The organism is Butyricicoccus sp. AF35-5AC (genome assembly GCF_003477715.1).
Lineage (GTDB): Bacteria > Bacillota > Clostridia > Oscillospirales > Butyricicoccaceae > Agathobaculum > Agathobaculum butyriciproducens.
Window position 1 is genome coordinate 1 of record NZ_QUDX01000006.1, and the last position, 56591, is coordinate 56591.

General features: G+C 49.6%; 61 protein-coding genes, 1 pseudogene and 1 riboswitch (1 of these 63 running past the window's edge). Of the genes and pseudogenes, 2 read left to right on the forward strand and 60 right to left on the reverse strand.

The window, feature by feature from the left end:
• The 60 genes and pseudogenes from DWZ82_RS08880 to DWZ82_RS09175 form a co-directional block, all read right to left on the reverse strand.
• A pseudogene (locus tag DWZ82_RS08880) lies at positions 1–174 on the reverse strand (sensor histidine kinase); the annotation flags it as partial.
• On the reverse strand, positions 171–863 hold the full coding sequence (locus DWZ82_RS08885; RefSeq protein WP_118480278.1) for a response regulator transcription factor: 693 nt from the start codon (positions 861–863) through the stop codon (positions 171–173). The gene DWZ82_RS08885 and the pseudogene DWZ82_RS08880, both read right to left, overlap by 4 nt.
• A 4-nt stretch (positions 864–867) precedes the next feature.
• Positions 868–3459: an FtsX-like permease family protein gene (locus DWZ82_RS08890; RefSeq protein ID WP_227085120.1), complete on the reverse strand. Its 2592-nt coding sequence runs from the start codon at positions 3457–3459 to the stop codon at positions 868–870.
• A 1-nt stretch (position 3460) separates the two neighbouring features.
• On the reverse strand, positions 3461–4123 hold the full coding sequence (locus tag DWZ82_RS08895) for an ABC transporter ATP-binding protein (protein ID WP_117715689.1): 663 nt from the start codon (positions 4121–4123) through the stop codon (positions 3461–3463).
• A gap of 161 nt (positions 4124–4284) precedes the next feature.
• Positions 4285–4407, reverse strand: a complete 123-nt coding sequence (locus tag DWZ82_RS15850; RefSeq protein ID WP_262348839.1) for a hypothetical protein — start codon at positions 4405–4407, stop codon at positions 4285–4287.
• 9 nt (positions 4408–4416) lie between these two features.
• Positions 4417–5067, reverse strand: a complete 651-nt coding sequence (locus DWZ82_RS08900) for an ABC-2 transporter permease (RefSeq protein WP_015567057.1) — start codon at positions 5065–5067, stop codon at positions 4417–4419.
• Positions 5060–5920 carry an ABC transporter ATP-binding protein gene (locus DWZ82_RS08905; protein ID WP_118480289.1) on the reverse strand — a complete coding sequence of 287 codons (861 nt, stop codon included), beginning with the start codon at positions 5918–5920 and terminating at the stop codon, positions 5060–5062. The genes DWZ82_RS08900 and DWZ82_RS08905 overlap by 8 nt, the downstream gene beginning before the upstream one ends.
• The gene (locus tag DWZ82_RS08910; protein WP_002578893.1) at positions 5913–6296 is read right to left on the reverse strand and encodes a GntR family transcriptional regulator; all 384 of its coding nucleotides are present in this window, start codon (positions 6294–6296) and stop codon (positions 5913–5915) included. Before DWZ82_RS08910 ends, DWZ82_RS08905 begins: the two co-directional genes overlap by 8 nt.
• A gap of 623 nt (positions 6297–6919) precedes the next feature.
• Positions 6920–7405, reverse strand: a complete 486-nt coding sequence (locus DWZ82_RS08920) for an NUDIX hydrolase (protein ID WP_242973598.1) — start codon at positions 7403–7405, stop codon at positions 6920–6922.
• 2 nt (positions 7406–7407) lie between these two features.
• Positions 7408–8064 (reverse strand): HAD family hydrolase, encoded by a 657-nt coding sequence (locus DWZ82_RS08925; RefSeq protein ID WP_064786729.1) that lies wholly within the window; start codon positions 8062–8064, stop codon positions 7408–7410.
• Positions 8054–8695, reverse strand: coding sequence for a thiamine phosphate synthase (thiE, locus tag DWZ82_RS08930; protein WP_004611584.1), 642 nt, complete (start codon positions 8693–8695; stop codon positions 8054–8056). Before thiE ends, DWZ82_RS08925 begins: the two co-directional genes overlap by 11 nt.
• A gap of 11 nt (positions 8696–8706) precedes the next feature.
• The gene (gene thiD / locus DWZ82_RS08935; protein ID WP_055200142.1) at positions 8707–9510 is read right to left on the reverse strand and encodes a bifunctional hydroxymethylpyrimidine kinase/phosphomethylpyrimidine kinase; all 804 of its coding nucleotides are present in this window, start codon (positions 9508–9510) and stop codon (positions 8707–8709) included.
• The gene (locus DWZ82_RS08940; protein WP_055200141.1) at positions 9507–10181 is read right to left on the reverse strand and encodes a TenA family protein; all 675 of its coding nucleotides are present in this window, start codon (positions 10179–10181) and stop codon (positions 9507–9509) included. Before DWZ82_RS08940 ends, thiD begins: the two co-directional genes overlap by 4 nt.
• Before the next feature lie 224 nt (positions 10182–10405).
• A riboswitch (TPP riboswitch) is annotated at positions 10406–10505 on the reverse strand.
• A gap of 386 nt (positions 10506–10891) precedes the next feature.
• Positions 10892–11548: a hypothetical protein gene (locus tag DWZ82_RS08945; protein WP_003501988.1), complete on the reverse strand. Its 657-nt coding sequence runs from the start codon at positions 11546–11548 to the stop codon at positions 10892–10894.
• Between the two features lie 26 nt (positions 11549–11574).
• The gene (locus DWZ82_RS08955) at positions 11575–12282 is read right to left on the reverse strand and encodes a DUF4313 domain-containing protein (RefSeq protein ID WP_118480290.1); all 708 of its coding nucleotides are present in this window, start codon (positions 12280–12282) and stop codon (positions 11575–11577) included.
• 128 nt (positions 12283–12410) lie between these two features.
• The gene (locus DWZ82_RS08960; RefSeq protein WP_118480292.1) at positions 12411–12734 is read right to left on the reverse strand and encodes a hypothetical protein; all 324 of its coding nucleotides are present in this window, start codon (positions 12732–12734) and stop codon (positions 12411–12413) included.
• Positions 12731–13825, reverse strand: coding sequence for a DUF4313 domain-containing protein (locus tag DWZ82_RS08965; RefSeq protein ID WP_118480294.1), 1095 nt, complete (start codon positions 13823–13825; stop codon positions 12731–12733). The genes DWZ82_RS08960 and DWZ82_RS08965 overlap by 4 nt, the downstream gene beginning before the upstream one ends.
• Positions 13822–14367, reverse strand: coding sequence for an adenylosuccinate lyase (locus DWZ82_RS08970; protein ID WP_118480296.1), 546 nt, complete (start codon positions 14365–14367; stop codon positions 13822–13824). Before DWZ82_RS08970 ends, DWZ82_RS08965 begins: the two co-directional genes overlap by 4 nt.
• Positions 14364–14903, reverse strand: a complete 540-nt coding sequence (locus tag DWZ82_RS08975) for a hypothetical protein (protein WP_050624180.1) — start codon at positions 14901–14903, stop codon at positions 14364–14366. Before DWZ82_RS08975 ends, DWZ82_RS08970 begins: the two co-directional genes overlap by 4 nt.
• Positions 14904–15078: 175 nt before the next feature.
• On the reverse strand, positions 15079–15564 hold the full coding sequence (locus tag DWZ82_RS08980; protein ID WP_118480298.1) for a hypothetical protein: 486 nt from the start codon (positions 15562–15564) through the stop codon (positions 15079–15081).
• On the reverse strand, positions 15557–15985 hold the full coding sequence (locus tag DWZ82_RS08985; RefSeq protein ID WP_118480300.1) for a DUF6809 family protein: 429 nt from the start codon (positions 15983–15985) through the stop codon (positions 15557–15559). Before DWZ82_RS08985 ends, DWZ82_RS08980 begins: the two co-directional genes overlap by 8 nt.
• A gap of 35 nt (positions 15986–16020) precedes the next feature.
• Positions 16021–16704 (reverse strand): YkgJ family cysteine cluster protein, encoded by a 684-nt coding sequence (locus DWZ82_RS08990; RefSeq protein ID WP_243022920.1) that lies wholly within the window; start codon positions 16702–16704, stop codon positions 16021–16023.
• 104 nt (positions 16705–16808) lie between these two features.
• The gene (locus tag DWZ82_RS08995; RefSeq protein ID WP_117497642.1) at positions 16809–17054 is read right to left on the reverse strand and encodes a hypothetical protein; all 246 of its coding nucleotides are present in this window, start codon (positions 17052–17054) and stop codon (positions 16809–16811) included.
• A gap of 63 nt (positions 17055–17117) precedes the next feature.
• Positions 17118–17657 carry a sigma-70 family RNA polymerase sigma factor gene (locus DWZ82_RS09000; RefSeq protein WP_117497644.1) on the reverse strand — a complete coding sequence of 180 codons (540 nt, stop codon included), beginning with the start codon at positions 17655–17657 and terminating at the stop codon, positions 17118–17120.
• Between the two features lie 103 nt (positions 17658–17760).
• Positions 17761–18594, reverse strand: coding sequence for a hypothetical protein (locus tag DWZ82_RS09005; protein ID WP_006874319.1), 834 nt, complete (start codon positions 18592–18594; stop codon positions 17761–17763).
• Between the two features lie 38 nt (positions 18595–18632).
• Positions 18633–19706, reverse strand: coding sequence for a DUF932 domain-containing protein (locus DWZ82_RS09010; protein ID WP_006874318.1), 1074 nt, complete (start codon positions 19704–19706; stop codon positions 18633–18635).
• A 45-nt stretch (positions 19707–19751) separates the two neighbouring features.
• Positions 19752–20567 carry a hypothetical protein gene (locus DWZ82_RS09015; protein WP_118480304.1) on the reverse strand — a complete coding sequence of 272 codons (816 nt, stop codon included), beginning with the start codon at positions 20565–20567 and terminating at the stop codon, positions 19752–19754.
• Positions 20568–20683: 116 nt separating this feature from the next.
• The gene (locus tag DWZ82_RS09020) at positions 20684–21085 is read right to left on the reverse strand and encodes a single-stranded DNA-binding protein (RefSeq protein ID WP_118480306.1); all 402 of its coding nucleotides are present in this window, start codon (positions 21083–21085) and stop codon (positions 20684–20686) included.
• Positions 21086–21378: 293 nt separating this feature from the next.
• Entirely contained in the window at positions 21379–22017 is a 639-nt protein-coding gene (locus tag DWZ82_RS09025) for a hypothetical protein (RefSeq protein ID WP_442861227.1), read from the reverse strand.
• A 115-nt stretch (positions 22018–22132) separates the two neighbouring features.
• The gene (locus DWZ82_RS09030; protein WP_330593522.1) at positions 22133–22618 is read right to left on the reverse strand and encodes a hypothetical protein; all 486 of its coding nucleotides are present in this window, start codon (positions 22616–22618) and stop codon (positions 22133–22135) included.
• 2 nt (positions 22619–22620) lie between these two features.
• Positions 22621–23316, reverse strand: a complete 696-nt coding sequence (locus tag DWZ82_RS09035; RefSeq protein WP_118480310.1) for a hypothetical protein — start codon at positions 23314–23316, stop codon at positions 22621–22623.
• Positions 23317–23376: 60 nt separating this feature from the next.
• Positions 23377–23958, reverse strand: coding sequence for a sigma-70 family RNA polymerase sigma factor (locus DWZ82_RS09040; protein WP_118480312.1), 582 nt, complete (start codon positions 23956–23958; stop codon positions 23377–23379).
• Positions 23959–23974: 16 nt separating this feature from the next.
• Complete coding sequence (locus DWZ82_RS09045; protein WP_238117715.1) at positions 23975–24391, reverse strand: zinc-finger-containing protein; 417 nt, start codon at positions 24389–24391, stop codon at positions 23975–23977.
• A 47-nt stretch (positions 24392–24438) separates the two neighbouring features.
• A complete protein-coding gene (locus tag DWZ82_RS09050) occupies positions 24439–24786 on the reverse strand; it encodes a hypothetical protein (RefSeq protein ID WP_118480314.1) in 348 nt (115 codons plus the stop codon).
• A gap of 84 nt (positions 24787–24870) precedes the next feature.
• On the reverse strand, positions 24871–25092 hold the full coding sequence (locus DWZ82_RS09055) for a DUF6133 family protein (RefSeq protein WP_003499639.1): 222 nt from the start codon (positions 25090–25092) through the stop codon (positions 24871–24873).
• Between the two features lie 61 nt (positions 25093–25153).
• Positions 25154–25300, reverse strand: coding sequence for a hypothetical protein (locus DWZ82_RS15380; RefSeq protein WP_199667444.1), 147 nt, complete (start codon positions 25298–25300; stop codon positions 25154–25156).
• A 185-nt stretch (positions 25301–25485) separates the two neighbouring features.
• The gene (locus tag DWZ82_RS09060) at positions 25486–26364 is read right to left on the reverse strand and encodes a hypothetical protein (RefSeq protein ID WP_050624192.1); all 879 of its coding nucleotides are present in this window, start codon (positions 26362–26364) and stop codon (positions 25486–25488) included.
• Complete coding sequence (locus tag DWZ82_RS09065; protein ID WP_118024167.1) at positions 26361–27293, reverse strand: type II secretion system F family protein; 933 nt, start codon at positions 27291–27293, stop codon at positions 26361–26363. The genes DWZ82_RS09060 and DWZ82_RS09065 overlap by 4 nt, the downstream gene beginning before the upstream one ends.
• Entirely contained in the window at positions 27294–28670 is a 1377-nt protein-coding gene (locus DWZ82_RS09070; RefSeq protein ID WP_118024166.1) for a CpaF/VirB11 family protein, read from the reverse strand.
• Positions 28663–29457: a hypothetical protein gene (locus DWZ82_RS09075; RefSeq protein ID WP_003499635.1), complete on the reverse strand. Its 795-nt coding sequence runs from the start codon at positions 29455–29457 to the stop codon at positions 28663–28665. Before DWZ82_RS09075 ends, DWZ82_RS09070 begins: the two co-directional genes overlap by 8 nt.
• A 27-nt stretch (positions 29458–29484) precedes the next feature.
• Positions 29485–30324 (reverse strand): Flp pilus assembly protein CpaB, encoded by an 840-nt coding sequence (cpaB, locus tag DWZ82_RS09080; RefSeq protein ID WP_118024165.1) that lies wholly within the window; start codon positions 30322–30324, stop codon positions 29485–29487.
• 12 nt (positions 30325–30336) lie between these two features.
• Entirely contained in the window at positions 30337–30849 is a 513-nt protein-coding gene (locus DWZ82_RS09085; RefSeq protein ID WP_118480316.1) for a prepilin peptidase, read from the reverse strand.
• Complete coding sequence (locus DWZ82_RS09090; protein WP_118480318.1) at positions 30821–32518, reverse strand: hypothetical protein; 1698 nt, start codon at positions 32516–32518, stop codon at positions 30821–30823. Before DWZ82_RS09090 ends, DWZ82_RS09085 begins: the two co-directional genes overlap by 29 nt.
• Before the next feature lie 80 nt (positions 32519–32598).
• On the reverse strand, positions 32599–33168 hold the full coding sequence (locus DWZ82_RS09095; RefSeq protein WP_118480320.1) for a DUF6550 family protein: 570 nt from the start codon (positions 33166–33168) through the stop codon (positions 32599–32601).
• A gap of 74 nt (positions 33169–33242) precedes the next feature.
• Positions 33243–33743 carry a hypothetical protein gene (locus DWZ82_RS09100; protein WP_118480322.1) on the reverse strand — a complete coding sequence of 167 codons (501 nt, stop codon included), beginning with the start codon at positions 33741–33743 and terminating at the stop codon, positions 33243–33245.
• A gap of 8 nt (positions 33744–33751) precedes the next feature.
• Positions 33752–34243, reverse strand: a complete 492-nt coding sequence (locus DWZ82_RS09105; protein ID WP_243167434.1) for a DUF4320 family protein — start codon at positions 34241–34243, stop codon at positions 33752–33754.
• Between the two features lie 123 nt (positions 34244–34366).
• Positions 34367–35014 (reverse strand): RloB family protein, encoded by a 648-nt coding sequence (locus DWZ82_RS09110; protein ID WP_118480324.1) that lies wholly within the window; start codon positions 35012–35014, stop codon positions 34367–34369.
• 1 nt (position 35015) lies between these two features.
• Positions 35016–36212 (reverse strand): AAA family ATPase, encoded by a 1197-nt coding sequence (locus DWZ82_RS09115; protein ID WP_118480326.1) that lies wholly within the window; start codon positions 36210–36212, stop codon positions 35016–35018.
• A gap of 194 nt (positions 36213–36406) precedes the next feature.
• Positions 36407–37903: a S1 RNA-binding domain-containing protein gene (locus DWZ82_RS09120; RefSeq protein ID WP_118480328.1), complete on the reverse strand. Its 1497-nt coding sequence runs from the start codon at positions 37901–37903 to the stop codon at positions 36407–36409.
• Between the two features lie 34 nt (positions 37904–37937).
• Entirely contained in the window at positions 37938–39872 is a 1935-nt protein-coding gene (locus DWZ82_RS09125; RefSeq protein WP_080908581.1) for a VirD4-like conjugal transfer protein, CD1115 family, read from the reverse strand.
• Between the two features lie 17 nt (positions 39873–39889).
• Positions 39890–40975, reverse strand: coding sequence for a hypothetical protein (locus DWZ82_RS09130; protein WP_118480330.1), 1086 nt, complete (start codon positions 40973–40975; stop codon positions 39890–39892).
• A gap of 172 nt (positions 40976–41147) precedes the next feature.
• Positions 41148–41810, reverse strand: coding sequence for a DUF6100 family protein (locus DWZ82_RS09135; protein ID WP_118024156.1), 663 nt, complete (start codon positions 41808–41810; stop codon positions 41148–41150).
• Positions 41811–42338, reverse strand: a complete 528-nt coding sequence (locus tag DWZ82_RS09140; protein WP_025529812.1) for a DUF5697 family protein — start codon at positions 42336–42338, stop codon at positions 41811–41813.
• Between the two features lie 193 nt (positions 42339–42531).
• Positions 42532–45588: a VirB4 family type IV secretion system protein gene (locus DWZ82_RS09145; protein WP_118480332.1), complete on the reverse strand. Its 3057-nt coding sequence runs from the start codon at positions 45586–45588 to the stop codon at positions 42532–42534.
• 33 nt (positions 45589–45621) lie between these two features.
• On the reverse strand, positions 45622–46998 hold the full coding sequence (locus DWZ82_RS09150; RefSeq protein ID WP_118480334.1) for a C39 family peptidase: 1377 nt from the start codon (positions 46996–46998) through the stop codon (positions 45622–45624).
• Positions 46999–47994, reverse strand: a complete 996-nt coding sequence (locus DWZ82_RS09155; RefSeq protein WP_118024153.1) for a hypothetical protein — start codon at positions 47992–47994, stop codon at positions 46999–47001. It lies immediately after the preceding gene.
• Between the two features lie 13 nt (positions 47995–48007).
• Positions 48008–48718: a hypothetical protein gene (locus tag DWZ82_RS09160; protein WP_003499607.1), complete on the reverse strand. Its 711-nt coding sequence runs from the start codon at positions 48716–48718 to the stop codon at positions 48008–48010.
• 40 nt (positions 48719–48758) lie between these two features.
• Positions 48759–49160 (reverse strand): hypothetical protein, encoded by a 402-nt coding sequence (locus DWZ82_RS09165; protein WP_003499603.1) that lies wholly within the window; start codon positions 49158–49160, stop codon positions 48759–48761.
• A 250-nt stretch (positions 49161–49410) separates the two neighbouring features.
• Positions 49411–49962, reverse strand: a complete 552-nt coding sequence (locus tag DWZ82_RS09170) for a hypothetical protein (protein ID WP_118480337.1) — start codon at positions 49960–49962, stop codon at positions 49411–49413.
• A complete protein-coding gene (locus tag DWZ82_RS09175; RefSeq protein ID WP_118480339.1) occupies positions 49959–51119 on the reverse strand; it encodes a MarR family transcriptional regulator in 1161 nt (386 codons plus the stop codon). Before DWZ82_RS09175 ends, DWZ82_RS09170 begins: the two co-directional genes overlap by 4 nt.
• Positions 51120–51979: 860 nt before the next feature.
• Between DWZ82_RS09175 and DWZ82_RS09180 the strand changes: the two genes are divergently transcribed.
• Both DWZ82_RS09180 and DWZ82_RS09185 read left to right on the forward strand, forming a co-directional pair.
• Positions 51980–53836, forward strand: coding sequence for an ABC transporter substrate-binding protein (locus DWZ82_RS09180; protein ID WP_118480341.1), 1857 nt, complete (start codon positions 51980–51982; stop codon positions 53834–53836).
• A 6-nt stretch (positions 53837–53842) separates the two neighbouring features.
• Positions 53843–56591: the 5' portion of a hybrid sensor histidine kinase/response regulator gene (locus tag DWZ82_RS09185; RefSeq protein WP_118480343.1), read on the forward strand. Its footprint extends 215 nt past the window's final position; only the first 2749 of its 2964 coding nucleotides appear in the window; it begins with the start codon at positions 53843–53845; its stop codon lies beyond the right edge, outside the window.

The following is a 56591-nucleotide window of genomic DNA, read 5'->3' on the forward strand; positions in this document are numbered from 1 at the left end:
CGTCAGTACAAAAATCCCCACAAGGGCGCACAGCAGCAGCGCCCCGCCCGTCAGCAGCACCGCCGTCTGTTTTGTCACAAAAAACAGGGCTATGGTGATCCCGGACATGGAGAGGACAAGCCCTATTGTCACCCGGCCAAACAGCCGCTTTACCGATAGGTTTTGAAACTTCATTTTGCCTCGCCTCCCGTCCATTGATAGCCCATGCCGTAAACGGTCTTGATGTAGGGTGCGCCGCCGTCGGCTTCAATCTTGCTGCGAATCCGGCTGATGGAGGTTGTCAGGGTGTGTTCGTCTACAAACCTCTCGTCTATATCCCACAGCTTTTCCAAAAGCTGCCCACGGGTCAGCACTTGCCGGGGATTTTTGCGGAACAGGTTCAACATTTTGTACTCCATCTGGGATAGGGTCAGTGGCTTTCCGTTCAGGGAAGCGGTCTGCTCCGAGAAGTCCAGAAACAGCCGCCCGTCGTCGTAAATGTCCTTGGCCGGTTTATGGTGTTCCAGCATGGCGAACATGGCTTTGATTTTCCGCTGCAAGGCCCCAATCACAAAAGGCTTTGTGATGTAGTCCACCGCGCCCACCTCATAGCCCCGTATCTGGTTGCTCTCCTGATCGTTGGCGGTCAGGAAAATTAGGATGGTGTCCAGGTGCCGGGGCTTTATCAGCTTGCACAGTTCAAAACCATTCCCGTCCGGCAGGTTGATGTCCAGCAACACTAAATCAAATTCCCGCTGGCGGATGGCTTCGGCTGCGGTTCTGGCATTTAGGGCAGAAGTCACGCCGTAGCCGTCTGCGGTCAGATTATAGGCCAACATCTTATTCAAAAAACTGTCGTCCTCGACAATTAAAATCTGCTTCATATCCTCACTTCCTTTTCTTTTTTAGTTTTTTATAAATAATTCCTGGAAAAATAATGCTGAACAATAATAAAAATACCATCAACGCAATCATTTCTTTTACCGGATAGCGGAAAGCGAAATAGGAAATCTGCATTTTCATATACCACTGCATGATACCAATCCCTAAATTTCCAAAACTCATAAGCAATCCACATAACAGTAACCAATAGAAAAGACCCTCTGTTACAAACATTCGATATTCTTGTTTTTTTGTCATCCCTACACGTTCCAGGATTTTACACTCCCATTGCCGAAGCATAATATCCGATATTCTTGTATTTGCGAAATTCATAATTCCTATAAATATTAAAATTCCACTAATACTCATAAGTAGCCATCTACTTGTCTGAATATAGTTCTGCTCCTTTAGCAAACGTTCTGATTTAGAATCTAAATAAAACAAGTTCAATTTATCAGCGTGTCCATATTTTGATTGAAATTCCATATTATAATTGCGAATCATCTGATTCAGTCTTTCTCGGATAACTGACTCCTGATTTTTGTCAACATTAAATTGTATTTCAAAAATTTGTGGTGTTAATTTTTCTACCAGCCAATCATATGTAGTCTCTGTTACCAATAGGATATTTATATTTTTACCATCCCAGCACAATTTCATCTCTGGGAAATCATCCTCTGTTATATCCAGATAACCACAATTTACTAATTTCTCAGGAACTAAACTGCTCATTTCCGTACCAACCGGAACCAGATCATAAAATTCCATCTCTGTTCCTATATAATCCTGCACTTCTCCTGCTATATAATCTGACATCCTATGATCATGTAGCACGATTGTTCCATGATTATTTTGAAACTGCTCCCAATTTACTAGCTTATCATTTTTCTGAATAAAGTCTTTTAGTTCTTCCTGCTCCCCGATACTAACTGTCTGAATTACCGTGGATATTTTATCTCCATCGATTAGAATCTTTATATTCTCCTTGCCATTTTTTCCGACGATCGGATAAAATCCTTTAATGTTTTCTACTGAATGAAGTTCGTTTCCTATGGTCGTTTCAATATCATTCATAAGGGACTTCGGAAAAAACTTCATATTCTTTGTGTCCGGTGATGATTCAATTAAATAATTGCAAGCTTCCTCTGTAATTCCTATTTGGAAGTCCGGCTCTTTACTATAATAATTCTGTAAATCCACTCCGTTCACAATTACCGCAGAACATAATGCCAATTCGCACCCAAGCCATAATGACAAACTTGTTATCCCAAATGTTTTTTTATTCCGAAATAAATATTTCTTTGCAAGATAAATTTCAGGATGTTTTCCCCAGCAGCGGAATTTCTTTATCTTCGGTTTCTTCCTGCTTTTATGATAAGTAACCGCCTCCGTATATTTCATACACTCCAACGGACTTAATTTTCTCATTTTTCTTTTCAGACATTCCACTGCCACTCCCAACGTGAAAATCACAAGAACAATCGCTAGGATAAGAAGTTTGGGTTGAAAGAAAACCATTCTTTCTAATTTCCATGTATTCTCTGCATACATTTTTTCTAATAACAATGGCATAATACCCCATATAAACATTCCCCCTAAAACTGCTCCAGCGATACTTCCCGTAAGTCCTATTTTTAGCATCTCACGATTCATAACTTTAATATTCTGCTTTTGTTCCACACCAATTACTTGTAAAAGGCCATAACGTTGTAAATCTTTTTCCAGCGAAATATTTAGGATATTGTAAATAAACAAAAACATAGAAAGTAAAACCATAACCGAAAAAAAGACTGCAAATCCATAACTTCCCATCATTTCACTTATTGCCCGATATTCTGCTGGGTTCATACTTACAATTCTCTGTCCCTCATTCAACTTTATGTTATTTGTCAGCATATGTTCTATTTGCGAACCACTGGAATATTTCTTTGTATGATCTATTAAAATCCTACATGGCTCCCATTGAAGCCCATTCTTCTCCATTGATTTCTCTGATATAAAAGCCACAGAAGCACCGGAGGTTTGATTTTGATACTCTGTAAAATACCCAGAAAGTAAAAAGTTCTGCATACCGGTTCCACTGGTATTGAAAATGTCATTCCAATAAAAATCCAGTTCAATTTCCATGCCCACTTCGGGATTCTTGATTCCAAGATATTGCAGAGTTTTCGTAGAAAGCATAATTTCATTTTCTTTTTCTGGATAGGTCCCTACCACATTTGTAAATGCAGGACGTATCATTTTTTCAAATCCGGTCACATCTGTAATGACGCAATCACAATATTTTATGGAATCATCTAATAATTTTCCTGCAAACTTTTCTTTCCCAATGCTTTCTATGCATGGTAGCTGTGTAAGCTGTTGTGTCATATCCGCTGTACCATTTTCAATATAGGTCGATACAGCCATACCATCGGCTTTCATATTTTTCTGAATATCAATCTCCATCTTCCCATAGATTAAAGAGAACACACTAAAAATCACGCCTACAGTAATTGTAATTACGATAAACAGTAGACGATTTCTGTTTTGATTCTTTTTCCTGGAAGCATCCATAAGCACTCTTTCAGCCGACTGATTACAATCGTAATTCTCCATCCTATACAACCCTCCCATCTTTCATCTGAATAATCCGATCTGCCATAGCTGCTATTCTTTCATCATGTGTAACGATAATCATTGTCTGGCTATATTTTTTACACATCTTTTTCAAAAATTTCATAACGGATATACTGGTTGTAGAATCTAAATTTCCTGTCAACTCGTCTCCCAAAAGTATGGTAGGATGTGTATAAATAGCTCTGGCGATTGCGACCCGCTGCTGTTGTCCACCAGATAAAGTCATAGGATTTTGTAATAGTTTTTCCTCAATTTCCAGTTCTTCAGCTATCCGCATTACTTCTTTTTTACTGATATTTCTTTCCATAAGTTTGGCAGGTAAAACTATATTTTCAAATACATTCATCTCTGGGATTAAATTAAAATTTTGAAAAATAAACCCAATATGCCATCTTCTGAAGGAACTCCTTTCCTCCATAGATAACTGTGTAATATCTACATCATTGATATAGACACATCCGTGTGTGGGATTTTCCAAACCACCTAGTAAATTGAGCAACGTGGTCTTTCCGCAACCTGAACTTCCCATAATAGCTACAAATTCATTTTCTTCAACTGTGAAAGATATATCATCAACTGCTCTTAAATAGTGTTCTCCATTAGAATATTCTTTTGTTAAAGATACTGTCTTTACTGCTGCCATATCAATCCCCCCTTATCTTTTTCAGATAGTATAACAGGCAAATGTCCGCGAAATGTTACAGCGGACGGATTTTTTCAAAAAATCTATCAGCAAAATATAGCTCTATTAAAAAGCAGCACTAAAGAAGATATTTTCATATTCCTCCCGGTGCTGTTTATATATTATTTTAGCTTATCCTTATTATCTTCTTGTTTCTTTTTATCCCGATATTTCCGTATGAGTTTATTACGGATAGGAACGCCAACACCAATCAAAAGCACAACTGCCAAAATTGTGAAATCCATACAATCACCTCACATTTCCTTATTCTTCATAACCCGAATGGACAAGAAGATTGAAACCGCATACATCACGACAATAGCAAAAACCGCAAGCAACACAAGAAGTATCGGAGAAGATTCAACGACTGAAATAATTGAGTTCCCGATAGCTGGCATTTTAGAGAGAAGAAGTAAAGTCACCAAAAAACCGGCCACTGGAATATACATAAATACCCGTCCTTTGATTGAGCCGTACTTGTAATATCCCGGAATCTGGAACACGGTATAGAGTGCAAATAAGAATACTCCTGCAATAGCGGCAGTTACAATATCAAATACGCCAACTGTTTCACCCAGCACTTTCAAGACAAGCGGCTGTGCAATCAAAGAAATAATCAAGGAAAGAAGCCCCATTGCAAGGACGAAAACATAGCGTCCGATCACAAGCTCACTTTTACGAACAGGTAAAATACCAAACAGACGATCCATACTGTTTTTTTCTGTGATGGAAAAGGTATATCCCGTCGTCATGGCAATAAAGCACATAGCAAATGATACCCCTGTCAGCAAAGAACGATTGATTGCGGCAAACACAATCGGCAGAAGCAGGGTGAAACAAATTGTCTTAAAATAGGGTTTTACCAATGCAATATCTAATTTTGTGGATTTCAAAATATTACTCATAATCGTCACCTTTCTTGCTTGTAAACACTACAATTTCATCAATGGTGGCAGGCTCAATGGTCAGGTTAGGGAAACCGCTAATATCTTCGGTTTTCATCAGCGCCTCAAATCCCGTAGGGAATGTACGAATACCAGCCGCCTTATTTTTCAGATCATCGGACAGTTCCTCAATTCCACCTTTTACAATGCGGAACATATCTACAAAATCATCTTTGCTGCCAGTAAAGTACAGCTCGCCATAACTGATGTAGGTAATATAATCGGCTGCACGCTCCAAATCGCCTGTGATATGGGTGGAGAACAAAACACTATGCTCACCATCTTCAATATACTCTGAAAGAATTTTCAAAAGTTCATCTCTGGAAACCGGGTCAAGTCCACTGGTCGGTTCGTCGAGGATCAGCAGTTTGGCGTCGTATGAAAACGCACAGGCAAGCATTAACTTCATCTGCATACCTTTGGAAAGTTCTTTTACCTTTTTGGTTGGTGCAATGTGAAATTTCCGTAACATATCCGCAAATTTCTGGCTGTCCCAATTTGGATAAAATACCGAAATGGATTTTTCAACCTGCGACACTTTCCAATCATCACTGAAATAATTTGTATCGAAAACAACGCCCAGCTCTGATTTTACTTTTTGTTCTTCTGCGATATTATCCAGCCCCATCACTTTGACTGTACCGCCGGTGCGCTTGAGCATATTCAAAATCAGTTTGATTGTCGTTGTTTTGCCAGAACCATTCGGGCCGATCAAGCCCATAATATATCCCTTTGGCAAAGTAAAGCTGATATTATGAAGTTGAAAAGAATCAAAAGATTTTGAAAGATTCGTTACCTCTAAATAATTAGTCATCTGTTTTTACCTCCGTTAAAATGTCCAAAAGGCGATGTAATTCCTCTGTGGATAGATTTGCCATTCTTGCAGCTTTTATTGCTTCGGTGAGATTGTTTTCTACTTTGCAAATAAGCTGCTCCTTAATCAGTTCTGAACCAGACCCCATTACGAAACATCCACGCCCCTGCACATTTTTAACAAAGCCCTCTTGCTCTAATTCTGTGTATGCCTTTGTCACTGTTAAGACGCTGATCTTTAAGTCTTTGGCAAGTGTTCTAAGGGAGGGCAAAGTTTCTTCGGCTTGAAGCTCGCCAGATAAAATAGCCGCCTTGATCTGCTGTTTAATCTGCTCGTATATGGGGACGCCAGATACATTTGAAATAATCAGTTTCATTGCTGCATCCTCCGTGTGTTTTAACTGTTATGCTGTTGTGCATAACAGTATAACACAAGTGAGGATAAGATGTCAATACATGGGGCTAAACTACTGGTAAACTACTGGCAAGCAATGCAATCTTACGTAAGATTGCGTATTTAGCAGAAATCCCGTTTCCGGAATTCCTGCTAATGCTTGTTGGTGACATATCCCCAAACCCCTGAGATCATTGCCGGTGGCAATGGCTGCGCGTTCCGTTGGAACGCTGAAAACCAAAAGCAGACAAATCTTATTGACGGGATTTTTCTGTGCTGCGCTGCGGTTGTGGTGGGGAAGAAATCTCTAATAGATATTCCACATTGGCCCGAACATTATGAAGTTCTTTCATATCATTTTTGGCCTGCTTATAGGCAGAATAGGCTTTCCGTTTTTGTTCCAGAAGATCGGTGTATTCCTCTCGGAGAGATTTGACAGAGGGGAGCTTTTTGATTCCCAGTTCGTCAAAATGATTCTTCGCTGTCTGGTGCAGTAAGATTTCCGCCTCATGTGCAACACGGAATTAAAAGGCTGAGCGCCAGCGGAAAAGATACCTCCTGTCTACGCATTTAGGGCGTTAAAAGTCCACGGAAATCAAGGGTTTTTCAGCCTATTAGCTGATCTACATAGGTAATTAGAGGGTGCAGATGTTTCAGGCGAAACATCTCAAATAACTTATCTGAACTTACCCATTGAACATCTACAACTTCTGTTTCCTGTAAACGCATTTCTTCAATCTTTATATCCCTATGAAACAGCCAAACATCGTAAAAATCCTGCACATTTTCCCGTCTGGTCTGATAAATCAATTTTTCACTTCCGGGAGTAAGCAGTATTCCTAATTCTTCTTTTACCTCTCGGATTGCTCCTTGCAAGCTGGTTTCCCCGGAAAGTACAGAACCACCCGTACATTCCCAATAAAGAGGGTATTGCTTTTTCGGATGCCGCTGTGATAAAAGATACTGCCCCTGCTGATTGACGATCCATGCACTCACAGATAAATGATACAGCCCTTTGGGTATGATTTCTCCACGGCACACTGTTATTCCAGACTTTTCCCGTTTTGCATTATATAAATCCCATTTTTCCATTTTCATGCCTCTTTGTGTGGGATCGGTGCTTGCCGAAAATCAAGTAAGTAAATATCAGCAATCCTTTCTATCTCTGCACGCTGATCTGCGGAATACTTATCATAAATCCCACCTGCTAACATACGGGCTGCCTTTGCGCTTTTAATTGCTGGAAGTACATCATCAAACACAATGCAGTGTTCAGGTGCGACCCCTAATTTTTTTGCAGCCAATTCAAAGACATCCGAATATTCTTTTCCCCGCTGCACCTCATCTGTTGAACATAAGGCGTCAAATAATTCTAAAATCGAATTGTTCTTTAAGCATGGCATATAGAGCTTTTCCGGCAACCCCGTAGCAACTGCAAGTTTTATTCCATGTTCTTTTAAGCGCAGAAGATAATCAAGGGCATGGGGCAGCAGACCGACATGGTTGCTGTATTCCTCGACCGCCATATTATTCCATTCCTCAATAATTCCCTCTACCGTTTCCTGCAATCCAAAAAGATCAATGGTGTATTGTGCGGCTTCCTCAAAACTCCTTGCACATATTTCAGTTACATAATTTTCCGGGACGGGAAGCTTTCTCTTTTTCAAAAACTGAATATCTATATGCTCCCATACATCCATTGAATCCAGAATTGTTCCATCTAAATCAAAGATTGCCGCATTAAAATCCATTTTTCTTTTCCTTTCCGCAAAATAAATCTTTCAGTTCCGCAGCAGCAGCTTTTATATCAGACTGCGCTATAATGGCAGATACAACAGCCAGCCCGTCAATTCCCATGGGCTTGAAACGCCCTGCATTTCCCTTATTGATACCGCCAATAACAACTATCGGCAAAGAAACGGCTGCGCGGATTTTCTGTAATTCTTCCATTGATACAGAATCAGCGTCGGTTTTAGTTCCAGTAGGGAACATTGCGCCAACTCCCAAATAATCTGCACCATCCTGTTGTGCCTGTATTGCTTCTGCAATGGAAGATGCGGATACTCCCAACAGCATATTTTCCCCAATTACTTTGCGGACGGCAGCCGCAGGTAAATCATGCTGTCCAATATGTACCCCCGTAGCCTGCACAGCCATTGCAATATCTATCCGGTCGTTTATGATAAGGGGAATATGGTATTTATCCGTAACCTGTTTCACGGCAACAGCCTGATTGTAAAATTCTAATGAGGACAATTCTTTTTCTCGGAGTTGTATCATTGTGCAGCCTCCTAAAATTGCCTGTTCCACCGCTTCTGTCAGGCTATCGCAGCTCATTAGTTGACGATCAGTAACAAGATAAAGTGTATAATCAAAGTTCATTTTGCACCTGCCTATTCTTTAGATAAACCATGCTGATACAATTCGTAGAAATGGTGCGTCGGGCCACAGCCTTTCCCAATCGCAAGAGAGTGTTCGATTGCCATTGTGACATATGCCTTTGCAGATTCGACTGCAAGCGGAACACTTTTTCCCTTTGCAAGCTGGGAAGCGATTGCAGAAGAAAAGGTACAGCCTGTCCCATGAGTATTTTTCGTATCAATGCGGGATGTTTCAAAATGGTAGAAATTTTCTCCATTAAATAGGACATCAACAGCATTTCCTATATGATGTCCACCCTTGACAACAATCGCCTTACAACCCATGGCATATATTTTTCTTGCGGCAGCCTCCATATCTGAAACTGTGGAAATCTGCATATCTGCTATTTTCTCTGCCTCTGGAATATTCGGAGTAAGTACATCGGCCAGTGGAATTACTGTGTCTATCAAGGTGGAAACCGCCGTAGGATTCATCAATGGGCAGCCATTTTTGGCATACATAACCGGGTCGATTACGACATTTTGGGGCTTATATTGTAATAGTTTCTTTGCCACCGCTTTCATACATTCTGGTGTAGAAAGCATACCGATTTTTACTGCGTCCACTTCAATATCTTCAAATACGGCGTCAATCTGTTTTTCAATCATATCCGGGGTAATATCTTGGATGTCGATAACACGGCTGGTGTTCTCTGCAACAACAGAAACAATAACACTCATTCCAAATACACCGTGAGCAGAAAAAGTTTTCAAATCAGCCTGAATACCTGCACCTCCGCTGCAATCTGATCCGGCAATGGACAATACTTTTTTCATTTTGCATTTTCCTCCATTCTCTCGTTCCGATAGGCCATCTTCCAAAAAGCAAGCTCTAACAAACTTGCTTTTTCAAAAATATCAGCCAGATACTTTTTATTTGCTACTGATAACCCGGCACATTTATGCTCTGCAAAAGCAGACCATTCTTTGCAGCTTTCTGCATATTGTTCATCCGCATAATCTTTGATAAAGTCCCAATATCTTGACTGTCTGCTTGTAGGAACAGCCGCCAATTTGCGGAATATATAGCTGTAACTTAGCATACAGGGAAGAACCGCCATTAAAATTTCTTCATTCTTTCCATGTGACGCAATCTCAAACATGAAATCAATGTAATTTTGATTTTCAGGCAGAGGAGCGATCAGTTCAATATCATTATCCGTCATGCAAAACTGCTTTAGATAATCCAGACGCACTTCTGATTCCGTATCATTTACAAAATTCAGCATGGAATAGTAAAGCTGAATTTCTCTTAATGTATCAGCATGAAAAATTGCCTTGCCGTATATACGGGCATAGTTTTTCAGATAGATACTATCCTGAATCATATATCTCTTGAACTTTTCAAGAGGTAGCTTTCCAGTTTGCACTTCCTGCACAAATGGGGTAGCTGCACATTCTTCCCAAATGGGGATGTTGCGGGTTAAAATGTCTTTCATAAATGCCATGTTTGATCCTCCTAAGATAAAAAAATAGAGCCTCTAAAACAATTAGAAGCTCTTTCAGACGCAATACGAGCGTAAGAAATTGCTTCCCTACGCCGGTATTAGCCGACAGGTCCAGAGGTCAGGTCTTACCTTTTTCAACTTGTTCAGTTCCCTCGCAAACACATATCATATCTTATTCAATTAAAAAAGGACATTCCCAAAACAGAGAATGTCCAAAAAATACGAATCTGTATTCTTTAGCTCCCTGCGTTGGTATTAGCCAACAGGTTCAAAGGGTCAGGTTTTAACCTTCTCAACTACAAGGTAGTCCCCCTGCTTGAATATCATTATAGTTAGAAAGTCCCCAAAAGTCAAGTCTACGCATTTAGGACGGTAAAAGTCCACGGAAATCAAAGGTTTTTCCGCATGGTCGGCTAGATAAAGTTATCCTGTTCCCCTCAAAACGAGGTTCTAAATGCGGGAAAACGGACAAAAAAGGAGAGACAGATGTGGAGGATTTGACACCTTTTCGCCGACGTTTTTTATCACTGGGTTACAGTAAGGGGCTAATGTATCCTAAAATAATAGCTTTGTTTTATCCCTCAATAGAATTTGTGGCATCTAATTTTTCATAAATATTTTGGATATGATTATGGTGCGGTATATAAAGAGAGAAAAACGCACCGAATACAGAGCCGATAGGCATACTGTATCCGGTGCGTTGTAAATTTTTAACCTTTCAGATAGTAATGCACATAGGCATTATAATCTCGATGCCGGGTGACTAACCGCAGCCAGATATAAAAGTGGGCAGTTTCCGAATACAAATTGAATTCGGTGGGCTCGCTGGTGGGCTGGGCGTACCCTCGGCAGAACCGTGTCAGGGTATCCAAATTCAGAAACTCCGGCAGTTGGAACAGCGCATTCTGGAAAGCATCAATTTCACGGGCAACTTCCAGAACAGGCGTATCCTTTTGGCACTGATGCCAGGTGGTCCACCATTTCCATCCGTCATAATCAGAACGGGAATAGGCTATCTCGCTGGCAGGACGGGAGCCCTGCTGAAACAGATCTTCAAAGGTGCAGGAAGTAGTCAGCAACGGATTTTCAAAGTCGGTCTGCTGCTGGCTCAAACCGTTTTTGACAGCTGCCCATTCTGTTAGAGGGAGTGGGCAACGGTTGGCATCACGCAGGGCTTCATCCATACCGCACGCCTCGCAGATATGGACATCTGCATAGCGGCTCAGGGCGTTGATGACCAGCCTGCAATCCAGCGGCTGACCACACCGAAGACACAGGGGTGGTTGCTCCGCCTCTGGGGTAAACAGCAGTTTGTCCTGCTGCCACATGGTTTCCAACAGGGATTTGGGATAGATACGGATCTTCATGATGATGTCCTCCTATTTTATCGTGTTTAATATTCGTACCGTTTCCTTCGGTCTTCAGACCAGGGAGGGTAAACACGCAGCTCATCCTGGAACATGGTCATCAGATCGCCTGCCATGTCCTCTTTGCGCCGATAGATGCACTGCTTCTCCGTACCATCGGCATAGCGGATGATAGTCTGGAGTGCGGGACCTTTCTGTGTGAAGATGAATTTGCGGCCATGAGAAGGATCAGATGCCTCAATCCAGAGGGGCAGGGTGGAGGAACTCCCATCCAGACACCGCCAGCCGCTGTAATCGGTGTAGCTGAACCCGTTGATTTCCCGCGCCAGTCTGCGCAGGGCAATATACAGCCGCTCAAAGTGGCACCCCAGTTCGCCTTTCTGATGCCGGATGTAGAGGGTGTGCCCCTCATGATCCAGGGCATCCAGTTCTTTGCCATAAAACAGGTATTCAGGGTAAAGACAGCCATCCGATTCAAGAATTTGTCCAGTGGGTTCCGCAAGGTGATTGTCTGACAGCCAGGCCGGAAAAAGTCCGTCTGCGGCTTTTATATTGATGAAAGCGCAGTGGTCGGGGCGGAATCCGGTTAAGTTGGTGGTAAGGGTTTCCCAAAAAATCAGGATGCCGTGATCCTTTTCATAAAGTTTGATGGCGAGATTGCCGTTGGGATATGTACTGATTTTCAAAGTCAGCTGGGCTCGGTGTTCGCCCAGCGTAAATGCGAGAGTATTCATAAGCGTTTTCCTCCAAAGAAGCACCAGACGCCTGCAAAAATGCAGATTGCCGGTGCTTCTTAGTGTGTGTTCCGAACAAGGAAACCGGAGCAGGGAGAGGAATGCAGTTCCTCTCTGGTCATCGTCAGCTACACAGCCAAAGTCTTTGACTCGAACTGATAGCGCAGAACCTGAGCCAGCTTTGTCCTGTTTTCACAAGTAATGCGATAGGTAGGGCCATAGTTACGCCCCTGTTCATCCATCCTTCGAATGGAAATGTTAAATCGGGTGCCCTCCTGGGTGATCCACAGACGCCTGCCCGTGGCAGCATCTTCAGCAATAATCCATAAAGGGCACTGCATGGTCATGTAGGTTTGGGGGTAAGCACGCCAGCCGCTGCGGTCATGGTAACAGAAACCGGGGGTAGTCTGCCGCCTTTCATTCAGTACATCATAAACTGCCTTATATTTCATGCGCTGCACCGCCTTTCAAAGTTTTTCAGGTAGCCTGCATACCCTTCCGGGTCCAGCTCCTGCAGCCGGTTGGCACGAAAACGATATTCAGGATAGGTGCAGAACCCACTCTGCATGGTGCGACCGGTTGGGATAGCCAGACCATGTCGTATGAGCCAGGTGGGAAATTCCGAATCGGCATTGGTGTCGATAAAGGCATGGTCTTTTTGCCGTTGGCCGGGCAGGTTGACGGTGAGAGTCGCCCAGGGTTCCGGGTCACCGCTTTCCCATGTCACCATTTGTATGGCAAGGTTTCCATTCAGGTAGGAAGTCACCTGCAGCTGGATGGGGTGCGTGGCACCAAATTTCTTGTAAGGCAAGGTAACAGGTGCAGCATCGGTATCAGGCTCTCCGTCCTCTACGCCCAGTTCCCAACTAAGGGACAAAATCTGGCTCTGGCTCAGCGTGCGGGTATATTTCTTTGCGTATTTTGGCTTGAAGAGCAGGGCACCGTCCTGCAGGAGCAGCTTTCCTTCTTTTTGGTCCTGAATACAGCGCAGGCCATGCAGACGGGGCTTTGCGCGCTCCACCGCATCGTGGATCTTTGGATGGTCAAACCATATGGAATACTGTACGGCTACATCGAGATTAGGATGCTCCTGAAAGCGTGAGCATAGGAGATCCAGCACCTGTTGACAGACTTTTCTTCGTTTCTCCAGCATCTGACGTTCGTTAAAGGTCAGCGTGAAATATGAGAAATCCCGTTCGGATGCGTCTGCGGCGCCGTTAAAGGGATTACACCAGAAGTACAGATCCCATCGGTCGCTGCCATAGGACACAGGGATATTTTCGTCATACTGGTAGCAGACAAAGTCCTGTGCGATGGCTTCCATGACGGGTTTCATTGCTGCGCTGCTCTCCAAACTTGCCTGACGGATATACTGCTCCCATTCTTCGCGGGTGTGGCTGTCATAAAACTGTTTGTTGGCTGCTGCCTCTGCTTCGGTGCATAGGGACTGCAGGCGCAGGGAGTGGACGTCTTCTTTGGCATAGCCTTTTTCAAACCATCTGGTATCAATATTCATATGAGAACGATCTTCGTGAATTTTCATTTTGCATCCTCCTTGTGTATAGTTGCTACATTTTTTGACTCAGTGTGGTCATTGGTCTTTCCAGTCATAGAGCCGACCATTTCTTTCAGACTGGCGATATACTGCCTCCATGCCTGCCTGGATTCTTCAGCACGCTTCAACTCGGCAAGCTGTTCTTCCGGCGACAGGGCTTCAAACTCGCATTGGCGGCAGTCTCTATCAATATCCTGAAAGATGCGGTTCAGGATGGAGAGAGCCAGCTCTGTAACAGTGGGGCTGTGTTCATCAAGTGCCTTGCGGCCTTGACGGAACAATTCCAGATAGCGTTCATATTGCTGTTCGCTGATAAATTCCCAGCCGTAGGCTTCCTGGATGTCACTTTCGCTATGGTATTGCATAGCTGCTTCAAATTCTGCCTCGCGGTCTGCGGCTTCCTTTTCGATGTGCCGCCTGAGCTTGGCGCGGATGCGCTCCAAGTCTTTGAGCAAAAGCTTACAGGCTTTGGCCTCCATGAGATAACCGTGTGCTTTGCTGTTTAGATATTGCTGAGATGTCTTTTTCATGCGGCAGCTTCCTCCTTGGATTTGGATTGAACAAAGAGCAGGAACCCTTTGCTGGTATCCTCCAGAAGCTGCCATGTACCATCCCGCCAGACACAGGCGGTTGCATCGTTGTAGACTTCCGGCGTCTTGGGCGGGTCATCAAAGCATTCCGGCGTCACATAAAGGCACATATGTCCCATATAGAAGGGCTGCAGAGCTGCTTCTATCTCTTTGCGCAGGGCAAGGGCGAGTGATTCGATCTCGTCAATATCCTGACGCTGAAAGGCAGCATCTGAGATCTGTTTGAGTCGCTTGGTTTGCTTCACAGCTGTATCGATATAGGGTACAGCCTCATCAAAGTATTTGTGTTTGATCCGCATACCGTCGAATACCAGAAAGCGGGTATAGGCGGTAGCGGCTTTACAGATGTCTTGCCGCAGGGCATCAAATGGTTTTTTGTACTTGGTTTTCAGCACCTCCATGGATACGACCTGCAGATTGCGCCGCAGGGTTTCCAGATGGTTCACTAAAGTGGTGCGTAGTTCATCTCGTTCCATAGGCATCCTCCGTGGGTAGCTTCCGGACGGCTATCCGCGCCGGAAGTGGCGGCAGTGCTTATGCACATTGGCGTGGGTAAACGCAAAATTCTTGCAAGCCAGCAATCGATTCCGTTCTCTGGGGGATTGTCGGGTAACGCTTGCATGATACTTTTTAACAGATGTTTTTATAGGGTTATTCGAGTTCAGGTTCCCAAGGGGTATCTTCCTCATAAGGCGCAGCCTCCTTTTCATTGTCAGTGGACTTGCCGGCAGCCCGTACCGTCAGCAGAAGGGCATCTTCCCCGACATCGTTGCTGTGGGACTTTCTAGCTCGTTTCTTTTTGCATCTTTCCACGGCTTTGTCATAGTCGTAGCCGATACCAGCTTGCAGTTTATCCGCAATTTTACGAAGCTTTTCAGCATGGTACTCATAGGTAGCACGATGGAATCCAGTCAGCTCCCACTGATCGCACACCGATTCCAGAAGCCGGACATAGTCCCGCAGTGCGTTGACTGTTTTGTAGATATCGCCATAGCAGGTAGTAAAGGTATGGACGCCATCAAGATCCCGAAAGCAAAAAATCAGTTCTTCCCCCAAAAACTGTTCCAGTTGGACTGATTGTGCGATCATTGGCCGAAAAGCTTCCTGGGGCAGTTCGGGCAGTCTGTTCTCATCCATTGCTATCCTCCTCATGTTCCGGTACTGGCGGTTGTGGACCTAAGCCTGCCGCAAACATCTGCACAGCGGTACGGTAACCAGAGGCGTATGCCTGCTCCAATACAGCAGAATTGCGGCATTGTACCGCAGCCTGATACTGTTCAAAAGCGATGGACGCCTCGTTGGAGAGCAGCGGGAGCAGAGCTTTTTCTTTCTGCTGTACTGCCTGGTTAAAAGGTGCGAGGCGTTTATCGGGCTTGAACACATCTGCTTCATATTCGCCATAATAGAGCGAAGTGAGAAAGCGTGGGTCTGCCGGAAAGGATATAGCAGATGGTGCAGGGTGGGAAAGCGCCGCCGCAATGTCTTTGAGTGTGTTGATCAGTGCAGGGAGCTGAACATTAAAAAATCTTTGCCCCATCGCTGTTTCGTGTAAATTCATAAAATAAGGCCCCCTTTCTAAAAGCCATTTGCCTTTTACTGTTCCCCGGCAATCCGGTGCAGGTCTGCTAACAGGTGTCGGTTATTCTGCTCATACTGAGGCTGAAAAGGCTGGTCTAAATCAAAATTGTAATAGCGGTAGTAGAGTACCTTGAATACAATGCCTTGCCGCATGGCAGGGTCAATGGCGCGCATCAGTTTGCCCAGTTCGGTGGCAATCTCATATTCCCGCTTTACATATTCTTTGTCTTCCCTCTTAAAATTCTGATACAACCAGTCCTTGACGGATACCCGGCTGCCGGTAAAGTGGCTCCGGTGCCGGTCCAGACACAGGCAGTATTCAAAATCACGGCCACGCTCCCCTGGACCTACGGTAAGAGGATAGATACGGCAGGTACGGGTACGGGCAGGGTAGACGGAACAGCGCCCATCCATAAGGAAGATACAGGAGCCGTTTGGGGCTTTTGTCTTGAGCATATAGATAGGGAAGCCTTCTTCGGTCAGAGGTTCCGGATCGCAGTAGCGGAACAGGAAATCCTCTATTCCTTCGATGAGCTCACCTTTTGTTCGGAGATAGCGAGCCAGACGGTAGGCATCCAGACTTTCCACCATTACACAGCCTTCAATATTGCGGCAGCATGCCCCGCATTGACGGCAGGAAAAGGGAAACTGGTCTTTGGGGCGGACTGGTTGGATCTCATTCATGATTTCTTCATTCATTTTGTTCCTCCATAAAAAGAGCCGTGACGGAATGGTATCCGCCACGGCCAGAACTTGTGGAATAGTCAGCGGGAGCCGGCTGTTCCAAACCATTTACAGTCCCTTCACGCACATGCGGCCAATCTCACAGGGAGCGGACTGACAGCCGCCAGCGGAAAAGGGGACATGGACAGATGGTAGTGGGAGTTCTGCGTTTCAAAACGGACGCAATCCTCCGACTCCTCCAGAATCGTCACCACACGCGAAGTATGGTAGATGTTTCCTCCGGCGTGCAGAAGCGCACCACGCCCAACAGACAGCGGACGCAGCAGAGAGCCATTCAAAACGATCTGTTTCTTTTCTTTCTTCATTCGGTTTGACCTCCAATCTTTTTGAAAATGTGGATGTAAGGGTATTTCTTATCTGTAATGGGTTCATCCATAGCAAATGTCCAGCAGTACATCGTGGACTTCAGCCAGCAACTCTTTAATGCGCCGCATGGGAACCTTCTGGGTGCGGGCAATCTCACGGAGACCATAGCCGCCCTGTTTCAGATGAACAATATCCATTTGCTGCTTGGAGACTCTGCCGGCCAGCTCGTGGAGCAGAAGATCCATTTCCAACTGCTGCATGATTGGGTCATGGGCAGGAATGGTATCTTCTAAAGGTGCACCATCGGGATATAATCCGACGTGAATACTGAGAACCTCCATATTGCGCTTGCGGCGCTCCTGGGTGCGGAAGTAATCATAGAGCCGGAATTTCATTTGTCGTGTGGCGATTGTGCTAAAAGAGAATTTTTGTGCAGATGGAGAGTTGAAGTAATCTTTTACTGCCTTTAAGTATGCGAAAACAACCACATCATAAAATTCATCTTCCGGCAGATGGTTTTCATTCAGGAACTTGTAGACTAGTCCGTGATGATCAGTGGCAAATGCCTGTTGTTCTTTGGTTAATGGTACTTCACATAACATTGTGTTTTCCTCCTTAAATAAAAAAAGAGGGATACCTCCGGTGTGTTAAACCGAAGGCATCCCTTTGTTCATGTGTCATGTGGCGCAGGCCACATCAGAATACTTATGCGGGCAGCTGCTCGCAGTCACCATTGATCTGGCTGACAGTATAGTGACCGTCTGCCGGCTCGTTGGTCATGGCGCCAGGCTCGATTACATAATCGCAGCCGGTGTCGCGCTGCTCCTCAGTGATCTCGGCACGCTGCTGGAGCAGGAGTTTGATCTGCTCCTTAAAACTGTTGGCGTAAGCCCGGATCTGAGCCAGCTCCTCGCCCTGGAAATCCTGCAGCAGTTTGAAGGTAGCAACACTGTAGTCATTGGTGCCGTTGTTCTCACGCTTGAGACCAATCTGCACGATACTGCCGTAAGTGGCGCGGCGGCGGAGCATGAAGGCCCGGTTCAGAAATTCCTTGAAGGGCTTGATGCTGGTAGGAGGCAGATTTACCTGCAGAGGCATGTACTCACCACTGCGAAGCAGGTAGAGCACACGCATATTTTTACAGGCTTTTCCTTTGCTGCCATCAGGTGCAGAACCAAAGCGGTTCATCACGCAGGCAGCACAGGCGCCTCCGGGAGTGCCGATGCCAACCTTGCCATCCACAGAAGAACAAAGCGGCGTGGTATCGTCGTCATATTCGCTGCCAGCCGGCCAGTAGGCGCAGGTGGCGTGGTTATGTAGAATGACGCCTACCAGATTCTTTTCATAGTCGGGATTGTCCGGATCATCGGACGGCATCTCAAATTGGAGTGTGCCGCCGGCGGGAATCTTGACACGCTGAAAGCTCATCTGCAGACCATCGGCGTCCTCAGCCAGTTCCTCGGCGCTGAAATCGCCTTCGATCATAGTGGGGAGCATGAATTTTTCCTGTTTCATCAAATCGCTGTTCTGATTATACATAGTGGTTCCTCCTTAAAAATTGTGATGGTTGCAGATGGTCAGGCGGCCATCTGATTGATACGGTTCCACTGCTGTCGGGGCATGGACAGGATATTGTATCCGATCCCCTCCAGGGCAGTGGCGCGGTCATAGCTGTCCACATCCTGACTAAAGCGTGTTACGGCATTGGATAGCCCATAGAGGGTCAGATCTTTGCCTTCAATCAGACGCTGCAGAACGCCGGTGCTTTCTTCCTCGGTGATATTGAAATCCTTGCTTGCCAGACGGACAACGCCGGGAATATCAGTGGTATTCATCTGAACGGTTGTGGCTTCACGCATCATGCCAACTACCCGTGTAAACCGCGTTTCATCCACGGCGGCCATCACGGTATCTTTGATCTTCATGGCAAATGCGTGGTCATCAGCGGCTAACGTCTCCTGTGAGAACAGTTGGAAGTTTTCATCTGCCTCATTGACCCGGCCGATGTGAGTGCGGCGAGTCTGGGCATCGTTGACGACCATGCCGTTACTGCATACCAGCCGATAGACCAAAGGCTGGATGTTGACGGAACCCAGTCCAACTTCACTATTGCTGATGATAACGCCGGACTGTACGATGTCACCGGGTACAACTTCGGCTTCAAGCCGCTTGTTGACTACCTTGATGTACATACGGCTGTCCGTGATCTGGCAGCTTTCAAAATAGGCGTCCTCCATTTGCTGAATGACAGGAAGGACGATTTCTGCAATGTCCAGATTGTCAATGCGGCGATAGCGGTTGCTCAAAAACGCCCGTACAGTGCCATCCAGGGTGCGGACCATACGCTGGGTCGGTTCCCGCTGGAACCAGGAATTCACATTCTCTGCCAGCAGTTCCGGATAATCGGAAAGCATACGGTCATAGTAAGCAGCCGGAATCTTCAGATGTGTGCCGATCTGCCGATGGGCAATCTGGTTGATCTCCAATGGCTCCACCAGTGGGTCATCGTGGTCATCAAAGGTGTGGAGATAAAGTTGAGAACCAAAAGGTTCTACTTGAAGTCGCCTGGTATCAAGCAAATAGTCTTGCTTGAGTTTGGATTGGCGTTCAATCTGCTGTGCCATTTCCACGATGGTAAGTCCTGATTTCATTCGTCAAGTTCACTCCTTTCTCTGTGTTCCTTGTCAGCAGAAGCATTACCAGGATACCTGAATACCCTGGGCAGTGACTTCAGCCGCCAGACCATTGCTTTCCAGTACCTCTGCCAGACGGGGCCAGTAGACCTTCTGGGGAAAGTTGTTCAGATGCTCCTGAGAAACAGCATCTTCGCCCTGCTCAATGCAGATATCACCGTCTTCACGAAGCGTCAGTTTGCTGTGTCCACGGGAATTAAGGTCGGAGATCAGTGCTTCCAGTACAGAGCGTCCCTGCGTTTCATACCAGATACGGGGATCAACAGGCTGCCTGTTTGGAGGTGTTGCATCATCCTCGTTTGTTTCTCCGCCGACCTTGGATAGCGGAACGATCTTGACCATATCGCATTTGATATTGGCGTTCTGATCCAGTGTCACATCAGCGTGATCAAACTCGTCAATGCCAAACACACGGATGCGGCCGGTACCGCCATTGCGGATTAGCTGCTCCGGCTGCTTTTCACACCACTCGAAGGTGGCTTGCGGATAAGCGGAGCGCAGATATGCCAGAATACGATGGTTGGTGTGGCGAACCAGCAGTTCATCGGAGCTGGTGCTGCCCAGGTCAGGGATCTCAAAACTTCTTGTTTGGATGCCTTCTGCATGGAGCCGTCTGGTGCGCTGCTGACGCTGGCGATGCCGTTTAGCCTGCTGCATATAGGGGAGAAGCAAGATCAAAACTACCCACAGTCCCCAGAGAGTGAAAACGCCCAGAAGTAGCCAAACCTGCCAGGGCCCACGTACCAGAGCCATAATTGCGATGACCGCACCAATCAGGATCGTGATGCTGCCGCTCAAAAGTCCTTTGTCATTATTCATGTTTGATACCATCCTTTTTTCTGAATTTGTTGGAAAACAAAAAAAGAGGGACCGCACCAAGCTTTCAGTTTCATTCTGAAAAACTTGATACGGTCCCTCTTGGGCGCCGAAGTAAACTACTCCGGCAGGGATTCACGGTCGCCGTCCAATACCTCTGTGAGAGGCGGTGCGGGTTCCGCAGTAATGTCCGGGTCATTCTCCTGTCTGTTCGCTGCGGCGGGCTGTTTGGGGAGGAAACCAAAGTCATTTAGACTGACCTTCAGCTTCTTTTCCAATTTACCGTCCTTCATGCGAACATCTACCAGCCGCTGTGAGCCGGCAAGCCAGATCACACTGCCTTTTTTGACCTTGAATTGCATGAGCCGGGTGACATCTGCATCCCAGGCCCATACCTGATAGAACTGCGTCCAGTTTTTGGTGCGTTCCATCAGATCAAAGCATACATAGCTTTGTTTGGACTGGCTTTCTTTGGGTACAAGGTCGTTCATGACGCGCCCGAACACAAAAATCTGTGCCATAACACTCCTTTCTGCCATTGGCATTATTATCTATATAAAAAAGTGCCAGCAGTTTTTCGGCCCTAAAAGGGCGCAAAAAATCACTGACACTTGCATACAAACTTAACAGCGTGTGCAATGCAGGCTTTTGGCCTACGGTACAGATCAAAAAGACCTGTATTCCCAAATGGGATACGCACAAAAATCAATTACAAGTTCAGTATAGCACTGTATCTTGTGCCTGTCAAGATGTAAAACGCTATATATAGATTTATAGCCAGCGACAAGTACGATATGTAGTAGTTGAAAAGGTCTTACTCTGTAAGATGGTTCATAATACGGTAGTAGTCGTCCAATAGATAGAACTGCGTTTTTGTTGGAGATGCAGTTTGGTAGTCAAAGATCAGACCATATAGGCTGCCGGTGCCATCCACTCCCAGGGAACCAAACCAGCAGGACATCGTATGGCCGTTGAAATACCATAGCTGCAGGTCGTTATATTCCGATTCAGTAACGAGTCCTTTGCGTGCCAGCCGAAGGGCGTCATCTTCATTGATCAGAGGATGAGACAGAAAATGGCGGTAAAGAATATCGGACATACCAAGCGCCTGCTGGTAGGTAAGCGGGTTGGGATTGTCCAGCCACCAGCGGGTCAGCGCTTCAAAGTCATGGATGACTGGGCGGGGCGTAAGGCTGCGGAATTGTTTTAGAAAAGCGATTACTGTTTTCGGAGCAGCTGGAGCCGGTACAGGTATTTCCTGCACACAGTCATTGAGAAAGGCAAACGCGATTTTTTCACCGGTTTTGTCCTCCAGCATCAGTCCGAAGCGTGACAAAGGAGCGAGCAGGAAATGCTCCAGCGCAAAGTTTTCTTCCAGAAAGCGATAGACTTTATATTGTTCGATGGTGTGGGGCTTATATATAGGAAACCCTCCTTTCCTTGATCTACCCAATAAATAGGGACAGAAGGAATGTATTCTGCAAAATATAAGGAAATCAGGCGTTGGTCATTGTGATTTGCAAAATGCCCTTTAAGAAAGCGAGGTGGCTCAAAACCACCTCGCATTTTTAGGATTCAGAGGACGGATCGGGATGCTCCTCCGGCTCGCTGATTGCTTCATAGCCCAAAAAGCTGTTTGTTGAAAGTGCTGCGTCCAGATAGTCATTTCCAACGACAGGCCGTGACCCTTTCTGAAAGTAAAATCGGTAGGGCTCGCCTATTTTAAGCAGGGCCGATTTACTGAGAAGCAGTGTGATCTCTATGCCATGGCTGTCTATCAGATGTACTTTGCGGTAGCGGCGGAGCATAGGTGTACTGATACCGGCGCAGATGCCTTCCACTACCTCGTAGTTCTTATGTGTTGCAGTCGCCCAGATCCCTCGACAGGATATAAGACAGGCGCAGAGTACGACAATCCCCAATGCCAGCAGGATATGATCTTTAGTCGCCACACAGATGATGACGCTGATTCCCGCACTGGCGATTCCGGCCAGCAGAGTGAGCAGAAACTTTCGCTGCAATACAGTGGGAAAAAGAGTCCATTGTTTCATCATGCTCATACCCTCTCAAAGATAATCTGCTGCCGCAGATAAAGATTGGCAACGGCTAATGTCACTGGCTTGCTGCTCTGGCTGATTTTGACCATGCTGGCAATGTTGTCACTGGTGGTCGTTTCATCTCCGTAGAGGGAATCCAAAAGCGCACATTCATTGGGGAGGCGGGAAATATTTTTATCTATGCACTTGATGATCTCTGCAGTGGAGAGCAGGGCTTGTCCGGCAAGGCGCATGACCAGAGCTTCGTATTTGGTGCGTTTATCTTTCTGGAACAGTTTCCGCGCAGCGGATACCGGAACATGTGCCAGCAGCGTCAGCTTGACAAAAGAGGCGAGCCGGAGGAAGAACGGTCCGCTGGTTGGGATAATGCTGAGCGAACCAAGCAGGTCATACAAAGCATCGTATTCTGTTTCACCGCTGCCGGATACCAGAAGACCGCGGGTAAGCAGTCGGTTTGTACAGTCTTCCCAAGAACGCTCGGTACAGTAACCGGATGCGGTGGCTAGCTTTTCGTATTCTTGTGCGATGTCATCCCAGCGCAGGATTCTCCAGTTGAGCATGCTCCAAATCACCATTTCCTGCATATCGGCCATGTACTCCTGACCGCCTAACAGGATGATTGGACAACTGCGGTTGCAGCCGTTTGTCCTTCGTTCAAACCGGCCGACCGCAGTGTATAGGGTTTTGATTGCCATATTTCGATACCTCCTTCTTATACATATCCCTTACTGTTGCTGATGCTGATTTTCAACAGATCAAAGCAGGCAGGTTAAAAAGTCAGGGTCATTGCGAAGTTTTTCCAGGGAGCGGGAGATCCAGGCGCCCACATGGGAAGGAGGGACTTGATAGAGGGCGGCGATGTCTGTAATGCGCATTCCCTGAACCTTCAGCGCCAGTGCTTCGATGCCAAGTCTGGCAACGCCTTGATAGTTCTGTTTGCTGGCTTCCAGCAGATCAAGGGTCTCCAGACGAGAAAGGTGGGAGTCAAAATGGTCATCCGGCTGGTCTACCTGCTCTCCATCTGCGGCCAGCTCGCCCTGTTCTCCGATGATCAGCCGACTGACGTGCCGCCCCTGACTACAGATTTTTCGGCAGTAGGAGAGGAGTCCATTTTTCACAACCTTTTTGGCGTAGGTTGAAAACTGCGCCTGTCCGGCATGGTAGGTAAAAGCGGCCTTGCAGAGCCACAGGCATCCTTCCTGAAACAGATCTCCATACTCCAGACCACAGATGCCGGGATTTACATGGATGTTGTTGACAATGACCCAGTGAACGATGGATAGGTTTTTTTCTACCAGTGTCTGCTGGTCTTTGGTAAGCTTAAAGTTTTGCTTCATCAGGCTTCACCTCCGTTCAGGCAGCACGCCCGGATGTGTACGCCGGAGCCTGCTGACAGAGGGAAATGACTTGCTCGCACATATATTCGGAAAACTGGCCGATGTGGGTCTGGTGTGCATCCAGCCCCAGTTTGGCTTGTAGCCAGATATAGACCTCCCATTTTTCCATATGGCAGTCCTGCTGCAGTTTTTTTAGGGCACGATGGGCCAGAATGCGTTTGTGGCGCAGATCGCCATTCGCCAGTGTCCCCATGGGGAGCAATGTGCGCTCATGAGCACTGACATAGGCATTGCAGGCCGGCCATCTGTCGCAGACATACAGGAATTTTCCTCTGGTCTGTGGAGTAGATCCATACACAAGGCTTGCAGGCCGAAGAGAAGCGTGAGCATGACAATAAGGACATTTGATTTGCTTTTGTTTCAATAAAATCACCTCCATTACGCGCCGATGACGGCGGCATTGCGTCTTAACAGGCAGAATCATCCGAAGTAGGTATCCCGGTCTGGGCATAGCTGTAAAAACGGACATACATGGTCCGAAGAGGTATGCCATTCCAGAAACTTGGTATAAGCAGTCCGGAACGAGCGGCACTCCAGAATTGCAGAGCATTCTTCGGGGGCCACTGCTTCTCCACTCAGCTTCCGTACTGTCTGGACGGACAGAAAGATCGGCTGACAGCTTGCGTCTGCTGCCATCAGGAACCCCTCACAGGATGCCTGCCGGATCATTGGACAAAGTGAACCACTGCAGCGGATGAACAGGGCGTTACGCCAGTTACCCCGGACTGCCTGCAGAAAGGAATAGAACTGACACGGTTTTTGATTCATGCTTTCACCTCCGTTATTCGTTATCTGCAAATAAAAAAGGGGGCCAGCTGCAGAAGTTCTGCAAACTGGCCCCTGATTTGGTGCTTAGGAGAACAGACTTTCAATCTCCTCAGTGATGCGGGGGATGACCGTATCGTTGAAGATGAGGGTCAGAGCCGCTAGGAGCAGCGCACCCAAAACTACGGCGATAATGATCTTGACGGCGTCCGAAATGTAAAAATCGCCGCGCTGATTGGACAATGCCATACGGCCGCGGTTGAGCAGATAGTTGGCTTTGGTATAGATACGGGTCGTGAATTTTCTCATGGGTAACCTCCTGTTATATGTTTGATGATTGAGTGGATAGGTATATCAAGTCCACCGTCTGTTAAGCGCGGCGGATAGGCTTGATCCGATTGTTTTTGTTGGAACGGGGCCGGTTCGGATATGCTTTAGGCCGCTGGAACAGCAAGCAACGAAAGCGGCGTTTTTTGGTGCCGGTATCATTCGGCGGATAAAATTTCTTTTTGGGCATAGACATTCTCCTGTAAAAAATGAAGCCGGGCTGATGAAACAGTCCGGCTCAGTTCAGATGAAAAGAAATGATGTGCCTGCCGCTATGGAAAATCGCTTGGGTACAAACGCTCACCTCCCTGTGTATCTGTCTTCCATATGAGGAGCAGGTATGAAAACGCCTGGAAGTACCGTGGCGGATGCCGATTAGCCAAAGAACGCCCCGAGCGAACTCATAACCTCGGTACAGAGCACCACCAGGTAGATGATCATAATACAAATCAGCATCATCATAGAGTAACGCTGGATCTTTTTGGGACGTTTGGCAGCTTCCTTTTTCAGATTGTTCTGCTCGATCTGACGCATATCGAAGGTAATCATTTTGAAGTACATCCGCTGGTCATCACCGCGCAGGACACCAATCAGGCCACGGATCACATCGGACAGCATGGGGCTGCCAATGCGGGTTTCAAATCGAATGAGGGCATTTTCATAGTTGCCGGTCTTCATATCAGCAATGGTCTGATCCAGTTCGGCGCCGAAGTCTTTCCCAGCTACACGGCGGTAGGAAGTCAGAATTTTAAGTACATCCCTGTCATTTTCAAGGCTCTGGCCGACGGTCAAAGCAAATCGGGGAATCTCGCCCTCGATCAGCTTGCGGCGCTTTTTAACAAAATCAAAGGCTGCATAGTAGGTTGAAAACCACAGTGCCACCGCAAGACCAATCAAAATAGGCACCAGCAGCGGAATAAGAAATGCCATGGGGATGGCACACAGGCCGACTGCCCCTGCAGTTACCCAGGCTCTGGCCGTATAGACCTCTGGGGTAAGCTGCAGACCTGCAATGTCCAGAGCGCGTTGTACCTTATTGCGCTTGAGCCGGTCCAGCCGCAAATAAGGGGCGATCCAACCGGCGATTTTTGTCACATAGACATCAAGCAGCTTTTCGTTTTTGGTGCCCTGCTGTTTGCGGGAGAGCATCATCATTTGTGAGGTCTTCTTGGTCGGGATGTCCACAAAGGCGCAGGTCAGGTTGTAGACAGCAAAACCGAAGAAGATGATGGCGATGAGCGCCAGAAAAGTCATACGCTATCACCTCCATATTCGATGGGCTTGCTCAGTTTCATAATCTGGGTCAGCGCAAACAGGATGATGGCTGCACAGATCGCCAGTGCAATTTTGCCCGGTGTGGTGAAGATAAGGGTGTGGAACCAATCCTCATTCAAGAAATAGAGCAGCGGCACATTGGCGATAACCAGAAATATCATGGTGATGGCTTCACGCCGCGGCCCTTGCATCATTGCCTCCAGTTCCGACTGCACCACACGCACATCGGAGAATTTCTGGTTGATGGTAGGAAGGGTATTCTTCATACTGCGGTCGGACTGGCACTGGATGAGGGTGCCGCACCATTCATGGAAGACCCGGTTGGGAATCTTCATCTTCAGGCTGTTGATAGCGCTGGTGATGTTGGCATTGATCAGTTCCGCTTCATAAACGAAGGCTTCAAAGTTGGCTTTTACCGGCTCATTGATATAGGGCAGGTTTTCCTTGACAGAACGGATCAGATCCTCGGTGCGCAGGTAGGAAGTCGTGATGATGGAAATAGCGGTTTCCAGTTCTTCATTCAGGTGCTTTTTATAGCTGGCGGCAGTGCTGCGCAGATACCAGATTGGTATAAGGGAAAAACCGATACCCAGAATGGGCACCATGTACACATTCCCAATCAAAAGGGCAAGTACAGCCCCCACAGCGAACAGGATCAGAGACAGTCGTTTTATTGCCTCATAGCGGTCCGCCCGTCCGGTGCCCTTCAAGATCTGTTTCAGTTCGTAATCCTGATTAAAAAAGCCCTTGGCTGGTGTGCCCAGAAGAACATTCAGTTCATCCGACAAGGTGGCGGATTTTCGCTGGGAGCGGAAGAGGGCATCAATAAAATCACCCGGCTTCACACCAAACAGAGCCAAAAGCCCAGCACTGATCAGGATAAAACAGATAAGATAGATCCATTGCAATTACCCCACCTCCTTTGGCGGCTGCATGAATTCGTCCAATTCCTTGTTGGAAATGCCATTGTCCAATAGCCTTTTCTTTAAGGAATCGGAGATCAAGCCGATTTTTTTATGGTGCCCCACCACACGGGTTTCACCACGGTCATCAGTTACATTGTCTTCCACTTCATATTTGTATAGGGAATGGGCGATCAGCCGCCCGTCCTGGTAGTCCTCGCCCTCGATGATTTCCATGATCTTACGGGAACGGTCCTCCAGCTGCTTGGTAAAGACGATGATGGGATACGCCTCTACCATGATCTGCATGAGGATGGAGTCATCCATGTTGTACTTGCGTTTGGCAAGGGTCATCATCCTGCGGTAAGTACTGTTGCAGGAGTTGGAGTGGATAGTGGTACATACAGTATGGCCGGTACGGGAACTTTCGGCTGCGGACAGGCTTTCTGCCGCTGACCGCATTTCACCTACACCGATGACATCTGGATGCTTACGCAGCACCCGCTCCAGAAGAAAATCCTGATTGATGTTCAACGCAGGGTTCTCGCTGGGGCGGGTCAGCAGATGTACTACGGAATTAAGGATATTGCCCTGCGCATCCCGCTTGACCAGATCAAATTCGCGGCTGCCTTCTTCAATGGTAATAAGGCGCCGGTTATTGGGCACATTGGACAGCAGCCAGGCCATGATCGTGGTTTTGCCGGAGCCGGTGGAGCCGGCAATGCAGACGGACACCCCATATCGGATACAGGCAGTCAGAAAGTGAAGCATTTCAGCAGTGGCACTGCCGGAGTTCAGCAGTTTTTCTTCACTGACGGTCTGCTGGTTGACAATACGGATGGAGGCATTGACGCCTACATCCGCATCCACAATGGGAGTTTTATCCACCGAAATACGGATGTTCTTGTCCAGAAATCCCACAATGCTGGGCATGGTGTCATCAATGACCATGCCGCAGGCGTTGAGCATCCTGCGGATCACATCGATGGCGTGCTGGGGCGAACTGAATTTATCAGGGATCTTGATGCTACGCCCACTGGATTCGATCACTTCAATGTCGTTGTAGGCGTTGATGTTGACCTCCTCAACACCGGGCTTATAGATCCATTTCTTCAAAAAGGAGTAGCCGGCCATGTCTTCATAGAGCTTGGAACACAGTTCTTTTGTAGAGAGCCCGTCAAGGGCATACTTTCGCTTGACAATGTAGTGTTCCATCAGTTCTTTGAGCAGACTTGTGGCACGCTCTGCATTGCCTTCCCCAGCTTCGGCAATGGTGGAGGCATGGTTTTCGGCAAAATACCGCTGTACATCCTCTAGTACCTGGTCATAGGTCAGCTCCTGATTGGCGGCCGGTGTGAAGAATATATCATTCAAATTACTCATCGGCATCCTCCTCACATTCATACGCCGCATCATCCTCTGACTGCTCGGCCAGTTCCATTTGCTCCAGAATTTCCAGTACCTTGTTCAGTGAAGCAGTGTATTTGGGGTTACAGTAGGTGATAGCCTTGAACATACCGCCTTCGGTAGCACAGCGGTCGATCTCCTTACTGTAGGGAAGCAGGCCGTCAAACCCGCCAATGATATAGCCCATTTCATCCAAGGCGTGGAAGGGGCGTGCCAGACCGGCGAATGTCATATGCTCAGAAAACCGGAAGCGCTCGTCCACAAGCAGAGGTTGATGGGCTTTCAGGTAGTTGATGCCCTTTAGGTCCGGGGTGAGGATACGGATGACCACATCGCCGGCTTCAATAGCGGCGGGAGTGAACACATTGGTCATGCTGGTGCTGCAGTCCAGAATGACGAAATCTACCAGTTTGGCGGCAGCATGAATGAGCTGCAGTACCATAGTATATTTGACCTCTGGGTAGCTCAGCGGGTTTTCTCCTGCCGCATAGCCCATCATCCCAATGAAGGGATAGTTTTTCAGCACTGTCACATGACTGGCAACCAGAGATGTGTCAATCTCCACACTGCTCAAAACCTGGCCGATAGAGGTATTGGTCTGGATGATCTGTTCCGGCAGCCAGACCGGCAGCATAGGGACATTCATATCGGCATTGATAATGATGGCTTTCCGCTTGTCCCGGGTCAAGGCTTTGGCCAGAATACAGCAGAACATGGATTTGCCGCTGCCGGGGCTTCCCCAGACGGTGATAACTTTACCCATAACGAAGATCCTCCTTCCTTGATTTGATTATTCTGCCGAGGGTGCAGTTTCATTAGTGGATTGTGCAGACTCTGCAGTTTCCGTTTCCTGGGGTTCACTTTCAGCGTCAGAATTTTCCGCATCTGCAGCTTCTTCCTCAATCAAAGTTTCGGGGAAGTAGATTTCCTGCAGAGTCTTATCCTGCTCGGCAAGCAGCTCATCTGCCAGTTTGTCATTGTTGCGGGAGATAAGAGCCACATGAGCTACGCCGTCATTTTCAAGACCGGTAATGATCTTCGCCTGTTCAGGGCTTGCCAGCACAGTGATGGTGGCTGACTGCTGCTTTTCTTCATCCTCCGTGGGCTCCTTGGCATTATCCACATTGATGCCGTCTGAGTCTGTGACGGACAATACTTTGACAAAACGCAGTTCCGGTACTTCGGCCGCCGTATCAAGAAAGTGGTAAATACGGATGATGTCACCGGGCTGAAGCTTGTCAGAGAGGCCGGAAGCAAGTGTTTTAACGGTCAGCGAGATAGCAACCTTACCGGAAGGGATGCTGTTGAGCGCCACATCGGACGAAACCGGTACAGAGCTGATCTTGCTGGTAAGGATATAGTCACCCACAGCCAAGTCGGCGGTAGCGTAAAGACCATTTACATCGGAGAGCTGATGGGCGATGTTGGAGGGGAGGTTATAGCCGCCTACCTCAACCACCTCGGCATTTTCTGACGAGATTTGCTCGCCTTTCAATACCGGCTGGGTGATACGGACGATTTCCTCTTTTCCATTGGTCTGACGGGCGATGGTTGGAAGTGCCACAAAGGCGATAACTGCCGCCAACAGCAGAGAGAGGATACCGAAGATGAATCGGTTATTCAGTTTCATAAGCGTTGTCTCCTATCTTAAAAATAGTTGGGCCAGGGTCGCTGTACAGCAGCCACAGGCGAGAAATGGCAGGAACGGGATAGCAAGGGGCTGCCCAGTTCGATAAAGCCGCCTGAGAAGAAAGATCACAGGCATTGCGATAACAGCGGCAGTCAGAAAGACCAGCGCCATGCCGGAAGGGCCATAGACCAGCCCTAATATCCCGCAGAACTTGATATCCCCGCCGCCCAGACCGGTGCCGTTTGTTGCCAGTGCAGCTGCCAATGGAATACAAAAGCCGAGCAGGGCACCTACCAGGGCATGGGTAGCGACCGGCCAGAGGAAGAGCGGCGGGAGCCCATGATTTAACAGGAAATACCCCTGCAGGACCGGCGCCAGGGCAGCTAAGGGGATAAAAAAGACGAGTGCCCGGTCAGGCACCCGTCTGTAAAGCACATCGTAGACAGCAAAGCCGGCCACCACAAAAAATATGGTAAGCAGGTAAGCTGTCCAGAGGTTATTCTCGATTGGTATACCAGTCATCATAAAGGCTCCCTTGGATCGAAACATAGTCATTTAGGTTGATGGATAACATGCCGTCAGGAGTCCAGGTATCCCACACCTGTGTATAGATGGTGTAGTCGGTGGCATCGGGGAACCACAGCGGTGTGAAATGCACTGTCCGGTCATAGGTGGAAAATTCGTTGGGCTTGAAGATGAATTTTGCACTTTGGCCGCCGGAACGCTGCAGAAGCCGCAGATAGGTCTGATACTGGAACTCAGGAAATACGGAAAAAGCAGTTTGGGGATAAGTAATGTGGCTGGTCGGGGCATCTGTGGACAGCGTTGCCCGCACTTCGGTTTTAACGCCGTACCCGCTTTTCATCGTCTTGCCGGATGCTGTGGGTACAATATCGTCTGGCATTAGGGACATCTCGCCGCTGATGGAAGCGGAGTAGCCCGTATATTCGTATTCCCAATATCCTTCATCAACCCAGTGCCCGCCATCTTCACCGTGGTCGCACCATACCCATACAGGCACCCAGTAGCAGCTCCAGACGCCCCAGTTGGCAGTGAGCTTCTGCGTTTCACTGGGCAGGGGCGGCACAGAGTAGCCGGGATTCGTGTCGGTTGCCACAGGGTCAGGTGGAATGTGCTCATTCAGATCCACGATTTTTGCGACAAAGGTATCCTGAGCGGTATAGGCGCCGCTGACAGATACCGTAATGGTCACGGTCTGTGGGGTAGAGGGGGTATGCCATTTGACCCAGACTACCTGGCTGTCACCGGCTGGGATCACTATATCATTGACCCGGTAGGTGGTGCCGAGAATATGGAAGGTAACCGATGCCGGATTATCTGGCGTCAAATCCTGATCTGTCCGCAGTGTGACGGCGGTGATCACATCCGTATCTACTCGGTATTCGACATCAGGGGTCTCAATTTCTCCTTCCGGCGGAGCTTCATCAAACCAGACAATACCAACGCCAAGGGTGCTGATGATGTCGGAATTGTTCTGCTTTCCAGTGGTGCTGCCTGTCCAGGCGGAGATGCCAAGGTCGCTGAATTCCAGGAACATTGACAGCGGCAGATTTTTATGGGTAAGCGAGGTCATGGTTTTCCGCAGATTGCCGCCGGACATCTGATCATACAGGCCGGCTTCAGTAGCTGTCATACAGTAATACTGGCCGTTGTGCGTGAAATAGGCAATGGGCTCGATCAGCAGCTTGTACTCGCCGGCAATCATCCGCTCATAATCGACTCCGGCTGCCTGAGCGAGCATCATGCACGCATATTCAGAACAGAAATACCGTTTGATGGCTTCGATGTTGCTCTGCCCCTTGCTGCTGACGATTGTGGGCATAGACTGTGTAGGTCTAATGCAGGAATAGGCAGCGCCGGACTGGAGGGACAGGCCGGCGCCGCCCAGGTATTGCAGTTTGTTGACTTTCCCAAAATGGAGAAGACTGGTCTTCTGCGTCCGGTTTGAAAAGTCTAGCGGAGAAGATACGGCAGTTCCGCTGGATGCGTCAACAACAGTAATGCGGACGCCATCGTTGCCTGAGTTCCAGAAGTTGCTGCTTGTGCCGTGACCCATGCTGCCACCGCCGCCATCTATGTTTCCATTTCCGCCCGTTGCAAAGGCAGAGGAGGGGAATAGACAGAAAACAAGGGTAAAGCAGCATAGGAAGGCGAGAAGTCGTTTCAAATACATCACGCTCCATTCCTTTTGAAAATAGGAAGGCCGCCACAATCCTGTGACGGCCAAGTAGTGCCATATTCAGTTGTAGTAAATCAGCCCATATTGCCGACCTGTTTGTTCAGATCCCCATCGCTGTCACCGGTGGACTGCTGTACATTGCCGGGAACAACCCAGCCAAACACCGGATCGTATATAGCTCCATTTCCATTGCTGGAGCCTGGAGCCGGTTCAGTGCTGGGCGGCGTTTGCTCGGCGGGCGGGGTAGTAACCTCCGGAACTGACGGGTCGGGATTGATGGTATGCTCCTGACCAGGATCTTTGATTTCGGTCTTACCTTCCGGCACCGGAGGAGGCGTTTCTTCAAACTTTTCAGTATCGGTGAAGTCGATCACAACCTCATCCTCCGTTTGGGAGGTTACTTTGGGATATTCTTCTTCGGCATCTGTGGACTGGCCGGGAGCATAAGCATCTGCTCCATTATCACCATCTGTCTGTGTGCCACCATCTGACCAATCGCCGGTGACGCTGCTGGGTGGGGATTCATCCGGTCTAAAATCTCCGGTACGGTCGCGGCTTACGAACCAGCAGACACCCAGAATAGTGACGCAGAGGAGAGCCAGCGAGGAAACAATAAAGCCTTTGGATTGGAAAAACTTCTTCATATTTTACATACACTCCTTTTTTGCTGTTATATAAAGCCTATACGGTAGAATGTGCCGGGCTTTCAACAGTATTGTTAGAATTTTGTGTTGTGGTAGCCTGTCAGCTCCACCCGTTGGGTGATAGCCGGATAGCTGTGGCCGAACATCTGCACATAGAACTCCACGTCACAGTAAAAGATGTACTCAACCCGTCCATCCTCTACATTGAACTCCAGACTGATGTCGGAAACCTTGTAATCCTCCGTTGAAAGCGGAATCTTGGAGTCCAGGCCGCCTGCCACTGTAGCCTCCAGCATGTCGGTATAGTCACTGCTGGAGTAAAGGGTATTTAGGTACTCTTCAAAGTTGGTTTCACGCTGGGAACGGTAGGTATCTGCATAAATCGTGCCGCTAAGGTTATTTAACTCCATTTTAGCGCCGTTGCGGATGTTGATGCAGGTGATCCGGATGGAAGCGTACAGGAGCAGGAAGGAAATCAGCATCACGATACCTACCACAAAAAAGCAGGCGAAAAAGGTGATCTCGCCCCGTTCGTTTCGCAGCGGCTGTTTCAGCCGCAGGAATATGCGTTTCATAGGTCACCTCACTTCCAGTAGTGCTCACTGACGCCGCTGCCACGGGCAACCACTGTGATGTTTACCAAGTCAAAATTCCAGAACCCGCCCAGTTTGGCATCTCCCTCGATGGTAATGAAGAAGGGGGTGCCCAACTGGATGGCATTTGTCATACCGGATGGCCTGGGTGATGTGTAGGTAGCGTCAATGGAGTAGGAAATATTTTCGGCTCCTTCGATCTGAGAACTCAAAAATTCAAACAGCTCATCGGTCTCGCCGTTGACGCCGCCGGAAAGCTGGATCTGTTTGACCATCTGATCGGCGGCATGGTCAAGTTCCTGCTTGGTGGAAATGATGCTGAACAGGTCAATAATGAAGGCCAGCAGCAGGACAGCGATGAAGATGAAGACCACCGTACTGAAATAGTTGGCCTCGCCCCGCTCGTTGTTCAGCACTTTCCGGGCTTTTTGAAAGAGAATAGAAACCACCACCTTTACTGAAATTGAAAACAGCCGCTCCAAACCGGAGCGGCTGCTATGCAAAGTTTTGACTGTACCAAGTATAACAGATATGGATTTACGGCGAAAGGGCAGGACTGTGCCAATGTAGAGACAATTTTGTGCCAACCATGTTTCTTTGAAACATTACAGCAGTGATTCCACCAGCTGATGGATGTCGGTAAATGGATTGACAGCAATTCCAAACGGTTTGCTGCTGTCATTTTGAAGATGGTATTGCTCTACACGTTTGGCGTTCTGAATCGCAATGGCTGTATGTTCTGCTAACTGGGTATATACATCGCCAGCTTTCTCATAATCAGGGAGATAAGTGGTCAATGCGTTTTTCACTGCGGGGTAGTCTTTGAAAAATTTGGTGGTGTACTGGAAATGCAACAGATACCAAAATTCAAAGCAGGGATTAGAGAGTGCAATCTGAATCCCCTTCGCATCTGCCATTTTCCTTGCCTTGGAGAGCAGACTGTCCTTTGCAGTGATGGGGTCAGGGTTGTTGTAGTTCACATCGCCGTCTGCAACTACCCATACAGAGTCTCCCTCTGATACGGAAATCTGATTTTTGTTCTGATATTCCACGGCTTTCCTGATCAGGCTGAGGTAATCAGTTTCACCTCCGCTGGTACGGCTGCCGACCACACGAATATCAATGTTTGTCTGACGGTTGCGGTAGTGTTCAAAATACTTAGGCTCAGTTTGAGAGCCCTCCGTCACAATCAGAATGACAGGCTTTATTTTTCTGCGTCGCTGTCCACGCTTTTCAATTTTTCCACGTGCCATTTTACAGCCCTCCCTTGATAAAGGGGATCGCACCATAACGGCCAATCAGATAGCCCTTCTCCACCTTGGCATCCTTGCGGATGGAAAAATCGTAAAGGGAGAACAGATCGGTAGCCGCTGTTTGCTCGTCTTTTTCGGTAAACCAAATCTGATCTCTCCTCAGCACATCCAGGTCAAGAAGATTGGTGTTGTGTGATGTGAAAATCAACTGGGCTCCATTTGGATTGAACTCCACGCTGTTAAAAAGCGAGACCAGATGCTTTGTCAGAAGAGGATGCAGATGAGCGTCCATCTCGTCAGCGACAAGAAGCGTTCCTTCATCCAGCACCTTTTTTACAACACCGATCAGTTTGAAATAACTGTTGGTGCCATCAGATTCCTCTGCCATGTTCAGCGCGTAGGAAGAAGTATTTCCCTCTGTATCCTGTACCGTGTGAATGGCCTCAATATTGGTAAAGATATCATTACGCTGAGAAGGAGCGGGTTCTGCATCACGCATCTGAAGGGACTGTATGCCAAAATCTGCAACACGCAGCATAGAGGCGATCACATGCCGGTAGTCATCATCTTTGAGTTGTTCTGCTTCAAGGCCGTAGGCGTCTGCAACAGAATTTTTCGTGATGATCTGGCAGGAAGCAAACCATTCCAGAACCGGAATCACTTTGGAATAGCTCCAGTTTGATGCGACAGACAGATAGAGCTTGTTGGCCGAAGTGCGATCCTTGAGAGTGTTTTGTTCATCGATATCAACGGTAAAGCGAAAATCTTTTGTGTCTTTTCGCTCAAAAATGAGTGCCTGCCTGCCATTGGGATAGTAATACAGATATTCTTCGATAACAGCTTTGTCTGTTACAGAAAAGCCATACGCATATCGGATGCCATTTGTGGTGAAGATGACCTCAAAGCTGCTGGGGCGAGAGGGTGTTTCCCGGTCAAACTTGAACGGCGAACGCTCAATGGTTTTGTGGAGCTGCTGGTTATGCGAAGTCAGCACATAATTTACCATGAACCAAAACGCATTCAAGACATTGGACTTTCCGGAAGCATTGGCGCCGTAAATCACGGCAGACTTCAAATGCTTTTTGTTTCCGTCCACAATCAGGTGCTCTGGATGTTCGTTATCCTTACTGGCAAGCAGGGATAACACGACATTATCTTTGATAGAGAGAAAGTTCTCTACACTAAATTGAATCAGCATAAAACAACCTCCTAAATCCTTGCTATAATATATTATATCCGCATTTTTGTGAAAAATCAACGCAAACGAAAAATAAAAATCTATATAGAGGATTTAAGAGAACAGTCGCGTGGAGAGGATATGCGGTGGGAGTTTCGGTAATGATAAAAAGCAAGCCTGGGAAACAGTTCGCCGCTGCTTCCCAGGCACTTTGCTTACAGGTTCTGACGGATGATCCGGGTAATAATACCTACGGCCACACCCCGCTCCATATCCAGACGGGTGACGGCAAAAGATACATCGTCCTTTTTGCCGGGCATCCGGTAGTCATAGCAGGAATGGGCTACCGCATTGACGCCATTGGAGAGACGCACATAGACAACGCCCTTGTGGACATCTGTGACACGGCCGGCATACTTGCCTTGGATACGGCACTTCTGCAGGTTGTCCCTGTCGGTGTTCTCGGAAATACTCTTGATGTCAGCCTTGATGCCCAAGTCCTCCAAACTGTTGCGCCGCACGCTGAGAATACGGACCAGCACCTCGTCGCCTACGGAAAAACGCTCATGGGCGTCACCGATCCAGTCCCAGGCAAGGTCACGGGCAAGAATGGAGGTTTCAACGCCGAAAACTTCCACGCGCACAACCTTTTCGGCCACTGCAATCACACGCGCCTGGACGATGCGGCCCTCATAGACACGGTACATACCGGCAGCATCCGTATCCAGATAGAAAATCTGGCGTTTGCGCAGCATGGCCTCCTTGCGGCTGGCAACTACGCTGCGGGTTTTGGAGTCGATACCACGCACGATGAAGTCAATGTCAGCGCCGAGCATGTTGCCGAGGATTTTATTTTGGCGCAGCATAAGGTCGGTATATTCCTGACCGGAAGGGCTGCGGCCCAGATTGATCATCATTTCCTTGATAGGGATAATGACACGGAACCCCTTGTAATCCACAACTGCCACCGTCTTGCGGTTGTCCAGCTGTTCAATGCCGCCCAGCTTGCCGGTGATGATCTTGCGGGTGCGGTAGGCATTATGGATCTCATGCCAGATTACATCATCACGGTCTTCGGCAGTCTCGACATCATCCCGGCTGCGGATGGTAAGGACGGGGGCCTCGCCGCGCTGGGGGCGGGGCTGGCGCCGGGGAGGAGAAGGAGTGGGGGCAGGAGCGGCGGCTTCCTCCACGGCAGGAACGTCAGGCTCCACAGCAGGTTCCTCCGTATCAAGAATAGAGTCGGCTGTATCCGCCGACTCTGTTGTTTCGGCAGGAACTTCCTCTGTGACAGTTTCTTCAGGAGCAACTGCTTCTTTCTTCTTTCGGCTGGTACGCTTGGGCTTGGGAGGTGCAGGGGCTTCCTGCACAGCGTCGGCGTTATTTTCGTAAACATCAGGCGGCTGCACATCAGAGTCTTCCGGCATATCAGTGGGAGCAGTGCTTTGATCATCTGTTTCAGCAGGCGTATCCCCGAACATTTCCTCCTCGGTGAGCTCAGGAAGGGGATCTTCAGCCATATCTTCGGCAGAGGTATCCTCCAGGGGCTGATCCATCTGCCCCAGCAGTTCATTCAAATCCAGACCATCGCCAGTGTCAGCAGGAAGGGATTCAGGTTGAGCGGTATCGGCCGGCAGAGTTTCGCCTTCCGACATAACGGTTTCGGTAACAGGAGCGTCCTGTTCCAGAAGTTCTTTTTTCTTGGTTGCCATAGATTAAAACCTCCTATGAATTTGATAGTTTTGTTTAAGACAGGATGGAATCCTTGTCTGCGGTGATAATGCCTTCCGGCGTACCGGCAGATTTAGGGGCCGGAGCCTCTTTGGGTGATTTATCCGTGGGGGATGCCGGCTTGGTGGCTTTGCGCTTTGCCGGTTTCTTTGCTGCAGGAGCCGGTTTCGGCGCGGGCTGCGGTGTTTTGGCGTCTTCTTCTTCCAAGCGGCGCCATTCCGGTACATGGGCAGATGCTTTGCAGGAACGCAGGTACTTGGCTTCCGGGTGTTTGGAGTAATCCATTTTGTCTACCTGCAGAACCTTCTTGCCGCGGATGATGATGAGCGCCTGATCCAGCGGGAGCCGCAGGACTTCATCAGGAGTAAGTACAGGGCGTTTTCCAACACCGGAGGTCTCACGAAACTCCGGTGTATAGTTGGAGATACGCCAGGTGCCCAGCTGTTTGGATTTACTGGATACTGCTACAGAGGCAAGCCCTGTCCTGGCAGAAATAAATTCGGCAGTAAGCTGGTCTGTACAGCCTAAAAACAACTGCGCGTCACAGTTTCCAATGATCTCCTGCCACAAATTCTGCGGGTATCTGTTCTGCAATCCTGCGAGATTTTGGAACACACAGGACATGGAGATATTCCGGGAGCGTATTACGCTGAGCCGGCGGGAGAGGTCGGGGATCGTGCCGCACGCTGTCAGTTCTTCCCCAAGGATATGGACGGGCACAGGCAGTTTGCCGCCCTCGCAGTTGTGGTCTGCATATCGCACCAGTTTGATGAAGCAGAAAGATAGAAACAGCGAGGCCAGAAAATCAAAGGTGCTGTCCTGGTCGCTGGTAACGAGGAAGTAGGCACAGGGCTGCTGACCCGGAAGCTCCAGATCGATCTCATTCTTAGCGGTAATTTTTTTGATCAGCTCAGACTGGAATACCTGCAGGCGGCTGCCCAGACCGATAATCACGCCGCTTCGCACTGTGTCGCTGGCCTGCTTGAACAGGCTGTAGGGTGCTTTGGCAGGGTGCGTGGAAGGAAGCGCCTCGAACAATGTGTCAAGTTGGGATTCCCCATTGAGAGTCAGCAGCCGGTAGACTTCGCCAATGTTGCGGTTTTCTTCCGCATAGCCTTGATCCACATACAGTACCAAGGCCTTGAGCAGATTCATCTCGCAGGCATCCCAGAAATGGTCGCTCTTGCCGTTGTTCGTGGTGTTCTTGATGATGACATCTACAAAAAGCTGGGCCATTAGTTCCTGTCCCTCAACTTCGGCAAGGCAACACCAGGAATCTGAGTTTTCAGGCGAAACGAGGTTGAATACCTTGACACAATAGCCCCGGCTGCGGAGAAATTCGCTTGACTTCTCGTACAATTCCGATTTGGGATCGCAGATGATCAACGATTCTCCGGCGCCATTTTCGCCTCGGACAGTGGCCTGAAGGATACGGTTCATACAAAACGAACGGGTTTTCATGGAACCACTGGCACCGTAGACTGCCAGATTACTGTTGATTCTGGTATCTTCCGGTATGCAGACTGCTTTGCCATCCAGCATACCCAGTACAACACCCTTGTGTTTGCGCAGATCGGGCACCAGATCCAGTACGCCGGACATTTCTTTGCGGGACATCCAGCCGGAGGTGCCATAAGTGCCTTTGGCGGAGTAGGAGAAATTACGGTCTTCATCATACTCGCCGGCATCACCATATCCCATGCGCATGACCATGATGAGCAGCACTGCTAACAAGCCAATGCAGATCAAAATGCCATACACGCCATAAGGCGGTCGGAGCACAGAGGAAAGGCAGAGAAGGAAGTCGGGCGAAGCGGCCAGCGGTGAAGTACCATCGCCGGGAATACCGCCGCCCTGTTTCCAGGTTGCATAGTTACCCAAAAGCTGTGCCAGAAAGCCGCCTGCGTATAGGATTGCAAGAATGGCAAAGGGCGCTGCAATCAGGCTCACGATCAGTTTTTTCTTGTTTATGGGAACAACCTCCCCTCGAATTTTGTGAAGTCAATGGTCTGGAAGCGCATCCGGGAACCGCAGTAGCTGCGAAGTACCTCTGCCTGGAAGTCAAAGCAGATCAGTGTGCCCGGGCGCTCGGATAGTTCGAGAGAGGTGTTAAAGCGTGCGATACGGGGCAGATCGCAGAAATAGCCAAATAGGACTGGTGAGCCATCCGGTGAAATGCCGTCATGCTCAATAGCCAGTCCGGGCTGCCTCGCAGTAAGACCTTGGAGCAGAATGCGATCCAGCTCCGCAGTTTTCCCAGGGTCGCACAACAGTGCAAGTATCACCTCCCCCTGATGGTCGTTGGTAAGATAAAGAAAATGCTCATAGCTGCCATCCAGCATGAAGAAATCATGTTTGCGTCCTCCGGTGCTGGTCAAAATCTGGTAAGCCAGATCCATGCTGTTGCCCAGAATCAGTCCATGAACATCCTCATGGCGAAACTGTGGGGACAGGCGCTGTTGGCAGATTACGCTCCAAATCAATGCCTTGACCCGCATTTCCGATTTGTAGCGCCACTTCATCAGGGCGCTGCTGCTGTTGTAGGTCACGAAGATGCCGGAGGGCGCAAGGAGTATTCCAGTGGAGCGGGAACTGCGGATCTTCGTGGTGTCGATCCCCATTTCTTTCACTTCTCTGGAACTGAAAAAAGCAGGATAGACAATCCTGCCGCCAGCGTAACCCTCCGGCGCAAAAATTGCCGGTTTTTCATCCCGATACACACATACACCCGCATTATCCATGGTCATATAGGTTTCTGCCAGGCGGTGTAGCCGGAGTCTTCGGTCAATTTCGCATTTCAAACGGTTGGTGTCGGTATCTCCCGTCAGGTAGCTGGCAAACCTGTCCGGTCGGCTATCCAGTAGAGTGGCTTTGGCTCGCGGCCCCAGACGGTAGCCGCGCAGTTTATCCCGGTAATAGGTACGCAGCAGCCCGTCTTTTTTCAGTGCAGTGATAACAGACTCCAGATAATATGGACTGCCGGGAAGTCTGTTAAGCTGGTCTGTGGGGAACTCGCCGGAGATGGCAGTCAGAGAGAGAAGCTTGTACGCCATCGTGTCTGGCTGTGGGAATTTCCCAAGTGATCACCTCCTTGTGGTGTGTGGCTTTTACCGAGACTGCAAGGAACTTCGGTAAAAATCCGTGGTGTAACGACAGAAAAAAGCCCCGAAATCCGGGGCGAAATACGATGTTGCGGCAGGTCGGACAAGCAATGGCTGAAAATGCTCAAAAATCCGAGATGGATTTTAGGGTGTTTTCATGCTCAGCAAGCCAGGCGGGAAACCGCTTTTTTTCCATGACACTGATTCTGGTACAGTCCTTTTCGCCCAGCGCAGCGGTGTTGTAGGCATCGCAGAGCAGGCCGGTATCGTCAGCCATGACGAAGGTGGAGAGGACATCCAGAAGCTGCTTTTCTTCCAGATTGTCGTAGTCACGGATACGCCGGGTGGGAAGGCACTGGTCATAAACCTGCGTAAAGCACACCACACAATCGCTGAAGTGGGGCATGGGATGCTCTTTGGCGTATTGCTCCAATGAGAAGTAGAACGGGTCGAGCAGAAACTCAGTGTTTTGCCTCTGCTTGCGTTTTGGGAGCAGGCCAGGCAGGGTGACCTCCAGTACACCGTCCTCATAGACAACCTCAATTCCGTGTACAATACCGGCGGATGTCAGGTAATCGCCTTTGCGGATGGTGGTGCTGGAATATATCAAATGCCGTAGCCTGCAGGCAATTTTCTCTGCCCGCAGGGCGGCATCAGTGGATAAGACTTCATAGTTGTCCGGATAGCGCTGAATATCCGTGGTATCCATCGCGTAAAGAGCATTGCTCAAACGGGATATATCATCAAGAATGCTTCCAATCCGGTGTGAGATGATTTTTCGTTCCAATCAAGTTCCTCCTGTTTTTTTAAAGTAATGCACCTGGCCCGCTGCATCCACGGTGCAGAAACCGGAAATGCCAGGGCAGTCAATGCGGCGAATGTCTTCCGGATTATCGACCAAAATGATGCGGCGTCCACCGCTGCGGTCATCCCGAAGCGCATGGTTGATCAGGGCCTCCTGGCCGGAAGCTGCGTAGACGATTTCGTATAGTTCACCGTTTGCAAAGAAGATAAGCTTGACCGGAAAATCACCGGGAGCATGGTATTCCACCTGCCCGATAAAATCCAAGAGTACCCAGGCAGCCCGTATCAGGGAGCTGTCCGATTTTGCTGCCCAACCAGATGGAAAGTAACCGCCTGTATCAGTTTGAAAAATACGGCCCTGCTTTTGCAGATGGGAGAGCAGGGTCTTGATGATTTCTTCTTTGCCAGGGTGAAAGCAAAGAAGCTGCTGCATATTGAGACCGGGATACATCGTGACGATCCGCAGCAGAGCCGCAGCTTCATTTCCATAGATTTCAGCCCTGGTCTTCATGGGTATCACCTCCAATGGCGTAATATAGGCGTATTCAAGACGCATTAAATAGGAAGGAAAGCCAGTCAGTGTAAGCTAAAAAGATGATCTGGCTGGCAAAACTGGCTTTTAGGCGTAATACAGACGCAAAGCAGACGCATAGCGGCGTCTGGCAGGAAAGTTGCACATGGGAATCACCTCGCCTTTCAAATTGTTATATCTGCTGTTCGGCAGATGTGGATTGTTCACGGCGTTTTCGCTCTACGATTTCACGCAGCTCGCGGCGGTCGGTAGTGATCAGATCCTTTTCCAGAGGGCTGGCTTTGAACTCCACCATAATATTGTTGTTATTGGTAGAAATCAGACCGTGACCTCTTTCAAAGTGAGTGATCTCCATTGTTTCAGCATCGGACAGGTGCAGGGCTTCCTGTACCCGCTGGGCTTCGTCGTCCTCCAGATTCAGAATGATCTTGGTCTTGGAGTTGTTGATGATGCCCTTACCAAATCTGCCGCCGTCAAGGTCAAAGAAATCGGCAAGATCCTGGCTTGCAAAAATCGAGGCGCCGCCGTAACCGCGTATGGTTTTGGCAATTTCCAAAAGAAAATCGCCGGCCAATCTTACACCAGCAGCACCGGCACCGGATAGAAGCTGCCAACACTCATCAATGAAGATGGCTTTTTCTTCTGTACGGTCGGCTTTGGCTCTGTCCCAAACAAAGTCCAGCGCCACAAACATACCTACGGTGAGCAGGTCTCCGGTGAGGGAGGAAATATCCAAAACAGTGTACTTGTTGTCGAGCCGAACATTGGTCTGCTTATTGAAGGTGCTGGCGCTTCCGTTTACCAGACGGTTTAGGATGTGGGCCATGCGCATCGTTTCCTTGGAGGTTTTCAAAATTTCGTACAGGTCACCAAGCACCGGCATCTCACGGTACTGGCCGGGCTGAGCAGGGTCTTCCAAAGAGGCGTTATCATGAGTGATGCCTTTTGTGTTATAGGTACGAACAAGGGCTTCGTCCAAAAGCTGTCGTTCCTCGTGAGACATATCGGGGATCAGCAGACTGAAAAATATGTGGAGCTGCTGGATCTTTGCTGCAAGTTCAGATAACTGGATGCCTGGACCGTCCAGAAGTTCATTCACCGAGCGGTCTACCCGCCGAATCTCCATGACATTGATGCAGTGGGGACTGGCCGGTGAAATCTGGATAAAGGAGCCGCCCACATTGGAGCAGGCGCGATGGAATTCATGGCCTTTTAGGGGCGCAACAATGAAAATGGGGATATTTTTCCGCCTCATTCGCAGCGCCATCAACTGCATGGTAAAGGTTTTGCCGGCTCCGCTCGTGCCAAGGATCGACATATTGGCGTTCTTATAGACCGCAGAATTGAAGATGTCCACGATAATAAGGGAACTGTTGTACTTGTTGACACCCAGCAGGATACCGTTATCATCACACATCTCATAGGATGTAAAGGGATAACAGCTTGCCGCACCGCCTGTCAGCAGGTTGCGCTTACCCCGCTCATACAGTTTCTTTTCCATTGCCACCAATGGCAGGGCAGATAAAAACGCCTGTTCCTCTCGAAAATGGCAGGTGCAGGCGTTCATGTCCTGTGAGAGCAGGAGCTTTTTCATTTCACTGACCTTCCATTCCAAGTCTTCCTCGTTGGAGGCAGTAATGGTAATCAGCAGATTCAAGTAGTAGAAGTCCTCGTTGTTGGCAAGGCCCTCTTTGAGAAAGTACCCGCTTCGGATAGCGCCATCAATGTCATCAAAGTCGGTGTTGGTGTCGCTGGCGTCCTTGATTTTGGAACGGTTGATACGCAGCTGCTGTCCGACTTTCTGGATGATGGTTTCTTTGGGCTGACGGGAGAGGAACATATCCATATCGATCCCATCACCGGCATTGACGATAAGACTGAGCCAGCCGGCTGGAACCTGCGTTTTGTAGCCATCAGAGGGCACCAGCAAATAAGCATAATACAGACCGTCAATGCAGATATGGTGACCATGCGTGAAGTCAATGCTTTTTGGCGCACAGAATTCGGTGGCAGGGATATGGTCGATCTCACTGTCGCGCCCTTTGGCAAGGTACTCAGCCACAACCTCCTGTGCCCGGACGGAGAGCGGCTTTACAGCACTTTCATTTCTACAGAGCAGGTTATAGAGGACATCTACGGTAAACTCATCCCAGTTTTCCGGAACGATGACCTCGTTACCGCACTGACGGAGGTAGTTGGTAGCAGTATGGACTGCACTTTGCAGGGCATTGATTGCCTCGCCTTCTTCATCAGAGCGCTTGGTGTTGCTCCACGGCTCATATTCAAAAATCAGGAAGAAACGTCGGGTAATTGCCTCACGGGAACCGATCTGTTGAACGAACTGGAGGTAGTCTTCCTGCATGAGCAGACACTGTTCATTGGTCTCCTGTTCCATCTCCTTCCGAACGGTATCCAGATGGCGGTTGATCTCTGCCCGACGTGTTAGTACCTTGATTTGCAGCTTGATGGGGCTGATTTTCAAGTAGGACACAAAGGAATAGATGATGTTCCGCTGTTCCTGGGCGCTGCGCAGCATAAAATTGATGGGTACTACCTCGACGACCTTGACATAGCGGTGGTCCTTCGTGTAGATGATGCCGTTTTCAATTTTGGAAATCGGCAGATAATCTGCTACCGGGTTAAGGCAGGCGGGCTTCGGCTCCTGAGTGCGGATAGGGCGTTTTACTTTGCGCTCTTTGGAGACCTTCTTTTTTTGCTTGGCGGCTTTCTTCTCCTTGGCAGGCTTCTGCTTTTTCACAGGACGGAGTTTTTGGCGGATCTCGTAGCTACGAACTTCATCAAACTCCGCTGGGAAATCCTCTCTGCCGGAGCGCCGTGACCGCCTGGGAGCCTTATCGGGCTTGTGTGCCTTCTTTTTAATATGCTTGCCGCCATGCTCTGCCGCAGGAACCGCATCTTCTGCGCTGTTACCGCCTACAATGCGGCGGTTTCGCAGGTACTTTATGAAAATCAGCAGAAAAGAGGAAAGGCTCTCACCGGAAACTCCGATAAGCGCCACCAATGCTGCTGGCAGTGCGGTCAGGCACAAAGCGATGATACGGGCAGTCAGGCCAAGAGGGAGCAATGAAAAAACCGGCACACCAATGGCAAATGCCAGGATGCCGGCTTCAATCACATTGCGGGCTTTGAACATACCACCGAAGAAGGTGCCTGACTCGATGAAATTCGGTGGTATTATGTAGGTATCTCGGTCGATTTTATGATTCATGATTAACCTCGTTTCCGAAGCCGGGCGGGCACATTAGCCGATAATCCAGAACGGACCGCCAGCTCCAGCGCGCCGGCTGGCCTCATTTAAGATAATGGACAGATCCCAGAGCTGTTCGCTCCGTGTGTAACTGGCAGGGTCAGCCACCATGATCTTGCCGTCTTTTACGCCACGCAGGACAATGAAGTGACCGGAAGAGGTAAAGTGGCCTTCAGACATGATTGCTACTACCAGTTTACCATTAGCCAGTGCGTCTGTGATGCGCTGTGGTTCCGCAGTGGTACAGCCGGAAACCGGAAGCCCCCATTCCCCAGCGGCGGCAGGTATCAGCGCATGGTAAGAACCACTGCTTTTACACCAGTAGCCGTTGTTGTAAGACCACTCGGCCATCTCCACAGGGTCAACCATATCGTCCGTCAGAGAGGACACCACGATTGCCATAGCGGTAGGTCCGCAGCCATAACCGCCAATATTGTCCGTACCATATGCTTTACCGGCATAGCGTTCATCCAGTTGATTGTAGTAAACAACAGGTGTGATCCCGTCGGTGAAAGTAACATCGCCCAGAGCGGTGATGCTGTTTCCGGTCCACGCTTCCAGATTTTGCAGCAGACCATCGCCCAAGAACAGGCTTAGGTTGGAAGCGTAATCAGATGCAAGCTCCTTTTGGTCATCGGTAAGCTGGAATACAACATCAGAAAAATAGGACTCACCGTTGTAACGGACAGTATAGACCATCCATGTTTCGGACACCGTTGTTTCTTCCCCAGTCTCCGGATCAGTCACGGTGCTATCACGAATCTCTTGCTTGCTGGTGTAGGAATATAGATGCTGCTTGTTTTCCCGCAGGGTGGCGGCAAGGTCATTCAGAGAAATGCTTTCAAAATCCTTGTCTTTGGCCGCACAATACTGAGAGATAAACAGGTTGGCGTTATAAATGGGACCGCCGGAATAGGCATTTTTGACCTCCATATGGTCGGCTCCCGATGCCGCAAAGTCAGCTTCGATCCGGGCAAGTACATCATCCAGTGCCTCGCCCAAGATGCCGTTGAGGGTAAAGGTGATCTCGTTGGCGTTCTCAATAATCGCTGTTTCGCTATTCAAAATCGGAATTTCGGGGTCAGATGGCGAAGAGGCATTGGTCAGTCCGCCGAAAATAAGACCGGGGAGCATGAGAACAAATAATACCGGCAGCATAAGCAGGGCAATGACTGCCACAATGATTTTCCCGATATGCTTCCGGCCTGCCCACACTGCGCCTGCAACTGCACCGTAAGGACCGCCTGCGGCAGCGCCTTTGGCAGCGGAGGAAATAGCTTTTCCGGTTTTGATTGCGCCGCGGATGGTATGCGCTGCGGAGGCACCGGTCTCCACAGCTTCGGAAAAACTGCTTTTTTGATCTTCTGGCATTTATATCTTGTCCTTTCTCCTCGGGGCTGGAGGCAGCTTTTTGACAATGGACTCGTTGAAGGCGATAGAACCGTCAGGAGCCATATAGGGCGATTTGTCAACAGCATCCACAGCGTACTGCTTATACCATGCTGTGCCATCCACGGCATGAACGGTGGTGTACTGGCCTTCCGGGGCAACATATTGGTCTGCGTGGTACATACCAAAGGAGATGCCTTCGGGATGTTCCTCGGTCACTTCTGTTCCGGTGATGCGGCCGCCGCCGATTTCGACATTTTGGAAGGTTGGAATATTTTCAGCTCCGGATTCCAGTGCCGCATATCCCATGTAAGAGTGCAGGGCTTCGGCGGCTTTTTCACCGGAAATGGAACCCATCTGGCTGATACTGCCCGTGGCTACGCTGCCGATTACATTGTTGGCAAAATTGCCGCCCTTACTGACGGAAGAAGCGTACATATGGCCGCCGATCCCTCCGGCTGCAGCATCGCCTAAAAGACTGCCAAGACCGGAAGGCTTGGAGCCGGGAGTTGTGGTGGCTGTTTTGATGGCGCTGTTTGTGACTTTTCGGCTCACCACTCCAGCAAGACCGCCGCTGGCAAACCCTGCTCCAAAGCCGCCGCTGCCTTTACCACCGTTTGAGTTGACATTGGTGGAACTGCTGTTTCTCCCGCCGCCAAAGTGGTGACTGGAAAAGTTCTTGATGCCGCCGATGCCTCTGGCAGCAATCATAGCCTCAGCCAGCATGCTGCCGCCGGTATGTCCTACATTGACACCAAGACTGGAGAGGAAGGAATCGATTTTCTGGCCGACTTTGAGAAAGCCGATAGCACAGAGAAACCAGATAAACACATTGCCGGAAACGGCTTCTTTTCCCACAGCGTCTACCTGAGCCTGCACATCGCTTTCGGAGATAGCGGCAAAAGCCGGCTGGCAGAGCAGGCAGGAGAGAATTGCGACTGTAAAGGCCGCAAACAAAATTTTTTTGAGTTTCTTCAAGGATAAGACCTCCTTACAACGAAAGCGGGTTCGCAAGGAAGGACCCCACCATGCTTGTGAACAGGCGCAGGCACCAGGCGTTCATGACCAATAGGAAAATTTGACCACCAAGCATCCGGCACCAGGATTTCCAGATGTTTGCTGTGGTCTGGCTGGCGCCCATAGAAAAAGCCACAGGAGCCGTGTAGACCAGTACACCGAGCAGCACATACCGTTCGGCTGCCTCGAACAGAAGTTTTAGGTAGTTCCAGGCCAGGATGAGAACCAAAATCAAGGTAATCAGCGCCACAGCCCCATTGGCACACACACCGATGATGACCAACATCACGGAATTGAAGTCTGCAAAGCTTAATGCAGGAAGGTCGGACTCCATGATCCAGTGGTAGGGGGTGCCGCCGATGGTAAGAACAATATTGACGATCTCATCTGAAAAGAGCGTCAGCAGGATAAAAATAACGGAACGGATACTCAGCTTTACCGGGTCTTCTGCTTCCACACCTGCGCCAAGACCGAAGTTTTTGAATAACTGCCAGACCCAGTTGAGCAGGATGATCCCGATTGCCAGAGCCACGAAAACAGAGTACATAGTCTCTGCTGCGGGAAAATAACGCAGAAATACAGCCATATCACAGCCCAGCGCACCCAAAACCGATGTGGTCACCAGATCAAGACCGGCCATTACCTGTTCTGCGATCCATTCCACTATGCCGTCTAAAATGCCCATAAATGCAAGCCTCCTTTCCGGCGAGCAGTCAGACGGTCAATCAGCCTGTCCATTGTCCACCACTAAAGAGCGGTGTCACATACGCCATGATAAAGCCCAAGCCATTGAGGATAGCCCAGGTGATACAGATTCGTTTGAGCCAGGCGCGGCTTTCATCTACCGTCCGTCCGGAACGGGAGAAGTTCATGAGCAGCAAGGCTACCGAAGCAGTGACGATGGCGGCGATAGTGGAGATGGCAAGGATTTGGGTGTATACATCCTGCATGATCTCTTTGGCCTTGGTCCATACATCTGTTGCCGCATAAGCCGGCTGGCAGAACATCATGGACATCATCACACACAGGAAGGCGCTGTAAGCCACTTTGGGCAGCGAAAGCCTGCGCTTGGACTGGGTATCCGGCTCCTGAAGCTGCGGAGTTTGAGGGGTTTTCGTTTTCTTCAATTTGCGATCCTCCAATTCTGAATGATTTTTTGATGCTCAATAGGGAACAGAAAAACCCACACCTGTCAAAACAAATGTGGGCTTTCAAATGGCCGGGCGGCCATCTGGGCAGCAAAAAAGCACCCTGATGAAAGGTGCCGTTACTGTCCTGTTCGGTTTTGGGTGCAAGTTTGAGCATATTCAGTTTAACACATCGGTATTTACACTGAAAGAGCAGAACCATGCCAATTTTGTTCCCGAATTGTGCCAATTATTTGCCCGATTGTCCGGAAGGTGATTTTGTCTCTGGAAAGAACTGTTCCAGCATGTCTAAACTGTCCTTGGAGGTATAGCCCCAAAGGACGGAACTGAGGGCTTCAATAGCTTCCCGGCGTTTGCGGTAGTAGGTTCTGAAACTGATGTCACGAATATGCGGTCGTAGGGTCTCGATGATTTCCTCAACATTTTTGAGCTGCTGCGGCGAGAGGAAGGAGTAGTACAGCAGCCAGTAATATGCCTCACCGTTTTTGTGCTTGGTACGCAGCAATTCGATTGCGGAATCCAGCAGCTTGAGCATTTTGTGGCTGCGTTCAATGCATTTGGCATGGTGCTCGATGTCACTTCCGGCCAAATCAGCGCCAGCCAGATAGACTGAATCCAGAAAATCCTCGATGGAGGTGCCATACTCGATCTCAAACTTGGTGCGGACATGCTGGACAGAAAGCTCCAGGCTCCACACAACATCCCGGTATTTTTTCAGCAGTTTCCAGGTATCATGGTACAGGGGATTATCAGCAACATCAGGTTCAACAAATTTTCTCATTTCAGGTTCCTCCTATTTTCGTGCTCCTCAAAGGGAGTGAGTGTAAGTTCAAAAGTGGCGATTGAAGCGTTTGTGCCGCAGAGGATGGTCAGACCAAAGTGGGCCGTAGATTTCCCTCGCGCACGCGGAATCAACTCTTCCCAGCAGTCGTCCGATAAGGGATATAACTTATAGCGGGAGAGCGGACAGGAAAAGCAGGAAATCCCTTGCGTAGATAGGATGTCAGCCATCTTGCGGAGTATCGTTTCAATGTGCGATTTTGAAACGCTGGAAAGTGCATCCGAAACAATGACCTCATGCTCAGAGATGGAATGGCTCTCTTCGGTTTCAGCAGTTTCCGGAAGCTCCAGATGAATGTTTAAGGTCATGGCAACTTCCTCCTTGTCGATTAAAACATCGGAAATCTCAAACATGGTGGACAGGTAGTTCTGCAGGTAGATCACGCTTCCATGCCGGCCGGGAAACGACATGATAGAGATATACCCAAGACCGTCCAGCTTTTTCAGTATCCGGCATACGGTGGCGCGTGACAGCCCCCAGCGGCAGGAGAGTTCGGTATAACTGACTAACGGGTTTCCTGTACCATTGCGAAAGTAGGCTACCGGACCGACCTCTGACCCCTGCACCTGCGTATCGTTGTAGACAGCGGATATCCACAGATCCAGAATGATGTCCATTTCAGAGCAGCGGGCAGAGCTGACCAGTTCCAGGGCAACAGAGACTGGAAGGAAGAAAAAACCGGTATCCTTTTGGCATGGGGCATTGTACTCCAGTGCGGAATTGTGGCGGGCCCAGTGGAGGATTTTATATTTGACTACATTGCCACGGCCCAGCAGTGTATAGGAAATCAAGTGCTGCTTCTGAAGGGTATCCAGCATGGACAGCGCCTGCCGATGAAAGCGGGTGCGGAACCAGCAAGACAGTTCCTTGACGGTGCACACCCATTCGCCGGGCGAGACTGTATAACTGATCCCGTCAATACGGCGGTATGAGGTGCGGAAGTTTGCATAGCTGCAAAGTACAGTAAAATGAAAAAGGCCGGAGCCTCCGTTTATGCGGATGCTCCGGTCGTTGATCAGTTTGTGGATGAACTCACGATAAATCCGGCATCGTGGGTAATCTACCACTTGTTTAATTTGAAGTTGGTATTCAGGCATGGCAGTCTCCTCTTTACTAATTATTAAAGGTAGGGAAATAAAAGTCATAAAATGTTTCAATAAAAACCGTTGACTTGGATGGGCTTGGAGGTTATCATATAATATATATGCGTCTGCGATTAAACAAACAAGCCGTTCTTCATGTAGAGATTATGGTGGATACGGCATACTGGGATAGCATAGCAGAATGCTGCCATTCCTGTGCCAGTAATATGCCATAACAGACGCACTACAACTTTCTACAATTTTTCTACAACTTTTGAGGCGAAAAGGACGGCACAAGAGGACGCAAGACGAATGAAAAAAGTTTCACGAATCGAGTATTGTGCGAGTTTTGAACCCTTACAGAGCGGCATGGGGCAGGATGGAGAGAGCAAAATTTTATTCCCGACAATGAAGCCGCTGGACTGATTGCGGGTGCACAAGGCAGAATAACCGTGTATACGCGAGATTCTGCAGATGGCTTACAACAAATTACCACAGGCTTGCAGCAAAGGAAGCCTTGGAAATGTACAGATTGAATTTGGGCAATCGACCCGTCGAGAAATCGGCGGGTCTTTTTTTTGCCCATCGGAGGCGCGGCGGTGTGTTCTTTTCGCAGCCTTGCAGCTGCACAGCGTTTCACGCCGGTATCCCATTTCAACTTGTTTTACAGGAATATTCGCCGCAAAAGCGCTCCGGATACGGTGTATAGTCTGTGTTTTCGCCTGTTTTGGCAGAAAAAAGGTGAAATTCCTTGAAATACCGTCCGCGAAGTGCTATGCTATTCTTATATAATGCCGTTTTGCGGCGAGAAATGAGGAAAAAGAAGGGCAGTCTGTCGGGGAGAGGCGGCTGTCACGGGTAAGGAGAATTGGTTGATGAAAACGAGAAAGCGGAAGCGCGGTCTGTCCTTCCTGCTCGCGGTACTGGTAACAGCGGCATGTCTGCTGACCGGCTGCGGCGCACAAAAGAGCGAAGCGCAGGAGGACGCGGAAACCATTCAGGTCTATCTGTGGAACACCACGCTGTACGAAAAATATGCCCCCTATATCCAGTCGCAGCTGCCGGATGTGAATATTGAGTTCATTGTCGGCAATAACGATCTGGATTTTTACAAATTTCTGAACGAGAACGGCGGCCTGCCGGACATCATTACCTGCTGCCGCTTCTCGCTGCATGACGCCGCGCCGCTGAAGGACAGTCTGATGAACCTCGCCACGACCAACGAGGCGGGCGCGGTCTACAACACCTACCTCAACAGCTTCAAAAACGAGGACGGCAGCGTAAACTGGCTGCCGGTCTGCGCGGACGCGCACGGCTTTGTGGTCAACCGCAGTCTGTTCGAGAAATACGGCATTCCGCTGCCCACCGATTACGACAGCTTTGTTTCCGCCTGTCAAGCGTTTGAAAAGCGCGGCATCCGCGGCTTTGATGCGGACTATTTCTTCGATTACACCTGCATGGAAACGCTTCAGGGACTTTCTGTCTCCGAGCTTTCCTCGGCGGAAGGCCGCAAATGGCGCACCGCCTACAGCGACCCGGCCAGCACCGAGAAAGTCGGTCTGGATGACACCGTTTGGCCGACCGCATTCAAGAACCTCGAGCAGTTCATCCGCGACACCGGCCTGAACGCCGCTGACCTGACGCTGACCTACGATGACATCATGGACCGGATGCGCAGCGGCGAGCTTGCCATGTTCTTCGGCAGCTCTGCTAATGTTAAAATCCTGCAGGATGAGGGCATTGATACGACCTTCCTGCCGTTCTTTGGGCAGGACGGGCAGCAGTGGCTGATGACCACCCCGTATTTTCAGGTTGCGCTGAGCCGCAATCTCGAGCAGGACAGCGCACGCCGCGACAAGGCGATGCAGGTGCTCCGTGTCATGCTCTCCGAAGAAGCACAGAACCGCATCGTCTATGACGGACAGGACATTCTGAGCTACAGCCAGAACGTCAGCCTCCGTCTGACCGATTATCTGGAGGACGTGCGCCCGGTGGTCGAGCAGAACCATATGTACATCCGCATCGCCTCCAACGATTTCTTCTCGGTCTCCAAGGATGTGGTCTCGCGCATGATCGCGGGCGAATACACAGCAGAGCAGGCGTATCAGGCGTTCAACGCGCAGCTGCTTGCGGATGAGCCCGCCGCGGATGCGGCTGTGCTGACCTCGGACAAGGGCTATTCGAACGTTTTCCATGCGGACAGCGGCAATGCCTCCTTCTCCGTAATGGCGAACACGCTGCGCGGCGTGTATGACACCGATGTGCTCATTGCTGCGGCGAACAGCTTTACCGGCAGCGTGCTGGCGGCAGACTACACCGAGAAAATGGCTGCCTCTATGATCATGCCGAACGATCTGCGCGCGTATCAGCGCACGATGACCGGCGCGGAGCTGACCGAGACCGTCCGCGCCTTTGTCGAGGGCTGCGAGGGCGGCTTTACGCCGTTCAACCGCGGCTCTCTGCCGGTGGTCAGCGGCATCGCCATCGAGGTCAAGGAGGAAAACGGCGGCTTTACGCTGACCGGGATCACGCGGGACGGCAAACCGCTCCGCGAGGACGAGACCGTAACCGTAACCTGTCTGGCGACAGCGGGCAGCATGGCGCCGCTGTTTGCGGACGAGAGCCGTGCCTTCGAGGGCGGCGACACGAGAGTTCGGGACACCTGGAGCGCGTATGTCTCCGAGGGGAATGCCGTACTGGCGGAGCCGGAAAACTATATTACATTGAGGTAAACGGAAATGGCAGATAAAACACGCGGAAGCAAAATAAAATACCGCTTCCTGAAAAAATGGCGCCGCCCTGCCGCCGCACTGTTGGCTCTGGCGGTGCTGCTCGGCGGCATCTGCTATCGGTATTTCTTGTTTATGTCGCAGACGGTCTATCGGGAGAGCACCTCGCATCTGTCGGAGATCCTGCGTAAATCCGACAATATGCTGAACCATCTGGTCAGCCGAAACCAGATGCTGCTGCATCTGTGGAACGATTTTCTGAAAAACGCCTCGAGCGAAGAACAGATCCGCTCCAGTCTGAACGAGATGCAGAAGGAGACCGGCTGCGCCGCCCTCTACTTCCTCGCCTCGGACGGTAGCTGCATGACGCAGGACGGCGAAAAGAGCAGCCTTGGCTCGCAGACCGATCTGGACACGCAGCTTTTCGCCGGAGAGGACGTCGTTGTGAATGCGGTGCTGCCCGGAAAGCCGCAGATGCTCGTGTTTGCCTGCCCGGAGATGAGCGGCACCTACCGCGGCTTCGCCTATGATGCGATCGCCATCGCCTACTATAATGGTACGGTGCTGAACGCGATTGACAACTCCGCATTCGAGGGCACGAGCCACAACTATGTTGTCTACCCGGACGGGCGCGTTGTGCTCGACAGCGAGGCTGACGGTGAGAACGGCAGCGAGGAATCGGTCTATAATTTCCTCGCGGAGCTGCGCAGCAGCTCCAATCTGTCCGATAAAGCGTTCGACGCGCTGAGTGACGATTTCGCGCAGGGCAGGGACGGAAGCAAGATGCTGACGCTGCATGGAACCCGGTACTATCTGGTCTACGAGAACACAGGCATCCAGGACTGGATCATGCTCAGCCTTGTCCCGGTCAGCGTTGTTAACGCCAGCATGGATACGCTGTGGCACCGGACGGTCGAGATCGTGACCGCTATTGCGTGCCTGCTTATGGTGCTGCTTATCGCGCTCATCGTGCACAGAAGCCGCGATGCACTGCGTCGGAGAGATACTGAGATCCTGTACAAGGATGAGCTGTTCACCCGGCTCTCACGCAACGTGGACGATGTTTTCTTCATGCTGGATGCCGAAACCTCCCGCACGGACTATGTCAGCCCGAACATCGAGCGGCTGCTGGGCGTGCCGCTCGAGCAGGTGCAGCAGGACATCCGTGCACTGCGGGCGCTGCACCCGAAGGACTCTCCCGACCACGATAAGAACTTCCTCGCGGGGATTCAGTGCGGCGAGCAGAGCGAATGGGATGCCGATTATGCCCATCAGCAGACCGGTGAGCGCCGCTGGTTCCACATCGTCGCCATGGGCAGCGAGGTCGCAGGCCGGACCAAGTACATCCTCGTGATGTCCGACCGCACGGCTGACCGGAAGATCAATCAGGCGCTTTCCGAGGCGGTCGCGGCCGCCGAAGCCGCCAGCCGCGCCAAGAGCACCTTCCTGTCCAATATGTCGCACGATATTCGCACACCGATGAATGCGATCATCGGCTTTACCACCCTTGCGGTCAGCAATATCGACAATCAGGAACGGGTGAAGGACTATCTGACCAAAACCCTCTCCTCGAGCCGCCACCTGCTCGCGCTCATCAACGATATTCTGGACATGAGCCGCATCGAGAGCGGCAAGCTTCATCTGGAGGAAACCGAGGTCAACCTCGCCGAGATGCTGCACGATATCAAGACCATCGTCAGCGGACAGATATACGCCAAGCAGCTCGAGCTTTATATGGATGTGCTTGACGTTGCCGACGAGGACGTTTACTGTGACCGGACGCGCATGGGGCAGATCCTGCTCAACCTGCTGTCCAACGCCATCAAGTTCACGCCGGCGGGCGGCACGGTTTCCGTGCGCGTCCGGCAGTTTGCCGGAACTGTGCGCGACTGTGCACAGTACGAGTTCCGCGTCCGCGACAACGGCATCGGCATGAGTCCGGAGTTCGCGCAGAAGATCTTTGAGCCGTTTGAACGCGAGCGTACCTCCACGGTCAGCCGGATACAGGGAACCGGCCTCGGCATGGCCATCACCCGGAATATCGTCGAGATGATGGGCGGCACGATCAAGGTGCAGACCGAGAAGAACCGAGGTACCGAGTTTATCATCTGCCTGCCGCTGCGCGTGCAGACCGGCAGCCGCCGCGAGGAAAAGATTGCGGAGCTTGCCGGCCTCAAGGCGCTGGTGGTGGACGACGATTTCAACACCTGCGACAGCGTGGCAAAGCTGCTGACCCGTGTGGGAATGCGTGCGGAGTGGACGCTCTCCGGCCGGGAGGCCGTGCTGCGTGCGCGGCAGTCCATCGAGTTGGGTGACCCCTGCCGCGCCTATATCATCGACTGGCGGCTGCCGGACATGAACGGCATCGAGGTCACGCGCCAGATTCGCAGCCTGAATGATGACACCCCCATCATCATCCTGACCGCCTACGACTGGTCGGACATCGAAGCGGAGGCGAAGGCGGCAGGCGTGACGGCCTTCTGCTCCAAGCCGATGTTCTTGTCCGACCTGCGCGACACCCTGCTGACAGCCATCGGGCACATGCAGACGGCGGAGGAGCAGGACATCCTGCCCGGGAAAAACGCCGACTTCCGCGGACGGCATATCCTGTTGGTTGAGGATAACGAGCTGAACCGTGAGATCGCAATGACAATCCTGCACGAGTACGGTTTTCTGGTCGATATCGCCGAGAACGGCGCGGTCGCGGTGGAAGAGGTCCGCACCGCGGACCCGGGCCGCTATGATCTGGTGCTGATGG

Excerpts from the sequence above, each read along its gene's own strand:
- DWZ82_RS08885 (WP_118480278.1), bottom strand. The coding sequence starts at position 863 with ATGAAGCAGATTTTAATTGTCGAGGACGACAGTTTTTTGAATAAGATG.
- DWZ82_RS08890 (WP_227085120.1), bottom strand. The coding sequence starts at position 3,459 with ATGGAGAATTACGATTGTAATCAGTCGGCTGAAAGAGTGCTTATGGAT.
- DWZ82_RS08895 (WP_117715689.1), bottom strand. The coding sequence starts at position 4,123 with ATGGCAGCAGTAAAGACAGTATCTTTAACAAAAGAATATTCTAATGGA.
- DWZ82_RS15850 (WP_262348839.1), bottom strand. The coding sequence starts at position 4,407 with ATGGATTTCACAATTTTGGCAGTTGTGCTTTTGATTGGTGTTGGCGTT.
- DWZ82_RS08900 (WP_015567057.1), bottom strand. The coding sequence starts at position 5,067 with ATGAGTAATATTTTGAAATCCACAAAATTAGATATTGCATTGGTAAAA.
- DWZ82_RS08905 (WP_118480289.1), bottom strand. The coding sequence starts at position 5,920 with ATGACTAATTATTTAGAGGTAACGAATCTTTCAAAATCTTTTGATTCT.
- DWZ82_RS08910 (WP_002578893.1), bottom strand. The coding sequence starts at position 6,296 with ATGAAACTGATTATTTCAAATGTATCTGGCGTCCCCATATACGAGCAG.
- DWZ82_RS08920 (WP_242973598.1), bottom strand. The coding sequence starts at position 7,405 with ATGGAAAAATGGGATTTATATAATGCAAAACGGGAAAAGTCTGGAATA.
- DWZ82_RS08925 (WP_064786729.1), bottom strand. The coding sequence starts at position 8,064 with ATGGATTTTAATGCGGCAATCTTTGATTTAGATGGAACAATTCTGGAT.
- thiE (WP_004611584.1), bottom strand. The coding sequence starts at position 8,695 with ATGAACTTTGATTATACACTTTATCTTGTTACTGATCGTCAACTAATG.
- thiD (WP_055200142.1), bottom strand. The coding sequence starts at position 9,510 with ATGAAAAAAGTATTGTCCATTGCCGGATCAGATTGCAGCGGAGGTGCA.
- DWZ82_RS08940 (WP_055200141.1), bottom strand. The coding sequence starts at position 10,181 with ATGGCATTTATGAAAGACATTTTAACCCGCAACATCCCCATTTGGGAA.
- DWZ82_RS08945 (WP_003501988.1), bottom strand. The coding sequence starts at position 11,548 with ATGAAGATCCGTATCTATCCCAAATCCCTGTTGGAAACCATGTGGCAG.
- DWZ82_RS08955 (WP_118480290.1), bottom strand. The coding sequence starts at position 12,282 with ATGAATACTCTCGCATTTACGCTGGGCGAACACCGAGCCCAGCTGACT.
- DWZ82_RS08960 (WP_118480292.1), bottom strand. The coding sequence starts at position 12,734 with ATGAAATATAAGGCAGTTTATGATGTACTGAATGAAAGGCGGCAGACT.
- DWZ82_RS08965 (WP_118480294.1), bottom strand. The coding sequence starts at position 13,825 with ATGAAAATTCACGAAGATCGTTCTCATATGAATATTGATACCAGATGG.
- DWZ82_RS08970 (WP_118480296.1), bottom strand. The coding sequence starts at position 14,367 with ATGAAAAAGACATCTCAGCAATATCTAAACAGCAAAGCACACGGTTAT.
- DWZ82_RS08975 (WP_050624180.1), bottom strand. The coding sequence starts at position 14,903 with ATGGAACGAGATGAACTACGCACCACTTTAGTGAACCATCTGGAAACC.
- DWZ82_RS08980 (WP_118480298.1), bottom strand. The coding sequence starts at position 15,564 with ATGGATGAGAACAGACTGCCCGAACTGCCCCAGGAAGCTTTTCGGCCA.
- DWZ82_RS08985 (WP_118480300.1), bottom strand. The coding sequence starts at position 15,985 with ATGAATTTACACGAAACAGCGATGGGGCAAAGATTTTTTAATGTTCAG.
- DWZ82_RS08990 (WP_243022920.1), bottom strand. The coding sequence starts at position 16,704 with ATGAATGAAGAAATCATGAATGAGATCCAACCAGTCCGCCCCAAAGAC.
- DWZ82_RS08995 (WP_117497642.1), bottom strand. The coding sequence starts at position 17,054 with ATGAAGAAAGAAAAGAAACAGATCGTTTTGAATGGCTCTCTGCTGCGT.
- DWZ82_RS09000 (WP_117497644.1), bottom strand. The coding sequence starts at position 17,657 with ATGTTATGTGAAGTACCATTAACCAAAGAACAACAGGCATTTGCCACT.
- DWZ82_RS09005 (WP_006874319.1), bottom strand. The coding sequence starts at position 18,594 with ATGTATAATCAGAACAGCGATTTGATGAAACAGGAAAAATTCATGCTC.
- DWZ82_RS09010 (WP_006874318.1), bottom strand. The coding sequence starts at position 19,706 with ATGAAATCAGGACTTACCATCGTGGAAATGGCACAGCAGATTGAACGC.
- DWZ82_RS09015 (WP_118480304.1), bottom strand. The coding sequence starts at position 20,567 with ATGAATAATGACAAAGGACTTTTGAGCGGCAGCATCACGATCCTGATT.
- DWZ82_RS09020 (WP_118480306.1), bottom strand. The coding sequence starts at position 21,085 with ATGGCACAGATTTTTGTGTTCGGGCGCGTCATGAACGACCTTGTACCC.
- DWZ82_RS09030 (WP_330593522.1), bottom strand. The coding sequence starts at position 22,618 with ATGATGAAACAATGGACTCTTTTTCCCACTGTATTGCAGCGAAAGTTT.
- DWZ82_RS09035 (WP_118480310.1), bottom strand. The coding sequence starts at position 23,316 with ATGGCAATCAAAACCCTATACACTGCGGTCGGCCGGTTTGAACGAAGG.
- DWZ82_RS09040 (WP_118480312.1), bottom strand. The coding sequence starts at position 23,958 with ATGAAGCAAAACTTTAAGCTTACCAAAGACCAGCAGACACTGGTAGAA.
- DWZ82_RS09050 (WP_118480314.1), bottom strand. The coding sequence starts at position 24,786 with ATGAATCAAAAACCGTGTCAGTTCTATTCCTTTCTGCAGGCAGTCCGG.
- DWZ82_RS09055 (WP_003499639.1), bottom strand. The coding sequence starts at position 25,092 with ATGAGAAAATTCACGACCCGTATCTATACCAAAGCCAACTATCTGCTC.
- DWZ82_RS15380 (WP_199667444.1), bottom strand. The coding sequence starts at position 25,300 with ATGCCCAAAAAGAAATTTTATCCGCCGAATGATACCGGCACCAAAAAA.
- DWZ82_RS09060 (WP_050624192.1), bottom strand. The coding sequence starts at position 26,364 with ATGACTTTTCTGGCGCTCATCGCCATCATCTTCTTCGGTTTTGCTGTC.
- DWZ82_RS09070 (WP_118024166.1), bottom strand. The coding sequence starts at position 28,670 with ATGAGTAATTTGAATGATATATTCTTCACACCGGCCGCCAATCAGGAG.
- DWZ82_RS09075 (WP_003499635.1), bottom strand. The coding sequence starts at position 29,457 with ATGGGTAAAGTTATCACCGTCTGGGGAAGCCCCGGCAGCGGCAAATCC.
- cpaB (WP_118024165.1), bottom strand. The coding sequence starts at position 30,324 with ATGAAACTGAATAACCGATTCATCTTCGGTATCCTCTCTCTGCTGTTG.
- DWZ82_RS09085 (WP_118480316.1), bottom strand. The coding sequence starts at position 30,849 with ATGATGACTGGTATACCAATCGAGAATAACCTCTGGACAGCTTACCTG.
- DWZ82_RS09090 (WP_118480318.1), bottom strand. The coding sequence starts at position 32,518 with ATGTATTTGAAACGACTTCTCGCCTTCCTATGCTGCTTTACCCTTGTT.
- DWZ82_RS09095 (WP_118480320.1), bottom strand. The coding sequence starts at position 33,168 with ATGAAGAAGTTTTTCCAATCCAAAGGCTTTATTGTTTCCTCGCTGGCT.
- DWZ82_RS09100 (WP_118480322.1), bottom strand. The coding sequence starts at position 33,743 with ATGAAACGCATATTCCTGCGGCTGAAACAGCCGCTGCGAAACGAACGG.
- DWZ82_RS09110 (WP_118480324.1), bottom strand. The coding sequence starts at position 35,014 with ATGGCACGTGGAAAAATTGAAAAGCGTGGACAGCGACGCAGAAAAATA.
- DWZ82_RS09115 (WP_118480326.1), bottom strand. The coding sequence starts at position 36,212 with ATGCTGATTCAATTTAGTGTAGAGAACTTTCTCTCTATCAAAGATAAT.
- DWZ82_RS09120 (WP_118480328.1), bottom strand. The coding sequence starts at position 37,903 with ATGGCAACCAAGAAAAAAGAACTTCTGGAACAGGACGCTCCTGTTACC.
- DWZ82_RS09130 (WP_118480330.1), bottom strand. The coding sequence starts at position 40,975 with ATGGCGTACAAGCTTCTCTCTCTGACTGCCATCTCCGGCGAGTTCCCC.
- DWZ82_RS09140 (WP_025529812.1), bottom strand. The coding sequence starts at position 42,338 with ATGAAGACCAGGGCTGAAATCTATGGAAATGAAGCTGCGGCTCTGCTG.
- DWZ82_RS09145 (WP_118480332.1), bottom strand. The coding sequence starts at position 45,588 with ATGAATCATAAAATCGACCGAGATACCTACATAATACCACCGAATTTC.
- DWZ82_RS09150 (WP_118480334.1), bottom strand. The coding sequence starts at position 46,998 with ATGCCAGAAGATCAAAAAAGCAGTTTTTCCGAAGCTGTGGAGACCGGT.
- DWZ82_RS09160 (WP_003499607.1), bottom strand. The coding sequence starts at position 48,718 with ATGGGCATTTTAGACGGCATAGTGGAATGGATCGCAGAACAGGTAATG.
- DWZ82_RS09170 (WP_118480337.1), bottom strand. The coding sequence starts at position 49,962 with ATGAGAAAATTTGTTGAACCTGATGTTGCTGATAATCCCCTGTACCAT.
- DWZ82_RS09175 (WP_118480339.1), bottom strand. The coding sequence starts at position 51,119 with ATGCCTGAATACCAACTTCAAATTAAACAAGTGGTAGATTACCCACGA.
- DWZ82_RS09180 (WP_118480341.1), top strand. The coding sequence starts at position 51,980 with ATGAAAACGAGAAAGCGGAAGCGCGGTCTGTCCTTCCTGCTCGCGGTA.